Below are 56,916 nucleotides of genomic sequence, written 5' to 3' on the forward strand. Positions count from 1 at the left end.
AATGACACGTTCGCTTAATCTAGCAGCTGATTAGTTGCTTTTAACTGAAAATACTTAATAATTAACGTAACGCCGCGCATAAGCATAAAGCAACTCATAGCCAGCCATAATGCATTATTTTGCCACTCTATAAACACCCAAAACACCCCAAAAAAGCCAACAGCAGCTGAAAGAATCATACTATTACGCATATTTTTTGCCCGTGTAAGCCCTACAAATACGCCATCAAACAAAAAGCAGCTCATTGCTAACATAGGCAATGCTATTACCCACGGTAAGTAATTTGTCGCAGCTTCTATCACCTCGGGTACATTGGTTAAAAGCTTAATTATAGCGCTGCCAAACACTGCAAAAAATACGCTGTATAGCACGCCAAAAAGCATCCCCCAAAACACACTTATTTTTACCCACAATCTAATGTTATTAACGCTTTGCTGGCCTTTAGCTTGACCAACTTTGGCTTCGCTTGCATAGGCTATCCCATCAAGAGCAAAGCTTACTAACATTAAAAAGTTAAGTAACACAGCATTCGCTGCAAGCGTTGTTTCGCCTATGCGAGCGCCATAAAAGGTCATAAAGCTAAAGCACAATTGCAAAATTAATGAGCGGATAAATATATCTCTATTTAAACTAAGTAGCTCTGTCATTTTGCTAATACTGAGCCAGTTTGGCACGCTTAGCGCCACGCCTTGCTTTTTAGCAAGCTTAATCACTAGTAGCAACGCAAAAGCCAACGCGCTGTAATCTGCAATTAACGACGCCCACGCTGCTCCCGCTACTGCCCAGTCTAAATACACCACAAAGTATATATCGAGCACTATGTTGGTAATATTGGTCACTAGCAGCAAGTAAAATGGCCCACGCCCATAATGTACGCCAAGCATCCACCCAAGCAGCACTAAATTACACAGTGCGGCAGGGGCACTAAATATACGAATACTAAAATACTGATATGCTTGCGCTAAAACCTCGCTATTTGCGCCTGACAAAAAAGCAATTGCTTGTTTTATTAAAGGCGATAAAGCAATAAGCGCTAACGCTACACACACGGCAAGCAGTAAGCTGCGTTTTAAAAGCGCTGCCAACTGTGTTAAGTTATTTTGCCCGTATGCTTGGGCTACCAACCCAGTGGTGCTCATACGTAAAAAACCGGCGAGCCAAAATAAAATAGAAATAACAGCTGAGCCAAGTGCGATGCCCGCTAAATAATGTGCGCTACCTAAGTGGCCAATAACAGCGGTATCAACAATTCCTAACAGTGGGACAGTAATATTTGATAATATCATTGGACCCGCTAGCAACAGCAAGCTTTTATGGTGTGCCTTATTATGTTTAAGAAATTGTTTCATTTAGTTTTAATTACTCTTATTGGTTTTTCAGTACGTGCTCATGCGGCAGTTATTTTACAGTATCACCATGTAAGCGAAACCCTTCCAGCTGTAACCAGTGTAAGCGCAAATACCTTTACTAAGCATTTAAGTTACTTAAAAGAGCATAACTTTAATGTTATTGCGCTAAATGAGCTAATAAGTGCTTTACAACAAGATAAAACCTTACCTGAGAAAACAGTCGCTATCACCTTTGATGATGGCTATAACAACAACTACGAACAAGCAGCGCCTATTTTAGAAAAATTTGGTTACCCCTATACTATTTTTGTAAACCCTACGCTTATTGATGAAGGTAAAGGCTACGTAATGGGGTGGGAAAAGTTGAAAGAGCTCGCTGGCAAAGGTGCGTTAATTGCCAATCATACTACTCAGCATGACTACCTGCATATTAAGCTAAAAAATGAGAGCGATACACAGTGGCAAGCACGTATAAAACAAGATATTTTGCATTCTCAGCAACGTATTAAAGAAGAAATAGGCCATGACTATAAATACCTAGCTTACCCGTATGGTGAGTTTAATAACAAACTGCAAACGCTTGTAAAAGAGCTTGGCTTTATTGGTATAGGCCAACACTCAGGCGCGGTTAATAAAGATTCTAACTTTACCCGCTTACCGCGTTTTCCAGCCTCTGGCTTTTACAGTAAATTAGATACGTTAATTACAAAATTAAACTCTCGGGCGTTTAGTATTAAAAACCTAGATTACCAAGACAGTGTAACTTCACAAAACCCGCCAACGCTCAGCATTGAGTTTGAAATGGGTGATTTTCATAAAAGTCAGTTTGCATGTTATGTATCAAGTGTAGGGCAGGCTAAGTTAACCTGGATAAACGACACAACTGTAAAAATTGACTCCCCAAAGGCGCTAAATGAAGGTCGTTCACGCTTTAATTGTACCGCCCCTTCAATTAAGCACCCTGGTAGTTACTATTGGTTTTCGCAGCCGTGGGTGATCCAGTAGCAATTACACCTTTATAGCCTGATGCAATAAGCGCTGGGTTACTTTATCAAGCGCAACAATTTCATGAGCGGCGCCTAAATCAACCGCCGCTTTGGGCATTCCCCACACCACAGAAGAAAACTCATCCTGTGCAATGGTGTAACCGCCAGCTTGTTTAATGCTAAGCAAGCCCTTTGCGCCATCGCTCCCCATACCGGTTAGTAGCGCTGCCACAATGTTTTTTGCGCCGCACTCAAGTAACGAGTTAAATAATACATCTACCGCCGGTTTATGGCGGTTAACCGGCTCAGAATCTTCAAGCTCGCAATATAAACTTGCCCCTCTTTTTTTTATGCTTAAGTGCAGACCACCTGGGGCTATATAAGCCCACCCTGCAGTGAGCTTATCTCCGTGCTGCGCTTCTTTTACGTTAATTGCACAGGTGCGGTCCATACGCTGCGCAAACGAGGTACTAAATACCGGAGGAATATGCTGGGTAATCACAATCGCAGGGCAATTGGTCGGCATTTTTATAAGCACTTCTTTTATTGCTTCTGTGCCCCCTGTTGAAGCCCCTATCGCTATTACCTTGTTTAATAAAAATTGCGCATTGGTAGGTAAAGGTTCATTTTCGGTGCTTACCTTTTTAAAACTTCTTACCCTTGCACCTGCCGCCACGCGCACTTTTTGCTGTACAACATATGCATACTGACTCATTTGCTGCTTAACATTCACGGTCGGCTTGGCAATAAAATCCACCGCACCTAGCTCAAGCGCTTCTAAGGTGATAGGCGAACCTTGCTGGGTTAATGTAGAAATCATCACAACGGGCATAGGTCTTAAGCGCATTAGGTTTCTTAAAAAGCTAATGCCGTCCATTTTTGGCATTTCTACATCGAGGGTAAGCACATCTGGATTGAGCAATTTAATCATTTCTCGTGCTTGATAAGGGTCTTCAGCACAGCCAACAACCTCGATATCGCTAGCCTGAGATAATATTTCGCTCAGCAAACGCCTTATCAGTGGTGAATCATCAATTATCAGAACTTTAACCATTACGGCTCCTAAAACAGCTCTATGTTAGTCTCGGTGGCTTTATCTTGTTGCTTAAGGTTTTGCAGGTAGCGCACTTCGCGTTTTTCAATTGTGTTGTTGTGCAAATTCTTCAGTTTTTTTACGTGGACTTTGCCCGTATGCGGATGAAAAAAAATTTTTCGAGGCCACGGCCCCCCCATATCTTGTGCAACAAGATTGAGCGACTCTTCCTGAATATAGGCATTGGCAAAGCTAATATTACCTATCCCTATGTCGGTCATTGCACTAATTATTTTGCCGCCACCAAAGAGTTTTATTTTTAAATTTTTTCGCGCTGCACCACCTTTGAGTACTTCGTTGATCAGGTATTCCATTGCCCAATTTCCGTAGCGGCAGCTCAAACTATGGGCACTGTTTAATTCTAGGCCTTTTTTTACCGGCAACATAAAGTGGTTTACACCGCCTATACCGGCTTTTTCATCATAAACACACGCGGCGATGCACGACCCAAGTACCGTAGAAATAAGCTCATCATTTTTTGAGACATAAAATTCGCCGGGTAATATTTTTGCCACCACGCTTGTGCGTCCTGCATCCCAGTAACGTTTTATATGTTCAAACCCTGGCAGCACCGGCCTAAACTGTGCGTGCATTGTGTTGCTTTTGATACATGGTTTTCCCTAAATTTTTAAACTCAGAATGCTCTTTTCCCATACTCTCTGAGTGCCCTAAAAACAAATACCCATCACGATTAAGTGCATTTGCATAACGTTCAAACAAGGTGTCTTTTGTTTCTTTATCAAAATAAATAACCACGTTACGACATAAAATTAAGTCAAACTGCCCTTTCATAGGCCATTCTTGTAAAAGGTTAAGGCGTTTAAAAAAAATATGCTTATTTAGCTGTGGTTTCACCTTATATGTTTGCCCATCTTTGCTTTTTAAAAACCACTTTTTAAGTACATTGTTCTCTAATCCATTTACATTAGCCGCGGTATAAATACCCGCTTGTGCTTTGGCTAATACATTAGAATCTAAATCGGTTGCTAAAATTTTTACATCCCAAGAACTTGGGAATAAATCGGCAAGGGTTATTGCTAAGCTGTATGGCTCTTCACCGGTAGAGCAACCCGCTGACCATACGCGTACTCGTTTTGTGACTTTGTTACTGCTAAGTAACTGCGGCACTATGGTGTTTTTTAAAAACTCAAAGTGGTGGGGCTCTCTAAAAAAAGACGTTAAGTTAGTGGTAATAGCATTAATAAATGCGTCAAACTCAGCCTCTTTATTATTGTGTAAGTATTCTAAGTATTGTGAAAAGTTTTTAAGTTTATGCTCCCTTACCCTTCTTGCTAAACGGGAATACACCATTTCGCGCTTATGATCGCCAAGCACAATTCCGCATGCGTTATAAACTAAAGTGGCAATGTCTTTAAAATCTTTATCGGTACATAAAAATTCTTTCATTGTCATACCATCCCTTGTAAAGCAGGCTTGCTAGGGTATTAAATAGCAAGCCAGTAATGACTAAAACTCTTCCCATTCATCTGCTGAGTCTATAAAGTTTTCGCCTTTGGGTTGGGGATTTTTTAAATAGCCACTAGGTTGGCGCGCAGGGGGCGCTGAGCGTTCAAAGTGCGTATTTGGCAATGTATTCATGCCTTGCTGACCAAATGAGAAAAAGTGCAATAGCTGGCGCATCTCGTTTGCTTGCTCAGCCATTGACTCGCCCGCAGCAGAGGCTTCTTCTACAAGTGCCGCATTTTGCTGGGTCATCTCATCCATTTGGGCAACCGCTTTATTGACTTGCTCAATGCCTGCGCTTTGCTCTTCAGAGGCCTCGGTAATATCTGCAATCATTTGAGTAACACGTTGCACACTTGAAACTATTTCTCTGAGCGTTTCACCCGACTCATTTACAAGCACAGAGCCATCGGTAACTTTTGCCACACTGTCTCTAATAAGCTCTTTAATTTCTTTAGCAGCACCGGCTGAGCGCTGAGCTAGGTTGCGCACCTCACCAGCAACAACGGCAAAGCCACGGCCCTGCTCTCCTGCTCTGGCTGCTTCAACGGCGGCGTTGAGTGCCAATAAATTAGTTTGAAAAGCAATTTCATCAATAACACCAATAATGTCTGCAATTTTTTTACTCGACTCGTTAATGGCCGACATACTCGTTACTGCTCTATTTACAACTTCGCCACCCTGAATTGCTTTGTCGCAGGTTTCTTCGGCTAAATCGTTAGCAACTTTTGCATTATCCGCATTTTGCCTTACGGTACTGGTCATTTCTTCCATGCTAGAAGCTGTTTCTTCAAGTGATGAAGCTTGCTCTTCGGTACGTTGACTTAAATCAGCATTACCTTGCGAAATTTCCTCTGCACCACTGGCAACAAGTGTGGCTGATGAGTTTATGCGATTTATAACATCGGTTAGCTTATCTGCAGTGGTATTAGCATCTTGCTTAAGCTTATCAAACGAGCCTTGATACTCTTTTTCTATGCGCTTTGATAGGTCGCCATTGGCCATTGCATCAAGCATTTGCGCGGTATCACTAACGGCATCATCAACAATTTCAACTAAGCTATTTAAGCCTTGTGCTAAACGTAAGAAAAAGCCTTCTTTTCCTTTTTCATCTACTCGGGTTTCTAAATCGCCATTGCCCGCATCGCTAACTAATTGGGCAATTTCTTTTTCTATTGCTACTTCAGCCGTTCTATCTTCCCACTCAACAACAGTTCCTATACGTTCTTGTTCTGGTGTAAAAATAGGGTTTGCAACTAAACCAAAAGTGCGCCCACCTACTTTTATTTCGGCTCGGTAAGTTGTTGTAAGCTTAGCTAATAAGTTTTGTTGATGAGCCGGGTTTTTGTGGAATATATCAATGTTTTGCTGCATTAAGTTGGTGCTATCAAAGTTTGGCAGCTCCCTTTTCAAATCATCTTCAGCAAGACTCATCATCGATTTAACCGCGTTGTTCATGTATACAATTACATTTGAAGCATCGGCTATCATGGTGTTTGTTGCTACGGTATCAAGCGCTTGTTTTACTCGTAAGTTTTCTTGTGCTTCTGCACGTTCTTGCTCTGCTTTTGCTACGCTATCAGTGATATCTTCCCACTCAACAATGGTGCCTAAATGCTTACCTTCATGGTTTATCCACGGTGTAGCAATTAAGCTAAAAATAAGCCCTGCTAAACGTAACTCTGTTTTATAAGGCTGTTTTAAGTTTTTTAATAGTTCGCGTTGATGGGCTGGGTGCTTATGAAAATCGTCTACACATGTGCCAATTAAATTATCGACAGAAAAACTAGGTAGCACACTTTGCAAGGCCGTTTCACGTGCTTTGAGCATTAACTTAACCTGCTCATTCACAAATATAATATTGAGGTCTTTATCGGCAATCATTACATTGGCTTGGCAAACGGTTAACGCACTTGCTAAGTCCGCAGCCTTTTTAGACTCGCGCTCGAGCTGCTTTTGCGCGGTGATATCACTGGCGTATTTTATCACTTTATAAGGCTTACCGTTTAAATCAAATATCGGGTTGTAAGAGGCTTGAATCCATATTTCTTGCCCTTGTTTACCTATTCGCATGTACTCGCCGGAGTCGTACTCTCCTCGTCCTAACTTGTCCCAAAACTGTTTGTATTCGTTTGTTTTAGCGTATTCTGGGTTCACAAATAATTTATGATGCTGGCCTTTTATTTCGCTAAGTTGATAGCCTAAACCATTTAAAAAATTGTCATTGGCAGTAATAATTGTGCCATCAAGATTAAACTCAATCACCGCCTGAGATTTACTAATTGCCTCAAGTTGGCCTTGTGCTTCAGCGGCCTGCTTTTTTTGTTCGGTAATGTCGGTAGCAAATTTAATTACTTTTAGCACTTGCCCTTGGCTATCAATAATGGGGTTGTAGGTAGCTTGGATCCATACCTCTCGCCCTCCATTAGCAAGGCGTTTAAACTCATTAGAAATAAACTCTCCACCGCGCAAGCGTTGCCAAAAATTTTTATACTCGCTGCTTTGTGCTTCATCTGGTTCAACAAACATAGAGTGGTGCTGCCCTTGCACTTCCTCTAAACGGTATCCCATTGCATTTAAAAAGTTTGAATTAGCCGTAATTATTCTGCCGCTGGGTTCAAACTCAATAACCGCTAATGATTTATTTAATGCATTAACAATTAAGTCATTGCTTGATTCTGACTGCTTCGGATTACTAAACCATCCCATGCCCATCACCACCTTTATGTTTGTTTTTGTTGCTACATAGCGCTGTGGCTATATATCCATTGTTCTTTGTAAATCAACTAACGAGACCATTTTTTCGCCCACGTTTACCAACCCTGCGACATATTCACAATTACTCGAATCAGACAGGCTAGGGACGGGCTTGGCGTTTTGCTCTGCAATGCTGTAAACATCTGACACCGCATCTACTGCGATACCCATTATTTTTGAATCGTTTTCAAAAATAACTTTTACAACAATAACAACCGTTAATGGCCCATATTCAGTGCTTGGCAAGCCAAAACGTAAGCGCAAATCTATTATTGGCACTATGGTGCCGCGAAGGTTTATTACTCCTTTAACAAAATCCGGCGCGTTGGGCAGTACGGTAATTTCTTCCCAACTTCTGATCTCTTGCACGGTTAATATATCTACGCCGTATTCTTCGCCTGCCATAATAAAAGTTAAAAACTGCTTAACGCCTTGCTGTTGACCTAAATCAATTTTGTTATTTAGCTCGCTTTGTTCACTAATCATGAAGCCTCCAGAGGTGTTTTAGAATCTATGATTAGCTCTTGGCTACCTGGTTTTTTAAGCCCTGATAATTTTATTAAGCCGCTAATATCAACAATTAACGATACACGCCCGTCGCCTAAAATAGTTGCTCCAGACACCCCGTCTACCTTTTGATAGTTCGCCTCTAAACTTTTTATTACTACCTGCTGCTGCGAAAGTAAGTCATCAACCAGCAAACCCACTTTTTGGTTGTCGGTTTCAACAACCACCAGCAAAGTTTTGTCTAATGACTCTATGGCGTTTTGATGATTAAAAATTTGATATAGGCGTAAAATAGGGATGTATTCGTCACGCAGCCTTAGTACATCTAAATCTTTACCCACTCGGCTTACTTTAGTGATATCAATCTGTAGTGATTCAACAATAGAAATAAGTGGAATAATATAAGTATGCTGGGCAACTTTAACTAATTGACCATCTAAAATGGCAAGCGTAAGGGGCAGCCTAATTGTAAAGGTAGAGCCAACGCCAGGCGCTGATGAAACCTCAACTGAACCATTTAAAGATTGAATATTGCGCTTAACAACATCCATTCCTACACCACGCCCAGACAAGTCGCTAACCGCATCGGCGGTAGAAAAGCCAGGCATAAAAATAAGCTCGTTAATTTCATCATCTGTTAAATTACAATCAGCGGTGATCAGCTCATTCGTAATGGCTTTTTCTTTAATTTTTTGCGTATTTAAGCCTTGTCCATCGTCCATTATTTCTATCACAATATTGCCGCCTTGATGGAAGGCATTTAAGGTCACCGTGCCCACAGGATCTTTACCAGCGGCAACCCGCTGTTCAATTGTTTCAAGGCCATGGTCGAGGGAATTTCTGACTAGGTGAACCATAGGGTCAGATATTTTTTCCATTACCGTTTTATCTAGCTCGGTTTGCTCGCCTAATAATTTCAACTCCACCTGTTTATTTAGTTTTTGCGCTATATCGCGTACTAAACGCGGAAACCGGCTAAATACAAAGTTAATCGGTAACATACGAATACGCATCACATTTTCTTGCAGATCTCGAGTATTATGCGCCAGTTGTGCCAGGCCTTCTTGTAATGACGTAATGGTTGATTCGCTAATTTCTTGCTCGCTCAACTGATTTAACATGGCTTGTGTTATCACCAGCTCACCGACCATATTTATTAACGAGTCTACTTTGTCTATTCCTACTCTTATTGAGGTAGACTCTGGTGCTGATGTTGGCTTTTTATCGGCTGTGGGTTTGCTTTTAGGTTTATCGGGTGCTTTTTTAGCATTGCTAATAGGCGGTGTTTGGGCTGTGCTATCGCTGCTCTTTTCATCAGCGTTTGCGGTATGAGAAGTGTCTTCATCAAATAACCCGCCACAGAGCTCTATTTTTATATCAGCATCATCTTCTACCCATTCAAACACCTCTTTAATGGCTGCTTTTTTTTCGCTGGTATTTAAAAAAAAGCGCCAGTGTAAGTAGCACTCGTCACTGCTTAAATCTTTGATATCTGGGATATCGTCTAAAAATGCCTGTGTTTCAAGCTCGCCGAGTTCAGCTAATTCGCTGATCATAAATAAAGGCTCGTTACCTGTTTTAAAAAGGTGATGATGCGGCTTGAAATCGATTTGAAAGGTATTTACCTCAGCAGCAGCTGTTACTTCGTTTGCCTCGCTTGGGGCTGAATCGGCTTGCATTTCGAGTACAATTTCAAATTGTTTTTTTAAAGTCGTAGCTTGTGATAAATCAGGCTCTTGCTCTGCTTGCAGCTCACCGAGTAAACCTCGCAAACAATCAACAGCTTTAAGTAATAAATTAACGTGCTCGGTGGTTAGCTCGCGCTCGCCTTGGCGTATTTGATCGAGTAGGGTTTCTAGCACATGGGTAAACTCAGCAACTGAGTTAAAGCCAAAGGTGCCACTGCCCCCTTTAATTGAGTGCGCAGCTCTAAAAATAGTATTTATTGTTTCTAAGTCTTCTTCGCCGGGCTCTAAATTTAATAGCTCGGCCTCCATTGTATCTAGGCCTTCAAAACTTTCTTCAAAGAACACTTCAAAAAATTGACTTAAATCTATACTCACGCCGCACTCCTCAGTTAACGAATGACTTTTTTAAGTACCGCTAGTAACTGATCCGGGTTGAAAGGTTTTACAATCCAGCCTGTTGCGCCAGCTGCTTTACCTTCTACTTTTTTATCTAATCCTGACTCTGTGGTTAGCATAAGTAGCGGCGTAAACTTGTAATCAGGAAGGCCTCTGAGCTCTCTGATAAGCGTAATGCCATCCATAATGGGCATATTTACATCTGAAATTACCGCATCAAAACTTTGCTGCTTAGCAATCGCGAGGGCTTCGCTGCCATCTTTTGCTTCGGTAACATCAAAACCTGCGGTTTTAAGCGTAAAGCTCACCATTTGACGCATTGACGCAGAATCATCAACCGCTAAAATTTTCTTCATATAAACCTCTAACCTTTACTTTCAAGTGTTAAATATTGACTTAAGCCAAGTTGATTAATGGCGTTTTGAAGTGCATCACTGCTGCCTACCCATACAATTTTATGGTGTATGGTAAGTAGGTGTTTTTGTAAGGCACACAAAAGTTGAATTGACGCGGTATCGGCTGAAACAACCTCACTGACATCTAAACAAATATCGTTATTGCTATTGAGTTCTTGTAATAAATCTTGGTGAAGAGTCTCTACTTGCATAATCGCAAGTTCGCTTGGAAGTTTTAGCATTTTTTCAGGACTTTCCCTGTCAATTCAATTCATAACAAAAGCTTAGCCTTAGTTATTAAAATTGCCATAAAAGGCTCAAAAAAATTAATAAAACTTTTAAAAGTGGCGCTAAAAAGCAAAAAAGGAGCCTAAGCTCCTTTTAAAATGCGTGAAAAGTTTAAAACTAGTTTTTATAGTAATCTGCTATTTGTTTAAATTCGCTAATGAGTTGAGCGGTATTAATAAGGGGCACATTTCCTTGTTGGAACTCAGGCTTAAATATGGCTCTTACAGCTCCATTTGCATCAACTAAAGCCACCGAAGCACTATGATCGACCGCGTAGTCTGATTCTTTTGAGTCACTAATAGCATAAATTAGGCCAAGCTCTCTAACCACTGGGAATAGGTTTTTGTGCTCACCCGAAACAGCTAAAAAGTCAGGGTTAAAATAATCAATGTACGCTTTGCGCTTTACAGGCGTATCGCGTTGAGGGTCTACCGACATAAACCAAATTTGCAATGGGTATTCGTTATGTAACTTTTTATACACGCTGTTTAGTTTAGCAAGCGTTAAGGGGCAAATATCTGGACAACTAGTATAGCCTAAAAACACTAAGTTCCACTGCCCCAAAAATTGCGCTTTGGTAACTAACTTACTGTTTTGGTCGTTAAGTGTAAAATCAGAAAGAGGCTTTGCTTGCTCATATACTAAGGCTTGCACATCGGGTGCACTATTTTGCTCTGAGCAAGCGACAAGTAAAAACGAAAAAATTACAACTAAGCTAATCCGTAACTGCTTCATAAAAGGAGCCATTTATCTATAAATAAGATCACGAAGAGTACCATTAAATGCACAATTGAAAAGCGAAATAAGTCCATTGCGGTATCATTATTTGGGGCTAATTTAAGCTTAACCGCTTTATACAAAAAGAGTGCATTGAGCACACATGCGCCTACTAAATAAATACCGCCCGACATACCAATTAAATAAGGTAATACGCATACAAGCGCCAGTAATATGGTGTAAGCCACAACGCAGGTTTTACAAAAGTCGATACCGTGAGTCACTGGCAACATAGGAATTTTAGCGCGTTCGTAATCGCTTTTGCGTGCTATTGCCAGCGCCCAAAAATGCGGTGGGGTCCATGTAAATATAATCATTACAAGTAACCATGGCGCGGCTGCCATTTGATTGGTTTCAGAAACCCAACCCAATAAGGGCGGCATTGCCCCAGCTAAGCCACCAATTACAATGTTTTGCGGTGTAGCACGCTTTAAAAAAGAGGTATAAATAAAAGCATACCCAACTAATGCAAACAACGTAAGCACGGCTGTTAGGGTGTTTGCCCAAAGCATTAGCATTATAAAACCAGCAACCCCTATCACACCTGCAAAGCTTAACGCATGGGTTTTACTAAGCCGGCCTTTGGCTACAGGGCGGTGGCGTGTACGCGCCATTTTTGTATCTATTTCACTATCAACAACATGGTTTATTACCGCCGCAGCGCCAGAGAGCAAGCCAATACCTAGTAAACTAATAAATTGTACTACAATGCCTCGCCCTACATCAGGCGCCAGTGCCAAGCCAACCCAAGCAGTAAGTACCAACATAGCCACTACTTTAAACTTGCTAATAGCTAAGTAATCTTGCAATAAATTATAAGCACGTTGAATAAAAGGGTGTGCGCTAATAACCTGTAGTTCTTTTTTGTCGAGTGTGAGTGCCATAATTATTCCCCTTTATGTGCGTGCTTTTAGGTAGTAACACAACCTAACCATAGTCAATAACAAAATAGCTGCCATTAAATTGTGCGCCAGTGCCACTCCAAGCGGAAAATGCCAATGCACCACCGCAAGTCCCAAACTAATTTGGCAAAGTAGTGCAACGAGCACGCTGACAGTACAGTGTTTTATTTTTGCAGATTGCGCTTGCCTATATATACGCCACATAATTAGCGCCAACACAATACATGTAACTAGCGCCCAAATTCTGTGTAGTAGATGAATAGACATACGTGCCTGCTGCGATAACACTCCGTACTCATAATTACTGTGTTCAAGCGGCAGCTGAAACACACTACTGAGTGAAAATGGCTGCGCATAACTACACAGCGGTAAACCATTACAGTGTGGCGCCGCATAATTTGCTGCAAGCCACCCACCTAAAGCAATTTGAATAACCAACACAGTCAATGCAACTAAGCTCAATGAAAAGTGGCGTTTAGCGCTACTATCTCCGCCCTCTATAGGCTTACTGGTTAAACGCAGATATAAAAGAGTGATTAGCGATAAAATACTAAATCCCCCCAACAAATGGCCCATTACAATGAGCGGTTGCAAGTTCATAGTAACGGTCCACATACCCAGCGCAGCCTGAAACATAACTAACAATAATAAGGCTAGCGGTAATTTAACCGGCGTGTTTGAGTAATGGCGCTTTACAAAAGCCAATACAAATAGCGCTAAAATAAGCAACCCCAGCGCGCCTGCAAAGTAACGGTGGATCATTTCTTTCCACGCTTTGGCGGTTTCAAACATCATATCGGGATAACTTTGGGTAGCCAGTGCGATATCGGCTTCATGCTTTGGTACAGTTAAAAAGCCATAGCAACCGGGCCAATCGGGGCAACCAAGACCTGCGTCACTTAAACGTGTATAAGCACCTAGCCCTACCACCAACAGCGCAAGTAACCCCGTTGCAAGTACCCAGTTTTTATAATTTTTATACATAGGAATCTCCCATTAACAATGCGCTATTAATTAGCTTGAACGAGAATAGTTAAGTAGTTTTTTTAAATCTTTTAATAAACCTTTTTGTACTAAACGGTTTTCTTGAGGCTGCTCTTTAAACGGATATTCAAGCACCACTAAACCCATATGATCGATTAAATATAAGCTAGCGGGCTGCAAATTTTGTTGCGCGTTAAAGGTTTTCCAAGGAATGTTTTTAACTTTTGGCGCCCCCATTACAGCCATATCAACCTTGCCTTGGTTTTTTCCTAGGGCGATATATAAGTTATCAAGCGCATTGAGCTGCTCATTACACGAAGCATTACATTTATTGGAGTAATTAAGCGCAATTGTCCATTGCTTAGGGTTATGTTGCTGCCAGTTTTCAAGCTTTACTTCGTGCTGTAAAAACTCGCCATTATTGGTAATAGCGCTAGGCAACCAGTCTAGTTTTAGCGCACCGTATGCGAGTACTAGCGGTACAGCGCAACATACAACAAACAAAACTAAAGGATTATTTTTCATTGTTAGTCCTCTTTTTACTGGCAAAAATGGCCACCACTACACAGGCTAAGGCTATTAAAAACCATTGCACTGCATACGCTTGGTGCTTTTGCGGACTCATCACCACCGCTTTGTAATGCGGTATAGCTAGCGCATCTCCAGCACCTTGACGATAAGCCATAAAATTAAATAACGATTGATTACTCTGCTCACTTAGCTTTTGTAAATCTATTGATTGAATTCGTTTTTGAAGGTCTTGTTTTGTCGAATTGGTTTGTAAGTTAAAGCTCGTTAGATTTTGCTCTTTTATCTGCGCTTTAAACGTAATATTACGTTTAGGAAGTTGGATGTTCGGTAATTCGCTGCGTGAAATAGGCGCTTTTACCCACCCTAAATTAACGAGTAAAGCATCACTTGCTTGGCTTGGCTTAAATAAAACCAATAAATCGTAACCGACTTGCCCTTGGTAAACTTGGTTATCTAAAAGCCAGTATTGCTGATTTATTATTTTTCCGACAAGCTCAACCACTACACCTGTTTTATTCCACTTTGTAGGCATGGCCTGTAATTGCCCCCAGCTCATTACACCTTGGGTTTGCATTTTAGCTATAGCTGTTAGCTGTTGCTGCTTTTGCTCAGCCCTTGCTAATTGCCAATACCCTAAACGTACACATACCAGCACCACAGCTACCACAACGCAAAGTGCGATAAATGAGCTAAGCTTTTGTTTACGCCTTAAAATTAACTGCATAAAGGGTCAACCCAGTGATTATTAAAATTATTATTGTGCTGCTGTTACTATTTATACTTTTCAACTTGTTTAGAGCGCTATTTATTATGGTGACCGACAAATCTGGCGGTCGGCCTATGTCGCATTTTTTAGGCCGTCGTGTGCTGTTTTCTGTGGTAGTTTTGGTGATGGTGATAGCCGCTGTAAAACTTGGTTTTATAAAGGCTAATCACTCACCATTAACCGTTACAACACATATACAAAAACAAATAAACACAGCCACACCACATCAACAAAATGCCAGTACCAAGCCGCTGCTTGAAACGCAAAATGTTTATCTTTCGTAAAATGGCCTTTTAAAATACGCACAAATACAACAAACAAAATAATGGCGCCAAGGGTCACATGCATGCCATGAAAACCTGTCAGTAAAAAAAATGTATTGCCGTAAATGCCTGCATCTAGTGTTAGATTTAGCTCGTTATAGGCATAAATATATTCTTCTACCTGCAATGCTAAAAAGCACACGCCCAATAAAATGGTTGCTCCCAACATCACTTTTAGCGGTTTACGTTTATTGTTTTCAATAGCTACGTGAGCAAAGTGCAAAGTAACCGAAGACGCTAATAAAATAAGCGTATTAATAAGGGGTAAGCCCTGCCATCCCATAGCTTGCGTGGTTTCACCTGCTGGCGTGGTTAGTAACGGCCATACTGCCTCAAAGGTAGGCCAAAGCACTTCGTTGGTCATCGCATTATTCCCAGCCCCACCTAGCCAAGGCACCGACAGTATGCGGGCGTAAAATAATGCGCCAAAAAAGGCCATAAAAAACATAATTTCAGAGAATATAAACCAGCTCATTCCTTGTCGAAATGAGCGGTCCATTTGCGCTGAATACAAGCCCTGATCAGACTCGCTAATTACATTTTTAAACCAACTAAAAATCATATATAGCAGCACTGCAATGCCTGCATATAGCAGGTACACACCGCTGCCCCCTTCACTTTCTAAATTCATAACTGTTAACGCCGCACCCACTGCAATAAAAAATAACGCCACCGCGCCCACTATGGGCCAAGGGCTTTGCTCGGGTACGTAGTAGTTTTCATAATCTTGATTCATGTTACTTGCTCCTAGTTTTTCACTAGACATGCAGGCTAGTTATTACTTGCTACCAGCTGCTCACTAATATCAAATACGGTGTACGATAAAGTTAGCTCTTCTACGTCGCTCGGCAGAGCAGTATCTACATAAAACAGCAGTTTAAACTCAAGTTCTTCACCCGCTTTTAGCGGTTGTTGATCAAAACAAAAGCACGCTATTTTATGTAAGTACTTAGCCGCCTTTCCAGGCGACACAGAAGGCACCGCTTGCATTACTTTATCGATATCACTGGTGTTTTTTGCGCTAAACATTACCTCACGCATAGCACCCGGTTTCACATCAACACTGTATTCTTTTGACTTAACAATAAACGGCGCACCACTTTGCGCATGGGTTGTAAAGCTCACACCTATCTCTCGGTTTTCAGTGATTTGTGTACTTTGCTTAGCTTGCTCAAGCGACGGCTTGCCATTAAGCCCGGTTATGTCGCAAAACACGTCATATAAGGGCACTAAGGCAAATGCAAAAGCAAACATACCTATACAAATAAGAATTAGGCGCTTTAATAGCGGTGCATGTGTCATTATTTAATTTCCGGCGGTGTAGAAAAAGTATGATACGGCGCAGGAGAGTCTACTTCCCACTCTAAACCTTCAGCACCATCCCATACTTTTGCAGGCACTTTATCGCCCCCTCGGGCACACTTAATTACCACAGCCACAAAGAGTAACTGCGATAAACCAAAGGCAAACCCACCTATGCTTATAATCGCGTTAAAGTCAGCAAACTGCAGAGCGTAATCGGGAATGCGGCGAGGCATACCTGCCAGCCCAACAAAATGCATAGGGAAAAACAGCACATTAACGCTTACCAGCGATAACCAAAAATGCCACTTAGCCAAGGCAATGTTGTACATATTGCCCGTCCATTTAGGCAACCAATAATAAGCGCCTGCCATAATAGAAAATATTGCCCCCGTAACTAACACGTAATGAAAGTGCGCCACCACAAAGTAAGTATCGTGATATTGAAAATCAGCTGGTGTTATAGCCAACATCAACCCCGAAAAGCCCCCCAAGGTAAATAGCACAATAAATGCAATACTAAATAACATGGGTACTTCAAAACTTATAGAACCTCGCCACATAGTGGCCACCCAGTTAAAAACTTTTACTCCTGTTGGCACCGATATCAGCATGGTCGCGTACATAAAAAATAGCTCGCCAGCAACGGGCATACCGGTAGTAAACATATGATGCGCCCACACTATAAAGCTCAGTAATGCGATAGAAGAAGTGGCGTATACCATGGAGGCATAACCAAATAGTTTTTTACGGGAGAACGTAGGCACTATGGTCGAAATAATACCAAAGGCGGGTAAAATCATGATGTACACTTCGGGGTGGCCAAAAAACCAAAATATGTGCTGAAACATTACCGGATCGCCGCCGCCTGCTGCATCAAAAAAGCTGGTTCCAAAGTATTTATCGGTCAATACCATAGTGACCGCTCCGGCCAATACAGGCATAACAGCAATTAATAAAAATGCGGTTATTAGCCATGTCCAAACAAATAATGGTAGCTTCATCCATGTCATGCCTGGGGCACGTAAATTAACGATGGTCACAATAACGTTTATTGCGCCCATAATTGAGCTAATCCCCATAATGTGCACTGCAAACACAAACATTGCGGTGTTGTCGTTACTGTACGTTGTTGAAAGCGGCGCATAGAACGTCCAGCCAAATGCGGGGCCGCCTCCAGGCATTAATAACGAGGCCAATAAAATTAAAAAAGCGAAAGGTAAAATCCAAAAGCTCCAGTTGTTCATTCTGGGCAGTGCCATATCTGGCGCGCCAATCATGAGCGGTACCATCCAGTTAGCAAGCCCCGTAAAGGCCGGCATTACAGCACCAAACACCATAATTAAACCGTGTACTGTGGTCATCTGGTTAAAAAAGTGTGGGTCTACCAATTGTAATCCTGGCTGAAATAACTCAGCCCGAATAACCATGGCCATTGCACCGCCAATTAAAAACATAGTCAGCGAAAAAATTAAGTACATGCTGCCAATATCTTTATGGTTTGTTGTGTATAACCAACGTTTAAAACCTTTGGCTGGGTGATGACCGTGATGAGCGTCATTGGCGTTAGGTTGTTCTACTATGCTACTCATTAGTTCGCCTCCGCATCAAGTGCTGCCTGAATTTCACTAGGTTGGATGACATCACCCGTATCATTACCCCACGCATTACGCTTGTAGGTAATTACTGCCGCAAGCTGCTTTATTGATAACTGTTTAGCAAATGCCTGCATTGCAGTCCCTGGACGACCATGGATCACAACATCTATATGATCTTTTATATCACCTAAAACAATTGGATTGCCTTTTAACGCAGGAAACACGCCCGGTAATCCCATTCCTGTTGGTTGATGACACGCAGCGCAACTTGCCATATACACTTGCTCGCCTAAAGTCATTAACTCTTCTTTAGGCAACGTTTGATCAAGCAAAGCAGCATCGGCTAATGCCGCTTTTTGCTTAGCTTGCTTAGCATCTGCAAGCCATGCGTTAAAGTCCTCTTGCGACTTAGCTTCAACCACCACGGGCATAAAACCATGATCTTTACCGCACAGCTCTGCACACTGTCCTCGGTAAATACCTTCTTCGTTAATGTTGGTCCACGTTTCGTTGATAAACCCCGGATTGGCATCTTTTTTAACGGCAAAATCAGGGACCCACCAAGAGTGGATAACGTCATCTGAGGTCATTAAAAAACGCACCTTTTGATTAATTGGCAGCACTAAAGGTTTATCAACCTCAAGTAAGTAATTAGGGTTTTTATTAACAAGGTTGGCTATTTCGTCTTGAGGGGTAGATAAAATAGAGTAAAACTCTACGTCTTCGCCCATATATTCATAATGCCACTTCCACTGTGACCCTGTAATTTTAATGGTTAAGTCGGCCTTACTGGCATCCTCCATTGCTATGAGGGTTTTAGTGGCAGGGATTGCCATGGCAATTAAAATAACAAACGGAATGGCAGTCCAAAGAATTTCTACTTTGGTACTTTCATGAAATTGGGCAGGGACTGCCCCTTTAGATTTACGGTGATGAATCAGTGCCCAAAACATTATTGCGAACACTATCACCCCAATCACACAACATATTAAAAATATGGTCATGTGTAGCTGATATACATTATTACTTATATCGGTTACGCCCTTGCGCATATTGTATTGGCTATTAGCCAGCACTTGCTGCGGGAACATAATCAACACAAGCCACAAGGTAGAGGTCAGTTTACCCATGTGACGGCTCCTTTGATGCTATTGCGAATGCAAAGCGAAGAGGCATACGGCTTAAACGCCAATTCGTTATTTTTATTTTTTAACCAATCTTATTTTTAATTGGTATCGCTAGGACAACAAAAGGTTTGTGTATATTGTGTGTTCTCATAACTAAAAAGCTGTGAGTTATTGTTAGTCCAGCACATTAATGATTAGCTAAAAAACGTACAACAAGCAAGTTTTAGTATAAAAAACAATCAAGTGATATTTTAAAATTGATTAAATTACGAAGTATTAAATTGTTATTTAACAGCCAAGATACGAGCAAAATTAAGGGATGTAACACGCTTAGGAAGATAGAAGTATGAGTGAAAAAAAGTTTACAGGCTAAATAATTTTAGGCCGCTTTGAGGTAGTGGAAGGTCTTTTTTAAAACAAAAATGCACACTTAACAGTGCGCATTTATAAAAAGTGACTTAAAAATAGTTAAAATTACATCCAGTCAGCATTTCTTATTACGCCAACAGCTAAACCTTCAATATTAAAAGATTCGTTTTCAAGGTCTACTTCTATAGGGGTAAACTCTTCGTTTTCGGCGTGTAATAATACTTTTCGGCCTGCTTTTTCTAAGCGTTTTACAGTTACATCTTCATCTACTCGTGCAACCACAACTTGGCCGTTTTCTGCTGTTTGAGTACGGTGTACGGCAAGTAAGTCGCCATCCATAATACCTATATCTTTCATACTCATACCGTTTACACGCAGTAAAAAGTCTGCGGCGGGTTTAAACATAAGTGGGTCTATTTTACAGTGACTCTCAACATGTTCTTGCGCCAAAATAGGCGAACCTGCTGCAACTCGGCCTATTAATGGCAGACCTAGTTGCTCTGGCTCTTCTTCTTCAACTAATTGAATACCGCGGCTTGCGCCTGGCTTCATTTTAATAACGCCTTTTTTGGCAAGCGCTTTTAAGTGCTCTTCTGCGGCATTGGCACTTTTAAAACCTAATGTTTGTGCAATTTCGGCACGTGTAGGAGGCATACCAGTGTCTTTAATAAAAACTTTTATTAGTTCGAGTATTTGAGCTTGGCGTTTCGTTAATGGTCGCATACAACTGGTTTTCCATACAGTACATTTAACTGTGAGTATATACAGTTAAATAAAAATCGCAAATTTAAATTGCGCTTTAATTAGCTAAACCAAATACACATGTGTACATTTTAGGTAATTATTAAAATTGCATATATAAAATGCTATAAACAAGGTTTTAATTCAAAGGAGTAGTTATGAGTATTTGGTATCAACCCATCACATTAGCGCTTTGCAAACAGTTAGATGAAGGTATAAACGGCCAAGGTACTTTAATGAAAACCATGGGGATAGAAATAACCGAGATAGGGGAAGATTACCTAGTTGCGACTATGCCCGCAATACCTGAGCATCATAACCCAATGGGAATGGTACACGGCGGCGCTAATGTAGTACTTGCCGAAACAGTTGCTAGTTATGCTGCTAATTTTGTTGTTGATTTTACAAAGTTTTACTGTGTAGGGCAGGAAATTAGTGCAAGCCATTTAAAAGCGTCACGCAATGGGACGTTAACAGCAACGGCTCGTGCATTTCATATTGGTAAACGCAGTTCTGTATGGGAGATAAAAATAACCAATAGCCGCAACGAGCTTTGCTGCGTATCAAAAATGACCGCAGCAGTGGTTGAGCGAAAGTAATAGCTTACTTTTCAATAGGGTAAATTGTTATTTCCATACCCGCGCCAATTGCAGATATACGCAATAACGTGTCTGCATGCAGCGCCTGATTAAAACATTTTGGTGACGTACCAGACTCAAAACCAATATCAAAGGTTCTGCGAGAGCAGCTTAGCCATTGCTTAAGCGCGTTACGAGAACACGACTCAATAAGCTCGCACAAGTGGTTAATAGCTTTATCTGGCGTGGTTATGTCACCTGAGGCTTCAATACGCGCAAGTTGACGATATTCGTCTTTGTCATAATGTAAAACCATCGCGTTTTTCTTTAAGTCTGCCACTAGGGCGCTAATATCTTGTTTAGACTCAAGCTCTAGATCTACATTTAAAAATTGAATTTCCGACATTGTCTGCTTTTTACCCTCTTATAGTTTCATCGCAAACTTTAACGCAGTTTTACTTTTATACCAAATCAACTAAGCGGTAAACATGGCTTTATTAATAGAAAATGCCTGTTTAAACGCCATTGGCACCTAATTTGCCTTATAAAACGGGTTAGGCTAGTTACGCTTAATTTTACCGTTTATGTATGAAAGTTATACACACACTGTGTAATTAAACGCTCAGGAGAGAAATTATGGTAGATCATGGCCCGCAAATTAAAAACGACGATCAGTACGATGCGCTTCGCGATGAAGGCATGAGCAAACAAAAAGCCGCACGTATTGCTAATAGTAATACTCATAAAACAGCTGTAAAAGGCGGTAAAGCCTCAAATTATGAGCAACGTACAAAAAAACAGTTATACGATAAAGCAAAAGAGGTAGGCATTAGTGGCCGCTCTAAAATGAGCAAACAAGAGCTAATAAACGCCCTGCGAGAGAATTAAACGCAGCCTCACTGATTTTTATCGCTCCTTTTTATTATTTTTATAAAGTTAGAGTAAGCTTATGAATAACTGCGACAAAATGCCGCAGTAAAAGCATGGACTGCTGTAATACACTAACGCTAAAAATAATAAGAAGCACAAAATGAGAAAACAACTATTTAAGCGCGCTCGAAAACTACATAAGTGGCTAGGCTTTTTACTTGCCTTACAAATTTTAGCTTGGCTTTTAGGTGGCTTAGTAATGAGCGCGATACCACTTGAATACGTGCATGGTAAGCACCTTGCCAAGCGCACACTTACAAACCCATTTACACAAGCAGACTACCTTACATCACTCGATAATATTACGTCACAAGTGGCTAACCCCACTCAAATAATATTTGAGCACTTTTTAACTACTCCGCTTATTACTGTTATTAACAGCACCGAGCAGCAAAGCTTTAGTGGTTTAACGGGCCGCCCCTTTCAGCCGCCCACTAAAATACAAATCACCGCTAATGCGCAAGCTCATTTACTCATCGACGCTAAGCCAATTAGCACAACGCTTTTAAAACAAGGCCCTCGAGAAGTGGGATACAAAACAAATGTGTGGCAAGTACAATTTAACGACACCTTTAATACTACGCTATATTTAAATGCAATTAACGGCAAAGTTATTACCGTTCGCAGCACATTATGGCGCATTTTCGACTTTTTTTGGATGCTGCACATAATGGATTACGACGAGCGAGAAAATTTTAACAACCCGTTACTTATCAGCTTTGCAGCCACCAGCGTGCTATTTTGTTTGTGCGGTATCATTTTATTAATACAAAACGTTAGGCTAAAAAAGCTTACACGTGTTGGTCAATCAAAATAGGGTTGCCGTCTGGGTCGGTAATAATAAAACTTTTATCACCCACAGGCTCAACGCTTATATTAGCGCTTTGAAAATATTCACTGAGCGTATCAACATCTTTAAAGTTTGTAACTGTTTGTGCATGCTGATCCCAACCAGGGTTGAAGGTCAGCATGTTTTTATCAAACATACCCGAGAACAAGCCAATCAAATGCTCACCGTTTTGCATTACTAGCCAGTTTTGCTCTACCTCGCCTGCTAACTCACTAAAACCCAGCTTTTCATAAAACGCTTTAGAGGCCCTAATATCTTTAACCGTTAAACTTATTGAAAAAGCACCTAGCATGGTCATCTCCTCGCTATTTTTTATATCATTATAGAGTGTACTAAGCATTGCGGATTAAAATTTGCTCAGGGTTTATCTTTTAGCAGCAAAACTTTAGACTAGCGCCTCCTGTAGTTCACGTATGTGATGGATATGCTTAAATTTATTTTGGCCTTTGTGGCTTGTTGTATTTGTTTTTCGGCATCAAGTGAAGAATTTACCCGCTTTTCAACGGCTAAAAGGCACTTAATTAAAACCCTGCCCGATAACGCTAAAAGCCTTTACTGCGGCTGCGACATTAAAAAACAGGGTAAAAAGCTAATCCCCGATCCTAGCAACTGTGGCTACATTCCGCGTAATACATTAACTTCCTCTGGCAAAGTTAATGTACGTGCATTGCGTATAGAGTGGGAGCATATAGTGCCCGCGTGGGAGTTTGGCCATCAGCTACAATGCTGGCAAAACGGTGGGCGTAAAAACTGCCGTAAGGTCAGTGCCAAATTTAGAAAAATGGAAGCCGACATAAACAATTTAGCTCCCGCTATTGGCGAAATTAACGCAGACCGCTCTAATTATCGCTTTGGTATGCTTAGCGAAAACGCCACACAATATGGCCGCTGCGAAGTAAAAGTTAACTTTAAACAACGCGTAGTAGAGCCACCATTTTATGCCCGTAAACGCATTGCCGACACCTACGCTTATATGCAAAAAACATACGGTTTAAAAATATCAGACAAACAACAAAAGCTATTTGATGCGTGGCAAAGGCAAGCGTTTGCGAATAAAAGTAGTACAAGCAAGCTCTAAAAAAGCCAGGTTTGTACACTCATTTACATAAATCAGGGCCAAATACGTTGAATAAATAAGCGGGTGTTGTAGTATTTTAAACAACTTATTTACAAAAAGTAGTTTTGTATGTTTAAAAATAATAAAGCATCACTCGCTATTGCTGTTGCACTTTCAGGCCTAACACTTGCAGGCTGTGGCGGTGGTAGCAGCATGAATGAAACGCCAGACCCAGTCATTACACCTCCTACAAGCACAGCCCCAACATGGACGGCAGGTGTATTTGAGCCATCGGATGAGTTAAAAAACTTTTGCGAAACACCCCGCACTGGCAACGACCCGTTTAATAATAACGAGCCTTACCCAGACCAAGCAGGCTCAGCACTTTACGAAAAGCTTTGGCTTCGCTCGTGGAGTGACGAAACCTACCTTTGGTATGATGAAATTGCCGATAACGACCCTGAGTCATTCAATACAGTAGCGGAGTACTTTGCGCAGCTAAAAACCGAAGAACTAACCGACTCAGGTGCTAAAAAAGATAACTTTCATTTTTCTGAGCCTTCTGAGGACTTCTTTCAAGAAGCACAATCGGGTGTTACCTCAGGTTATGGCATAAATTGGGCATTTATAGGCGACTCAGCCGATAGAATTTTGCGTGTTGCTTACCTGGAGGATGACTCACCAGCAAGCCAAATTGGCTTTCAACGAGGTGATACCGTACTTGAAGTTGATGGCGTAAGTATAAACACCAATACTCAAGCAGGTATAGATACCCTAAACGAAGGTTTATTTAGCCCAACTAATGGTGACTCGCACACTATCGTTGTGCGCAGTAACGATGGCGCTGAAAAAACCTTTAACGTCACCGCTGGTAACATAGAGCAAACGCCGGTACAAAACGTAAAAACCATTACCACAGCAAATGGTACTAGCGTAGGGTACATGCAGTTTAATAGCCATATAGGCATTGCCCAAGAAGGCTTAATAGCTGCGGTTAATAAATTTAAAACCGATAATGTAGAAGAGCTTGTTATCGACTTTAGATACAATGGAGGCGGTTTATTAGCGCTTTCTTCGCAGCTGGCTTACATGGTGGCGGGCAGTGCCAACATTCAAAACCGGATTTATTACCAAACCCAGCAAAACGATAAACAACCGGTAGAATCGCCTTTTCCGTTTATAGATGAAGAAATTGATTACTCAACTTTTTTTAGCACTGGTGAAAGCCTCCCTGATTTAAACCTATCTAAAGTGTATGTGCTTAGTACATCGGGTACTTGTTCGGCATCAGAAGCTTTTATTAACGGTTTAAAAGGTATAGACGCAGAAGTTGTACTCATTGGCGACACAACCTGCGGTAAACCATACGGTTTTACCCCTACGCATAACTGCGGCACCACTTATTACACCATTCAATTTAGCGGTATTAACAGTAAAGGGTTTGGTGAATATGCAGCAGGCTTTACGCCTACCGCTTCACCGCAGTTTGATGCTGATGTAAAAGGTTGTGTAGTTAGTGATGACTTTGACAGCCCATTAGGCGACCCAAGCGAAGGGATACTCTCTACTGCGCTTTATCATATAGATAATAACGGCACATGCCCTGTTAGCACCGCTTCTGCGAGCATTAAAACGCAAGCACAAAGCGCTGCTGGCGATAGCAAGCAACTATTACCTTTAAACGCACCTAATGACTTTAACCGTGGCAATATGGACTTAACCTGGCCTACGTTAAATAAGGACAAGTAATGACAAAGCTCGTGGCAATATTAACCTTATTGTTTATTGGAGGCTGTAACAGTATGAGTAATGCCACTGCTAAGCCTGCGCTACTTACCGAGGTAAACCCAGGCGTTATAGCCACACTGCAGCAAGCGATTATAAAAGCGAAGGGCGGCACACTAGTTACACTTGCCGACACCGTTTTTACTAAACGCAGCGAGCTGTTACTAAGCCATGGTACAAATAAAGATCCAAATGGCATGCCCATAATGGGCGCGCATAATATAAAGTCTGAAAAATTTGTTTTACAAATAATCGGCGAGCAGTGCGTGCTTTATTATCCTAAAAAAGATATGGCTATTGAACTTAAAAACGTAAGTTGTAAAGCGCAATAAAATACTATTAAAAAGACACACAGCATTAATGCTGTGTGTCTTTATCATTTTTCACTTGGTTTATAAGTCTTGATGCGGGCCAAACACTTCGTAATAAATATGCTCGTTTTTAACGCCTAGCGCCAGTAACTGGCTTTTCACAAACGCCATAAACCCAGCCGGGCCACATAAGTAAAAATTGCCATTTGTAAGAGGTAACTGTGCTTTTATGGCTGTTAAGTCCATTAATCCTGTAAAATCAGCCCCTTCAGTACTTTGATTAAACCACGTCATAGTTTGCAAACAGTTATAACCCGTACTTAATTCATTTAAATACTGTGAAAACGAGTGTTGCTGAGTATTTTCGCACGCATGTAAATACATAATGTCTTGATTAGAGTTATCACTTAATAGCGTTTCGAGCATCGCAAGCATGGGCGTTTGTCCAACACCTGCTGAAATAAGTACCGTAGGTTGAGTACTATTTCGTAAAAAGAAATCTCCTGCAGGCGGGTATAGCTCAACTATGTCACCTTGAGCTAATGAGTGTAAATAATTAGACACCATGCCAGGCTTTGGTTGTAGCTCTTTTTTAACGCTAATACGGTAGTTTGTACCGTTACTTTTTTGCGAAATAGAATACTGGCGAATTTCTTCATATTCAACGCCCTCTGGTTTAACTTTTATGCCTAAATATTGACCAGGTTTATGAGTAATAACCGCTTTGCCATCTACAGGTGTGAGTGTAAAGCTTGTTACTAGCTCAGATTCAATCTGCTTATTGGTTATTTCAAATTGACGAGTACCCGCCCAACCACCCAGAGTGTTTTTACTATGCTCATACAATGCTGCCTCTTCGGTAATACAAATATCGGCAAGCAAAGCGTAAGCTTCACGCCAAGCGTATTCTACATCCGGCGTAAACTGCTCTGGTATTAACTCTTTTAAGGTGCCAATTAAATGAGCACCAACAATGGGATAGTGCTCTGGTAAAATATTTAAACTGGTGTGCTTATGATTAATGCGCGCTAATGCCTCTTTTAACACCGCTAAGTTATCAATATTTTGGGCATATGCCGCTAAGGCGTTAAACAAAGCAAATTGCTGACGCCCAGAGCTTTGATTCGCCATATTAAAAATATTTTTAAGCTCTGGGTTATGGCTAAACAAACGCTTATAAAAATGATCGGTAACAACCGTGCCGGCTTGCGCTAATAACGGAACGGTGCTTTTAACAATCTCAATGGTTTTATCAGATAACATAATGTATTCCTATAGGTAAACTAACCACAACGCCCATCAACACGACGCCGTGTTAAGATAGGTGTGCAGTAAATTAAAAATAATAAAAAAGCCACTAACCACAGCAAAGCACTTATCTGCCAAGCAAAGTGTGACCCAATGATTAAGGGAAGTATTGAGCGAGTAATAGCTGCCACCAGCACAAGAGCAAAAGCAACAGATATATACTTAGGGGTGCTAAGCGTACGCCCTGTATGACCAAGCGATACACGGGTCATCATGGCTAAAATCATCATCCCTATTGTGCCAATAGTGATAAAGTGGAGCGCATCTTTGAAGGGTATTACGTTTGTGTAAAAGCTAAATGCAATCATCATTAAGCCAACACCTAACGCAAAATAAGAAAAATGCAAAGACCATAATAAAGGGACTTTTAGCACTTTTGCATTCCACCAAAGCTTTGCTCGAATTAAGTGAAGCGCAGCAACTATTGCAACAATTAATGCAGGACTAATTGAGCTTAAAAATAACTTGCTGATAAAAAACAAAGTAATTGCCAGTATTGATAAATACAGCAGTGCTTTATCAATTTTAGGAGTGCGTACTTGCTCGCTAAGCAATAAACCTTTAGCAGTAAAAAAGGGGAGTACCCTTGCTGCAACAATACCAACCAGTAAGCTAATCACGAGTACCGCGGTGTCAACCACAGCCAAAGCAAGCTTCATGTTGTTATTTAAAACAAGTAGTAAATAAAGTGTATTGAGGGCGCACAACACACCTAAAATAGCTAAAAACTGATAGTTATTTTTACTGCGTGCTTTTAATAGCATATTAGCCAGCGCAGTAATTGCACCTATCCACCATGCTAGCTGCAACACAATAACAGCCAATAAATTAATATTGCCAACATCGGGCAGCACAATAAAAAAAGCTAAACGAGCACTTACCCATATTAAAGTAAGTAGCATAAGTGCTTTGCCACTTATACTCGGTATGCCCGTCCATGTTTGCGCTGCCGTAAGTAAAAAGCCCACGACAACAACCCCCGTAAAGCCAAACAGCATTTCGTGTGCGTGCCAAAGTGTAGCTGGTATTGTTAAATGCCAATTAGCATGGCCTGTTAAAATAAGTAACCAATAACCTATTGATAAAAATGCCAGCAAACCGCCTGCTAAAAAGTAAGGTCTAAATGCAAGCATCCATAACGGCCATTTAGTTACTTGATAAATAGCTATGCGCGCCGGCACTGGCTCTGTTAAGTTTAGTGGGCGCATTAGCGTACTTCCTGCCCTAAACCATGCTGAGCAACACAACGCAGTACATAACTAACTTTCAAAATAGCTGCCACTACAATAGTGCCAATATGCGCTGATATTTGTACCTGCATCGAAAAGTACTCTGCATAGGGGTAGCTAATTAAAATGCTCACAACCATACAAACAGCGCTCAACCCTAGTACGGCATTAGCAGTAAATAAAAGCGATTCAAAAAATGAGCCCAACTCAACATTGTTGTTTACATTTTTTAGCGTAAGTGTATTCATAACCACCTCAGTAACCATTAACGTTACTTAGCTATTACACATACTGTGCCAACAAAATAAAACTTTATTATTCAGCAAGTTAAATATAACCACTTTACAAAATGAGTCTTTATGACCTATTCTATTTTAAATCATAAAAACACATATGGGTCATTTTGACATGAACCAACAATTCAACCTCACCCAAGTAGCTTTAGAGCTTGCCCAAAGCACCCTGCACGAGCACAGCTTTGATCAATTACTGGCAACGGTTGAGCGTGTAATACCTAGTGATGCCAGTGCATTACTTGTCGTGCAGGGCGAGAAACTTAAACCCTTAGCCATTAAAGGTCTGATGCCCGACAGCCTTGGTAGGCGCTTTAAAATAGCAGAGCACCCACGATTAGCGGCCATTTGTAGTGCAAGCCACGCATTACAGTTTGCACACGACTGCCCCCTGCCCGACCCATACGACGGCCTACTACTGGCTAGAACAGGCGATATTCCCGTACATGCCTGTTTAGGCTTACCCCTTTATGATAAAAGCACTTTACTAGGCGTACTTACGTTCGATAGTCTTAACGCACATGCGTTTAACAGTATCAACGCAGATACACTAAACACCTTGCAAACCCTGTGCAGTGCACATTTTAAAACAGCCCTAGAGCTTGCCCATTACAAACACCATGCGCAGCACTCAAGTGCACTTGTGCAAGCACTAACGCAAGATGCACTTACTCGAGATGGCGGTGAAATAATTGGCCAAAGCCCACTTATGCAAACGCTTAAAAATGAAATAAAACTTGTTGCAGCCTCTAACTTTAGTGTATTGGTTTTAGGAGAGACGGGCGTAGGAAAAGAGCTAGTAGCGCGTAATATTCACTTAAATTCTGCACGTAAAGAGCAGCCACTCATTCATTTAAATTGTGCATCGCTTCCCGAAAACCTTGCAGAGAGTGAGTTTTTTGGCCATGCCAAAGGCTCTTTTACTGGCGCACAAAATGCTCGCCAAGGTAAGTTTCAGCTAGCTGACGGCGGCACGTTATTTTTAGACGAAATTGGCGAGCTACCATTGGCTATGCAAAGCAAATTATTGCGTGTGTTGCAAAGCGGTGAAATACAAACAGTAGGAGAAGACACGCCAAAGTATGTGGATGTAAGGGTAATAGCAGCTACTAATCGTGATTTAAAACATGAGGTAGCGCAAGGTCGATTCAGAGCCGACTTATACCACCGGCTAAGTGTTTACCCTATTACCGTGCCGCCACTTAATAAACGTGAGCACGACATAACCCTACTTGCTGGTTATTTTATTGAGCAAACAGCCCGTAAATTAGGTATTAAACAATTAAAGCTAAGCACTGAAGCGCAAGCATTGCTCAACCAATACAATTGGCCTGGTAATGTACGCGAGCTTGAACATGTTATTAGCCGCAGCGCATTAAAGGCTAAGCAAAGCCAATGGCAAAACCCTATAGTTACGATTACAAGCGAGCACTGCGATTTAACCCCACAGCTAAATAATACAGTGCAAGTTAACACGCAAAACACCATTCACACTAGCTATAACCAGCCATTAAAGCAGGCCGTTGAATCTTTACAATTTACAGTTATAACAGAGCAACTAAAACAGCATAATTATAACTGGGCAGCAACTGCGCGAGTGCTGGAACTCGATAGAGCAAACCTTGTACGCCTTGCTAAGCGTTTAGGTATTGAGGTTAAAAAAACTATTTAAGGGTTTGAGGCTTATTAAAGTGCGCTTTTAATAAGCCTGCAAATGCTTGTACTTTCGCGGTGCGATGCACTAAATGGTGTGTTACAAGCCAAACATCGGTGGGCCAACTCAGTTCACTATGTAAAATAGGCACTAAATCATTATATTGGGCTGCTACCCCATGTTGTAAACCGCCTATACCTAAGCCTTTAATTATGGCCCGTGTTGCTTCGGAGGTTTCTGAAACTCGTAACTTTATTTGCTGCGCCGGAATATGTTTATCGGCCCACTCAAAATAAGGAACGCGTGCATTAAAGCCCGCTACACCCGATACAAAGTTATGATGCTGTAAGTCACTCAATGTTTTAGGCATACCATACTTATTAATGTAGCGTTTATTGGCGTACAAGCTCGATGTAAGTTTAGCTAAATGCTGAGCTATATAATCCCCTTCATCTGGCCTTGGCCCTGCGCGCACTGCAATATGTGCTTGCCCATGATCTAGCCTTAACCGCTTTTGTTCTAAAATAACTTCTAGCTGTACTTGAGGGTGTAAAGCCTGAAACTTTTCGCAAACATCGCCCAGTACATCCATAAACCCACTTACTGTGGTAAGTAATAAGCTTCCGCGTAACGTACTGTCGGCAGCGGCAATATCGTTATGTAATTGCTCAAGTGATGAATCTATAGTTTGTGCTGCAGTAAATAATTTAGCGCCTATTTCAGTTACTTTATAACCCCGGGCATGGCGATGAAATAAACGTGTATCTAAGTTTTTTTCAAGGCTATTAATACGTCGAAGTACTGTGCTGTGGTGCACATTTAAAACCTCAGCGGCAGCCGTTAGCGTACCAAGCTTTGCAACTTCAAACGCTACTTTTACATCTTGCCAATCATCAAACTTTATTGCCATGCTACCCGCCTTCTATTAATGTGCATATACGCACATAAGTGTTGCGTTTATTCGTGTTTTCTACAAGCAAAAATTTGCTACATTAGTTACGTCATCAAAAACTTTAAAAGGCCAGTATCATGTCAGCACCTAAAATTATTGCGCTCGCGGGTAGCTTGCGTACACAAAGCTTTAATCAAAAACTAATTAACGAAGCAGCGCGCTTTGCTATGCAAACCGGTGCCGAAGTAGAAATAATTACACTCGCCGAGTTAAATTTGCCGTTATTTAGCGAGGATATTGAAGCGCAAGGCACACCAGCCGACGCCCAGCTTTTAAAAGATAAGTTACGCGCTGCTGATGGTATCTTACTGGCAAGCCCTGAGTACAACGGCTCAATTACTGCGGCGCTTAAAAATGCAATTGATTGGGCATCACGTACTGAGCAAGGTGCTGTGCCTGCATTTCGCAATAAAGTAGTGGCGTTATTTGCTACATCACCTGGTGGGCTTGGTGGCCTGCGCGGCTTAAACCATGTACGCGATATTTTAAGTGGTATTGGCTCGTTAGTACTTGCCGATCAGCTCGCTATCCCATCAGCATTCACAGTATTTGACGAAGATGGAAAAATTAGTGACCCAGCCACTGCAGAAAAAGTTAGCGTATTAACGCAGCAGCTCGTTTCTGTTGCTAGTAAATTAAGCTAATTTTTACGACTTTATCGCTGCTAATTTAGCAGCGATAAAATCGGTGTGCGCTACATATAAAAGTCCAGCCACTTTACGTATTACATACTCTTCTTGGGGATCTATCTCTCCATCGGCATACGCCAATCGCCATAATAGCTCAATTATTTCAATGCGCTGTGCCGCACTGCAGTGATCGTTAATCTGCTTAGAAAATTGAAAGTAATCAATAGCCCCATCTAAACTGCTTGCAGCATTGGTCGTGAGCTCTTCAACTTCTGAATCTGTCAAATTAAAGTATTTTTTTAAGGTTACAGTCAGGGTGTGTTGTTCATTATGGTCAAGCTTTGTATCAGCACGCATTACTTCAATAAGCAGCGCAGCAACCGCTGTTTTTAAATCATGCTGCTCTATGCTTGGCTGTTGCTCGTCAAAAGCGGCAAACAGTTGTTTTATTTGTTTGAACATCACATATTCTCTTTTTGGGTGTTAGACTTAACTTAAATACATCGTGCTTAATATTTTATTAATGGGTATTAAGTTCGCAAATTAAAGGATACATTTTTATGAAAGGCTTATACACACCGCATTTAGTTGTTGGCGCTGCATTGCTAGCCTTTTCTGGTATAGGGACCGCCTTTGCAGAAGTGGGCGAAAAAGAAAAATCATACGACTTTGACAATAAAGTGCATTATTACCAAACAAAAATTGGCGAAGACAACTATAAAATAGAAATACAATCAGACGATTACAAACACTTTGCTAATCAAAGTATGTTTTTACTGCGCCACGCAGACAGGCTATGCCGCGGCAGAACCTTTATGTTAAAAGTGCTTGAAGGCGTGCAAGAGTACGAACGCTTTCCTACTAAACCACGCGCTTATCAACCACCATTAAACGTTTTACTACAATGTGACGCACCCGAAAAAAAAGAAAAATAGTTTATTTTTCGTAGCCCCAAGGCGCAGCGGGTGGAGTAATTGGTTTAGTTAAATCAAAATCCACCTTAAACTCACGCCCTTGGCGAATTAGCCTATAAGTAAATACCTCAGGGTAAATATACATTTGCCATGTATTACCTGCCGACTGTGCAATACCTTGCTCTACAAATAATTCTTTAGAGTATTGATCTGCCGGAAAAGACTGCATTTGTGCAAAACCCGCATCAAGGGTGTGACCGCCATACATAGTTGAGGTATCGTCGCTACCATCTTTATGGCGATGATCGTGCTTTAAGCTCAAACCGCTGCCCGTTTTAGTAATGATCCATGTACGTGATGCATCATCTCCTACATGAAATGGGACTTGCAGCTCGCTATCGGTACATTTACGTACATGCATGATTAGTTTTTTATTATCAAATGAGCTTGGACCTTTTGCGTTATCTATACTTACTTTACCCTCAAACGCTTTGCCACAATGCGCGGCAATATTATTAAAAAACGCATCATGCGTTGGTATAGATACCAAAGGCGCAGGGCGTGCGATAGCCGCTGATGAGGCAAGTAATAACGTTGCTGCCGTTAATAATTTCATAAAGTACTCTTATAATAGTTTTTTAATACCATAGCGGTTTAAGCTAAAAATGGGAAATAGCTGCGACAAGTGGCTTTTCTGATCTATTTTTCATTAATGTTAAAAGTGAATGATGGAAGTCTTGAAAAATCACCTCACCCCATATTCGCGAGTAAACACCAAAATTTGTATTATCTTGCACGGTCGTTTTTAAAGTTAAAATGGTATTGCCGCTTTTATCTTCACTTAACTCATACCCACCGTAAAGAGGTGAAAAGTATTCGCCGCCTAGCTTTACGTGTTTATCGAGTGCATTATCGGGAATAGCATCAGGGTCTATCTCAAATCTATAAAGCATCTGTTTATTTGGCTGCCAATCCGTAATCACTTCTTTAAATGTAACTCCTTTTTGCCATTTACTCGTCCTAACTGCCCCAACACCCGTAGCATTCATATTTGCCTCTAAGGGTTTAGGTACACCTATCAACTGGGTAAGCGAAAATGGCAATTCTTGTGGCGCTATCGTGCATACATTAGCAAGCTGCTGCCATACACGATTTATAGGCGCTTCAATAATTATAGAATTAGTGACTTCGTACGTTTTTGATAAGTGTAAATAATTTACCTCAATAGGTGAGAGCAACACAGGAAGCAAAGCTATTGAAAGTAAAGAACGGTTAGCGTTTTTTGTTTTACGGTTTTTAATAAAGCCTGCCAGTAAACCGCCAATACTTGCAAAGAGCATAAAAGCAGGCAAAGCCATTGCCACACAAATACTGCCTTCCAGCAGTGTAATAACGCTTACAAGTAAAAAAACAAAAATTGGCTGCCAAGCAATTGTCACCATTTGCCTTTTAGTTAATGTTTTTGAGCTTTTAAATTCAAAATGAATACGAATATAGCCAATTGCAACGGGCACTAAAAACATAAAGGAAATAGACACAAGGCTACTTAAATTGTATGTATCAAGTAGATCTACAAACAGCCGCATAAATATGCCGTAAAGCGTACCGAGTAAAATACCTATTGATTTAGGAGATTGAATTTGCATTGTATTTCTTGTTATTTGAGTAACCATTGAACCTAGCAGATACGCTATTTCAGTTCAATTAAAATACACATGCCACTACTTAGACTAAAGGATAACAGCCCTACTTTTATAATGCTTCATCTAATTAGAACAAGCAGAAAAAACATAAGCACTTGATTTAAAATAAAATAAAGTTAAGTTCATTTTCTTGCTGAGAAATTCAACTCGCAGGTTTAGCGTTAAATAACGCCATACACGACCTTTTGCCTATACATTCCTGAGTAAAAGCTGATCTACCCTGCTCCTTCACTATTCATTTGCTTTAACAAAAGCCGTATTAATAAATAAGCAACGAGTAACAGGAGGGACTATGTCAGTAACCCCAAAGGGTAACGAGCCAGAAAAAACAAGCGCACCGCACGTAGATGATGCCAACAGCTATCAAAATAAGCATAAACCAAGTTCAGAGTTTAATACCCGCGACGAATACCTAGAACACGAGCTGCAAATTATGCAGCCTAAACGCTGGCGGCCTAATTTACCATTTAGAGACTACCGTTTTGAATTTGAAGACACAATTCCAGCCATGGCGGGCACCATTGGTAAAGTCGTTATGGTAGGTGCTATTGCCGCTACTTTTGCAGCGCCACTGGGTTTAAGCGATGCGTTTGTGTTAGAAAACGTACGCTATGAATTACTCATTGTTTCTATTTTTATTATTTTGTTTTCGGGCTTTATTTTACCCACGGCTAACTTAGCCGGTACTCATGGCCCACTTATTCCTCTTATTCCTATTGTGGTTGCTGCTGGCGGCCACCCTATGGCGTTTGGCTTACTTATTGGTGCCTTTGGCTTTATTTTAGCGATAACCAAAGGAGGGAGTTTGCTGGCACGCTTAACCAGTAAAGGTGTGTGCGGGGGCTTACTCATATACTTAGGCTTTATTGGGACTATTTCGCAAGTTAAAAAGCTGTTTTCATGGGCTGAGGCCATTGATATGGCGCACATTGCATTTATTGTTATTTTGGCCACCATTTTATTGTATGCGTTACTGGAGCATTTTAAAAAGCGCTGGCTTGCTGTGCCGCTTAGCTGCCTTATTGGCGGTGTGGTTGCATTTGCACTCGGTGCCCCATTTGAATTTAATACTGCACCGGGCTTACCAAATATGAACCCAGCTTATTGGTGGGGCGAAAACACGGGTTGGATGCTGGGCCTACCAACGCTTGAAAGCTTTGTGGTTGTGCTGCCGTTTGCGGTATTAGCTGTCGCTATGTGGTCACCGGATTTTTTAGGGCATCAAGTTTTTCAAAAAATTAGTTACCCACAACGTACTGAAAAAGTACAAATGAACATAGACGACACCATGCTAAGCGCATCAGTTAGACAAACCTTTGGCTCACTTGCTGGTGGTGCTAACTTTACCTCATCATGGGGGACTTACATTGTACCTGCTGCTATTGCTAAACGTCCTATTCCAGCGGGCGCCATTTTAACAGCCGTATTTTGTATTATTGCGGGTTTATGGGGTTACCCAATGGATTTAGCCATTTGGCAACCCGTGCTTTGCGTTGCGCTTATTGTAGGTGTGTTTATTCCGCTGCTTGAGGCGGGTATGGAAATGACACGCGAAGGTAAAACAACGCAATCGGCCGCAATTGTCGTATTTGCGTCAAGCTTGGTTAACCCTGCTTTTGGTTGGTCACTAACTATGCTGCTTGATAACTTAGGCTTAATTGGTTGTAAAGAGCGCAGTGCTAATTTAACTAAAATGAGCCGCTGGGTTATTCCGCTAATTATGTTTGTTATTTTAACTACCGTTATGGCTATTGTTGGTATGCTGCCAGGTATACCTGCGCTAATGGCTGATTTTAGACATTAATATTAGGATATAAAAAAGCGCGGCTGATATACTCAGCCGCGCTTTGTTTTCATATGTAATTAATTGCTTTTCGTTACTGCCAAGGGCGCTCAGCAGCAAGTTGTTTTTCAAACGCATCAATTTGTGGATTTAGCGTTTCGGTCACACCAATAAAATCTAAGCCACTTAATAAACGCTCTTTTACGTCTTTACGAATATCAAAACTAATTGGCGCAAACTTATCGCTTGTTAGTGTTTGGTTTTCAAGATCGATTTGAATGTTTATATCGTCGTGTTGCTCACTAAGTACAAACAATTGCTCAAGCGTATCAGCCGGTAGCGCAATGGCTAGCATTTGGTTGTTGCCACAGTTATTAAAGAAAATATCAGCAAAGCTTTCTGCTAAAATTACTTCAAAACCATATTGCTTAAGTGCCCAAGGTGCATGCTCACGTGATGAGCCACAACCAAAGTTGTCGCGGGTTAATAATATTTGCGCGCCTTGGTAGCATGGGCGGTTTAAAATAAAATCAGGATTTGGTTCGCCGTTTTCTAGGTAACGCCAATCGTAAAACAGTGCTGCATCAAAGCCATCACGGCTAGTAGATGTTAAAAACTGCTTAGGAATGATTTGGTCAGTATCTACATTGTTTTTATCAAGTGGGGCCATTAAGCCACTAAAAAATACGCTCATTAGGCTTCTCCTCTTATATCAACAAAGTGACCATGTATAGCAGCAGCGGCTGCCATTGCAGGGCTCACTAAGTGCGTACGCCCGCCACGGCCTTGGCGGCCTTCAAAGTTACGGTTAGACGTAGATGCACAGCGTTTGCCCGCTTCTAAGCGGTCGTCGTTCATCGCTAAACACATAGAGCAACCCGGCTCGCGCCACTCAAAACCTGCCGCTTTAAAAATATCGGCTAAGCCTTCGTCTTCTGCTTGCTTTTTAACAAGGCCAGAACCCGGTACGATTAGCGCTTCTATGCCAGCCACTACCTGTTTGCCTTCAACAATTTTTGCCGCGGCACGTAAATCTTCAATACGGCTATTAGTACACGAACCAATAAAGACTGTATCAACTTTAGCGCTTGATAATTTATCGCCGGCTTTTAAGTCCATGTATTTAAGAGCACTGCGTATAGCGTCGGCTTTAATTAAATCAGGTTCTTGATCAGGGTCGGGTATGCATTCATCAACGCCAATGACTTGCTCAGGGCTTGTGCCCCAGGTAATTTGCGGCTGAATGTCGTCGGCTTCAAGCTCAACACTTAAGTCAAACTCAGCGCCTTCATCTGATTTTAACGTTTCCCAGTATTCAACTGCGGCGTCAAAATCAGCGCCTTTAGGTGCAAATGGGCGACCTTTTAAGTAATCATACGTAATTTGATCTGGCGCTATTAAACCTGCTTTTGCACCCATTTCAATACTCATGTTACATAGCGTCATACGGGCTTCCATTGAAAGTGCTTCAATGCCTTCACCACAAAATTCGGCAACATAACCTGTGCCGCCAGCTGTACCTAACTTACCAATAACCGCCATAATTAAATCTTTAGAGGTTACCGTTGGGCGAAGCACGCCGTTAATTTGAATTTTTAACGACTTTGCCTTTTTTTGCTGTAGCGTTTGCGTTGCTAATACGTGCTCCACCTCAGACGTACCAATACCATGCGCTAATGCGCCAAACGCGCCATGCGTAGAGGTATGGCTATCGCCACATACAATGGTAGTGCCAGGCAAGGTAATACCTTGTTCAGGCCCCATTACATGCACAATACCTTGGTTAATTGAGTTTAAATCGTAAAGTACAATGCTAAACTCTTTACAGTTTGCATCTAGCGCCATTAACTGGTTTTTAGAGACTTCACTTGCGGCATCAAGTGATCGGCTTTTAGTCGATACGTTATGATCCATCGTTGCAAAGGTTTTTTCTGGGCAACGTACTTTACGGTTTTTTTCACGTAAGCCTGCAAAGGCCTGCGGTGATGTAACCTCATGCACTAAATGGCGGTCAATATAAAGTAAATCAGTTTGCTCGTTTATGCTGGCAACCGTATGTGCTTGCCAAATTTTGTCGTATAACGTTTGGGCCACTTGCTAATTCCCTACTCTGTTAAGTCGCAGCATAACGGTGCTGCGCCTTTAATAATTAAATACGTGAAACGATGGCGGCTGCCACATCACTTGTGCTGTATCCACCTTGTGGGTAGATATCTGGCGTACCAACACCTGCTTCAACGGCTTCGGCTACGGCTTTTTCAATGGTGCGTGCTGCTTCGTCTTGCCCTAATGAGTAACGTAGCATAAGTGCGGCACTTAAAATTTGTGCAATCGGGTTTGCAACGCCTTTACCAGCAATATCAGGAGCGGAGCCACCAGCAGGTTCATACAAACCAAAGCCCGATTGATTTAAGCTGGCCGAAGGTAATAAGCCCATAGAGCCTGTGATCATGGCGCACTCATCTGACAAAATATCACCAAATAAGTTATCGCAAAGTAGTACGTCAAACTGGCTAGGCTGTTTAACTAACTGCATTGCGGCGTTATCTACGTAAATGTAATCTAGGCTGACTTCTGGGTAGTCTTTGCTCACTTCAGTAACAACTTCGCGCCATAATACGCTTGATGCAAGTACGTTTGCTTTATCTACCGAGGTAACATGGTTACTACGTAATTTTGCCGCTTCAAAGGCAAAGCGGGCAATGCGTTCAATTTCTTTACGCGAGTATGTTTGTGTATCGAATGCAGCCTCTTCAGCACCCTCTCCACTTCGGCCTTTTTCACCAAAGTAAATGCCGCCTGTAAGCTCGCGCACACATAAAATATCAAAACCTTTTTCGCTAATATCTGCACGCAATGGCGATGCTGCGCTAAGTGCGGGTAAAAGTTGCGCTGGGCGTAAGTTACAAAACAAACCAAAATGTTTACGAAGCGGTAAAAGCGATGCACGCTCAGGTTGCTCGTTTGGTGGTAGGTTTTCCCACTTAGGGCCACCTACTGAGCCAAATAAAATGGCATCGGCGTTTTCACACGCGCTTAGCGTTTTTGGTGGTAATGCTTCACCAAATTCGTCAATGGCTGCGCCACCAATAGCATGATGCTGACGGTTCAGGGTAAAACCAAACTTATTGCTTACAGCATCAAGCACTTGCTCTGCTGCTGCCATTACTTCTGGGCCAATACCGTCGCCAGCTAATACGGCAACGCTGTAGTTTGTTTTACTCATCCTGCTTTCCTTTGTTGTTTTAAATCAGACACTTTTTGTGCACGATAAATTAAGTTGTAAACACGGATCATGGCGCGTACCGACGCCTCTACCACATCCGCAGCAATACCCGCACCGTGATAAGGGCGGCCATCGTATTTAGCAATAATGTTTACTTGACCAAGCGAGCTTGCGCCTTGGCCAGTGGCTTCTAAGTTGTATTCAATCATTTCAACGCTCATACCGGTTAAGCGCTCAATTGCCGCAAACGAGGCTTCAACAGGGCCATTACCTGTGGCAGCTTCTTGTTTTGCTTCGCCATCAATTAACATCCCAATGGTAGAGCTGGCTACCGACTGTGAGTTAGACGCTGAGTTTACAAACTCTAATTGGTATTTTTCGTCTTTGTCATTAATTTGGTTAAAGTAAATCATGGCTTCAAGGTCGTAATCGTATACGGTGCCTTTTTGATCAGCTAACGCTAAAAAGCTCTCGTATAAGCTGTCCATGTCGTAATCAGCTTTTTGATAACCTAACTCTTCTAAGCGGTGCTCAATAACATGACGGCCCGAACGCGAGGTCATATTTAATTGGTTATTTGGCACACCGACGCTTTCTGGCGACATAATCTCATAAGTATTTTGCGCTTTTAATACGCCATCTTGGTGAATGCCCGAGCTATGTGCAAAGGCGTTTTCGCCCACAATGGCTTTATTTGGCTGTACCGGCATATTACAAATTTTAGCCACTTGGCGAGATGCGCGATAAATTTCTTCGCTTTTAATATCGGTGTGTACTTTTAAGTGGTCTTTGCGCATTTTCATGATCATTGCCACTTCTTCAAGCGAGCAGTTACCCGCACGCTCACCAATACCATTTATTGTACATTCAATTTGGCGAGCACCCGCTTGTACAGCGGCTACCGAGTTAGCCACAGCTAAACCTAAATCGTTATGACAATGTACGCTTAAGCGTGCTTTATCAATATTTGGCACGTTATTCATTAAATGACGGATCATTGCGGCGTATTCGTCTGGTGTTACAAAGCCAACGGTATCGGGTAAATTAATAGTTGAAGCACCGGCGTTAATAGCCTGCTCAACAATTTTACATAAATCCCAATGCGGCGTACGCCCAGCATCTTCGCACGAAAACTCAACATCATCAGTATAGTTACGCGCTAATTTAATTGATTTAACCGCCATTGCAGTTGCGTCATCTAGGCTCATGCGTAATTTATGTTCAAGGTGCAAAGGGCTTGTGGCAATAAAAGTATGAATTCGGCTTTGCTGTGCTGTGCGAAGCGCCTCACCACAGGCTTCAATGTCTTTGGCAACAGAGCGTGCTAAACCACAAATAATCGGGCCTTTTACTTCGGTTGCAATACGTTGCACCGAGCGAAAATCAGCGGGGCTCGAAACTGGAAAACCCACTTCCATCACATCCACATTCAAGCGGCTAATTGTATGCGCTAATTGAATCTTATCATCTTCAGTAAGGCTTGCTTTAAGTGCCTGCTCGCCATCACGTAAGGTGGTATCAAAAATCCATACTTTATCTTTGTCTTGCATAACTGCCCCTCATTCCTCTGTTACCCAAATTTCAATTTATCCCAGCCGCGAGATAATAAAAAACCCCGCAATTGCGGGGTTTTTAGTGTTTAACTCGATGCAAACACACTAATCCCCGCTCACTGACCATAGCAGTAAGAGGTTAAGTTTTAGTGTAATTAAACGAATATTTTGCATCTTGTTTCTTGTGTGTGTGTTCAGTGAGGCCTATTTTTAACATTACAAAGCAGTTGGTGCAAGCATAAAAATTCCAAACAAAGGAATAAAAACCCCACATTAAAGAAATTTATATACCTAAAAATAGCATATTCAGGTTTTATAAATCACACAGCTACACTTTTTAGCTTAAATTAATGTATTGAGTAAAGTTGCGTGCTTAGATTAACTTATTGCTAATTTTTTAAGCTAAACCTGATTATTGGTTTCTCTAATGTAATGCCCTGCGCCGCGGGTAATATAACGCAGCTGCCAAATAACACGCTCAATTAATTCATCTCGTTGCTGGCCTTCAATGTCCAGTGCTTCTGCACCGGCATTAAATACCAGCGTAACCATGGCTTCGGCCTGAATATAAGCGTGGATTGAATCGCACTTGGTTTCGCTTTCTAAATAATGTGCAAGTTCTAAAATAAAATGTTTTACTTCGCGTGCAACGGCGGCTCTAAAGGCTTTTGAGGTGCCAGAACGTTCTCGCAGAAGTAATCTAAATTGGTTGCTTGAGTTATCAATAAACTCCATAAAGGTAACAACCGAGGTATTTATTACGCTACCACCACTGGCTATTCGTCTGCGAGCTTGGCGCATAAGCTGGCGAAGCGTTAAACCGGCTTCGTCGACCATGGTTAAACCTAGCTCGTTCATATCTTTAAAGTGGCGATAAAAAGAGGTGGGGGCAATACCTGCTTCGCGGGCAACTTCGCGTAAGCTTAAATTAGAAAAACTATGATCAGCACTTAGCTGATTAAATGCCGCCTCAATTAAGGCTTGTCGTGTTTTTTGTTTCTGTTGTGCTCTAACACCCGACATCCACAGCTCCCTGAGTAATTTTATATGAAGTTTTAATGATAATTAGCCTAATTGTCTAGTCTAATACTTGACGCCAAGAGATTGAAACACTATTTTAGCTTACAGTTGTACGCTGAGAGTAAAAACGATGAATAAACCACCGATTATTTGGACAAACGTCCTATTTTTTAGCCTAACCTTTCTGGCGGCTGCCACACTTGTACCTTGGTACGGCATTAGTTACGGATTTACCAGCGCGCATTGGATTGCATTTGTAGGCTGTATGTTTTACGCAGGCCTATCTATCACTGCCGGATATCACAGATTATGGGCGCATAAAGCCTATAACGTTCACCCTGCAATAGAATTTATTTTTGCTCTTGGTGGCGCATTTGCTTTGCAAAACAGTGCGCTACACTGGAGTAGCGATCACCGTATACACCACGGCCAAGTAGACGACCCAGTAAAAGACCCTTACGCCGCTACTAATGGCTTTTGGTACAGCCATATTGGCTGGATGCTACGTGACTACCAAGGTGATAGTTACGGCGATTACAGTAACTGCCGTGATTTACAACGCAATAAAATAGTTATGTGGCAACACAAGCACTACCTAAAGTTAGTTATTGCGATGAATGTTGGCCTGCCGTTAGTGCTTGGTTTATTAATAGGTGATGTGTGGGGCATGCTACTACTGGCAGGTTTGTTACGCTTAGTATTGAGCCAGCACTTTACCTTTTTCATTAATTCATTGGCTCATATTTGGGGTTCACGCCCATATACTGAAAAAAATACCGCGCGCGATAACGGCTTTTTAGCGTTATTTACTTATGGCGAAGGTTACCATAACTTTCATCATATTTTTGCAAGCGATTACCGTAACGGTATTAAATGGTTTCATTACGACCCAACAAAATGGATGATTCGCTCTTTAGCTGCACTAGGTTTAGCCAGTAAATTAAAGCGTACCCCAGTTGAGCGCATAGAAAAAGCCAAAGCCGAAACGCTAATGAGCAAAACGCAAACACGCCTTTCAAAATTGCCTTTAGCGCAAGATAAGCTTACATTATTACAACAAGAGTACGATTTACTGCTGAAAAAACTGCAAAATTACTGTTCACTACAAAAACAAGTGTTAGAAGCTAAAAAAAATAACATGGCAAAGCAGTGTGAACAATCAGCATTAATGACACAATACCATGAGCTGGAAGCCGCCTGGGAAAATCAAAAACAGGCATGGCTAGCACTTAATGCGAGGTTATTAAAAGCCTCTTTTAATTAATTTAGGAGTGGCTGTGGCCAAACAACCAGAACAAAAAAAAGCACCTGTAGTTTACCAATATGACGCAATAATTATTGGTACGGGCCCTGGCGGTGAAGGCACCGCCATGAACCTATCTAAAAACGATAAAAAAGTAGCGGTAATTGAGCGCCAACAAGCTGTTGGTGGTGGCTGTGTACATTGGGGAACAATTCCTTCAAAAGCATTACGCCATTCTGTTAGCCGCTATATTGAATACAAAGCAAACCCCCTTTTTAATGTTGGTGAGCGCCCTAGCCGCTTAACGTTTCCAGATATTTTAAGCCATGCAAGTTCTGTTATTTCTAAACAGTCAAACTTACGTAGCAGCTTTTACGACCGTAACCGCATTCATATGTACCAAGGTGATGCGAGCTTTGTAGATAAACACACGGTTGAAATTAAGCGCCTTGATGGCTCAGCAGAGCGTATAACAGCAAAAACGATTGTGATTGCTACCGGCTCACGCCCATATCGCCCACCTGAGGTCGACTTTAGCCATTCACGTATTTACGACAGCGACACCATTTTAGGCCTAGAGCACGACCCACAACGTGTTCTTATATACGGTGCGGGTGTTATTGGCTGTGAATACGCTTCAATATTTAAAGGCTTAGGCGCTAAGGTAGATTTAGTAAATACCCGCGACCGCTTATTGGCCTTTATGGATGCAGAAATCTCTGACGCGCTTAGCTACCACTTTTGGAACAGCGGTATTGTTATTCGCCATAACGAAGAGTTTGACCGTGTAGAAACACGGGACGATTGTGTTGTTATGCATTTAAAATCGGGCAAGCGTGTAAAAGCCGACTGTATTTTATTTGCTAACGGCCGTACAGGTAATACCGATACACTAAATCTTGAAGCGATTGGCTTAAAAGCCGATGGCCGAGGCCAGCTTAAAGTAAACGAAATGTACCAAACTGAGGTAGATAACGTTTACGCAGTAGGTGATGTAATTGGCTACCCTAGCCTTGCCAGTGCTGCGTTTGATCAGGGCCGTATAGCTGCCGATGCGATTGCCTGCGGTAATTGCGAAGACAAGCTAATTATAGATATACCGGCCGGTATTTATACCATTCCTGAAATGAGCTCAGTAGGTAAAACAGAGCAACAGCTAACCGCTGCAAAGGTACCGTATGAAGTGGGCCGTGCACAGTTTAAGCACTTAGCTCGTGCGCAAATTGCGGGCACAGAAGTGGGTAGTTTAAAAATACTGTTCCACAGTGAAACCAAAGAAGTACTTGGCGTGCATTGCTTTGGCGAACGTGCCTCGGAAATTGTTCACATTGGCCAAGCCATTATGGAACAAAAAGGCGCTGGCAATACGGTTGATTACTTCGTAAATACCACATTTAACTACCCAACTATGGCAGAAGCCTACCGAGTTGCGGCGTTAAATGGATTAAATAGGTTATTTACTTAATCCGATTACTACACAGCAAAAAGCCCGCTAATTAGCGGGCTTTTTAGTAGCTATTAATACCACCGCTGTTATTTGTGGTATTGCGCGCTTAGCTCATGTACTGCGTTAATAAATACACCGGCGTTTTCTGGGTCTACATCTGGTGTAATACCGTGGCCTAGGTTAAACACGTGGCCATTACCTGTGCCAAAATCTTCTAAAATAGTGCCTACTTCTTGGCGGATACGATCAGGCGTACCGTGAAGCATTGACGGGTCCATATTACCTTGCAGTGCAACTTTATCGCCTACACGACGCTTAGCGTCGCCAATATTGATTGTCCAATCTAGGCCTACTGCATCACAGCCCGTTGCTGCAATTGCTTCAATCCACTGGCCACCATTTTTGGTAAATAGCGTTACCGGCACTTTACGACCGTCGTATTCGCGAATTAAACCATCAACAATTTTATGCATGTATTGCAGTGAGAACTCGTTGTAATCGCGCGGGCTTAAAACGCCGCCCCATGAGTCAAATACCATTAGTGATTGAGCACCGGCTTTTACTTGCGCGTTTAAATAATCAATAACCGAATCAGCGAGTTTATCTAGTAGTAAATGTAGTGTTTGCGGATCTGCAAACGCCATTTTTTTAATTTTACCAAATACTTTACTGCTGCCACCTTCAACCATGTATGTTGCAAGTGTCCATGGTGAACCAGAAAAACCAATTAATGGAACTTCGCCCTTTAGCTCACGACGGATTGTACTTACTGCATTCATTACATAGCCAAGCTCGTCAGTTGGGTCTAGCTTTGGAATTTTTTTAACATCAGCAAGTGACGAGATAGGGTTTTCGAACTTAGGGCCTTCACCGGTTTCAAAGTACAAACCTAAACCCATTGCATCGGGAATCGTTAAAATGTCACTAAATAAAATAGCGGCATCTAATGGGTAGCGACGAAGGGGTTGTAGTGTTACTTCACACGCTAGCTCAGCATTACGGCACAGGCTCATAAAATCGCCCGCTTGTGCACGTGTAGCACGGTACTCTGGTAAGTAGCGTCCTGCTTGGCGCATCATCCATACCGGTGTTACATCAACGGGTTGTTTTGCAAGTGCACGTAAATAACGGTCGTTTTTTAATTCACTCATAGCGTAATAATCCTGAGAATTATAGAAATTGTTCAAGATTGTACCACCATATTCATTGCCTCTCTATCGATAAGCACGCAAAAGCTAAGTTACGACTAGCTAAACGCTTTTTGTTGCTTTTTTAGCCTTGTGCGACTACAAAACAAGCAAAAAGAACTAACAATAAAAACTTTTTGTTAATATGTTTGCAACATAACAAAAACCTTGTTATTGTTTGTCCCGCGTTAACAAGAACAATAATAAAAATCTTAAACAACAATAATAAAAATATTTATAATAAAAATAACAAAAATCTTCTACAACAATAAGAAAGCTTGTATTAACAAGCCAAAACAAGAAATTAAGCCACCTTAACCGGTGGTTTTTTCTTGTCTGCCATAAAATAATAATTTACCTACAATAAATACACGCATATACCGGCTCATACCTTTTACTTGTTGATATACACTTAAATAAAATATATCTTGATGTATAAGAAAATTTAAATTTAACCATAAAAGTGACCCAGCTTAGGAGAACAGTAATGCTGACGCGCGTAGAAAAAGCTCAACAAAAATGGGGTGGTAGCCATACTGTCATTGATAAGTGGTTAAACGAGCGCCAAGAGTTAATTGTGCTTTATTGTAAAATGGCTGGTTTTTCGCCATACGATAACAAAGATCATGCCTTACCAGAGCCTGAGCAAATTCAAGCATTTTGCCAAATTTTAATGGATTACTTATCCGCAGGTCATTTTGAAGTGTACGATGACATTGCTAAAGCCTGTGAAAAAAAGGGCCTAGAAAGCCAACAGCTAGCGAATACAATATACCCGCGTATTTCAAGCACAACAGATATAGCTTTAGATTTTAACGATAAATACGCAGAAGTAGATAAAGAAGATTTACTTAAAGAGTTTGATAACGATTTGTCGGTACTTGGCGAAACGTTAGAAGTGCGCTTTGAGCTAGAAGATGAGCTAATAGATAATTTATTTTCTAACCACACAGATTAATACCAACCCGCATAATTAAGTATTAATGCGGATTGGTATAAGAAACAAAGCTACAAAAAAGGGACCCTTATGGTCCCTTTTTGCGTTATAAGCTACTGCTTATTGCGCTGGCGCTTCATCATCTTGTATTTCAAGTAGTTCTACTTCAAAAACAAGTGTTGAGTTAGCTGGAATTTTACCTAGGTCACGATCGCCATAAGCAAGTTCAGAAGGAATAGTGAACTTGTACTTAGACCCTACAGACATAAGCTGTAAACCTTCTGTCCAACCCGCAATTACACGGTTAAGTGGGAACGTAGTTGGCTCGTTACGCGCATAAGAGCTATCAAACTCAGTACCGTCTAATAGAGTACCTTTGTAATGTACTTTAACTACGTCTGTTGCTGCTGGCTTTGCGCCTTCGCCTTCGCTAAGCACTTCGTACTGTAAGCCAGACTCAGTAACTGTTACGCCTTCTTTTTTAGCATTTTCTTCTAGGTATTTTTTACCTGCTTCTTTGCTTTTTTCAGACTCAACTTTTGCTTTAGCTTCTTGCTTAGCGCGTACAGATGTATCTAGCTCAGTAAGTACTTCACGAATTTTTTCTTCGTCAATTTTTGCATTACCAGCAAGCGCATCTTCAAAACCACGAATTAATAGTGCTTGGTCTAGTTCAATACCAATCTCTGATTTATCAGCTAGGTCTTTATTTAAAAAGTTACCTACTGATGCACCAATACCGTATGCTTGTTGCTGCTCTACAGTGTCTAATTTAACTTCAGCCTTTTCTTGTTTTGCTTCTTGATTACAAGCTGTAAGCGCTAAAACCGACGCTGCAATCAATGACAATCTAATCGTCTTTTTCATTTTAAATCTCCGACACACTTTGCAGTTGTCATTTATTGTATTATTACTAGTTAAAGATTAACGGCCTACATGATAGGCTGCTTGTTTAATAACTAACTAAATTAAAACCTAACCTATTATAGTGATTAGACAAACACCCTAGGCCTTCAACGTGACCTAGTCTAACCTCTCAGTCACTAAGAGTTAAGAGGAAATACCTGTAATATGTCGATATTTCGTACTTTTTTAATCGCTTTTAGCTGTTTTTTAGCCATAGCTTGTAGCGATCAAAAACAGCAAGCTGCACAACGCTTTGAACACGCAGCACAGGGTGCGTTTTCCTCGGCAGTATCTAACGATGGTAAGTACAGCCTAGTCTCCTCCATTCACCATGGGGTCGCCCTGTGGGATAATCAACAGCAGGTGCTAAAATATCAATGGTTTCAACAGCAATCACAAGACAGCCTAGTGTATGCTGTGGCTATTGCCTTTGATAATAGCGTGGCCGTTACCGCAGAAAAAACCACCTTTGCCGTGTGGGATATTAACAGCGGCGAAAACCGCGGCTACTATAAAATTCAACAAGCCACTATTCGCGATATTGCGATAAGTAACCAAGGCCGCAGTGTTTTATACGGTAGAAGCGACGGCGTAGTGGTATTTTTAAACCTAGAAACCGGACGCCGCATTGAATTTTTAGGCCACCAAGACAAAGTAAACACCGTTGATTTATCACCTAACGGGCGCTATGCCCTAAGCGGCTCGAACGATTACGTTGCTTATTTTTGGGATACACGCACAGGGCAAGTAATTCATCGCTTTAATCACCCTACGCGTGTTACCCAAGTAACCTTAGACCCACAAGGTCGCTACGCATTTACCGCAGATAGTATGAAGCAAGCACATGTATGGAAGCTGACTACAGGTGATCTTGTGAGTAAACTGGCGTATATTGCGCGTCAGAAAATTTTTACTGCGGTACGTTTTAACGAACAAGGTACACTGCTTGCAACGGGTTCGCCCAATAAACGCGTTGATTTATGGCAACTACCCAGCGGAGAGAAAATTCAAACTTGGCAAGTCACACCACGTACAGGCAGTAAGCCTAAATCGGCTGTGGTGCTAGATGTAACGTTTATAAATAACGGCAAGTCGTTATTAACCGAGAGCTCGAGCGGAATTGCAGAGCACTTTACAATACGAGAAGCAAATGAACACAATTGAACATCGTTTAATGGAGCTTGAGGCAAAAGTTGCTTTTCAAGACGAAACAATAGAAATATTAAATGACGAGCTAAAAGCACACCAACAGCAGCTTGCTAAAATGAAGCGCCAAACGGAGTTACTAGCAGAAAAACTTAAAGAGGCGCAGCAACCGTCGCTAATGTCACAAATGCAAGAGCCACCTCCGCCACATTACTAAACTCGCGACGAAATAAAATAAAACCGGGTTAGTCGCCCGGTTTAAATACACCAATAACTTGTTCAAATTGGCGAGTAGATGCCTGAACTGCGTTATCGGGCTGCGCCATTTTGTGGCCGCACTCTACGCACTCTACTTTTTCAACATCATGTTCTCTGTATAGCATCATGGTATCCATGGCTTTACATTCGGGGCACGATGCACCAGCAATAAATCGCTTCTTTTGTCTCACAACATTTTTCCTGTGGTTTGAACTGTACATATTTTATCGTATAACTTCCTAGGTTGATACGCTTGATAAGAGCAATACGTTCTATGGTATGATAGCGCCAACTTAACAAGGGCATAGCAAAGTAACGTATTCATGATCCAAATCTCAGAAATAGAACTACTTCGTGGCGGAAAAGCCTTATTAAAAAATGCCTCGGCTACTTTATTTCCACAACACAAAGTAGGTCTTGTAGGCGCTAATGGCTGTGGTAAATCTACGTTATTTAGTTTATTAAAGTCTGAGCTACAGTTGGATGCCGGTGATTGCAGCATTCCTAAAGATTGGTCTATTGCCTCTGTAAAACAAGAAACTCCCGCTCTTGAAATAAGCGCCATTGATTACGTACTGCAAGGCCACCCTGAGTACTACGCACTGCGTATTGCACTGCGTGAAGCTGAGCAAACCAACGATGGTGACACGCAGGCCAAAGTACATATCCAGCTTGAAAATATTAAAGGCTACAGCATAGAGTCAAAAGCTGGCGAGTTGCTGCACGGCTTAGGCTTTGCTAATCACCAAATAGAAAACCCAGTAAGCGCCTTTTCGGGTGGTTGGCGTATGCGCTTAAACCTAGCTCAAGCACTTATTCGCGATGCCGATTTACTGCTACTCGATGAACCAACAAACCACCTCGATTTAGACGCAGTGTATTGGCTTGAGCGTTTTTTACGCGCCTATACAGGTACACTAGTGCTTATATCGCATGACCGTGAGTTTTTAGACGCGGTGGTTGATCAAATTTGGCATGTAGATAAACAGCTTATTAATGTGTACAAAGGTAACTACTCACAGTTTGAGCGCCAAAAAGCAGAGCGCTTGTTGCAACAACAAGCAATGTTTGAAAAACAACAAGAGCAAATTGCCCACCTTGAGCAGTTTATAACTCGCTTTAAAGCCAAAGCCAGTAAAGCTAAGCAAGCACAAAGCCGTGTTAAAGCACTCGAACGTATGGAAAAACTAGCACCAGCGCATGCCGACTCACCGTTTGACTTTGAATTTGCCGAGCCAACAGCACTGCCTAATCCACTAATGACCCTAGATAAAGCAAAAGCAGGTTATGGCGATGTCACTATTTTAAATAATATCGCGCTAAACTTAGTCCCTGGCAGCCGCATTGCGTTACTCGGTCGTAATGGCGCGGGTAAATCAACACTTATAAAGCTTTTAGCCGGCGAGCTTGAGCCACAAGCGGGTAAAGTGGTGCAGCACCATGGTTTAAACATTGGTTACTTTGCACAGCATCAATTAGAGTCGCTAGACTTAAAAGCCAGTGCAGTGACTCATATTCAGCGCTTAAACCCACAAGCAAGCGAGCAATCACTCCGTGACTTTTTAGGCGGCTTTGCATTTATTGGCGATAAAGCACTTGAACCCGTGGCACCGTTTTCGGGCGGTGAAAAAGCCCGCTTAGTGCTAGCTATGCTGGTATATCAAAAGCCTAACTTACTACTACTTGATGAGCCTACTAACCACCTTGATTTAGAAATGCGCCACGCGCTAGTGATGGCACTGCAAGGCTTTGAAGGCGCCATGGTTACCGTATCGCACGACCGCCATATGCTTAAAAACACCGCTGATGAATTTTATTTAGTCGATGATGGCAAAGTGACTCAGTTTGGTTACGACTTAGACGCGTATTACCAATGGCTACTTAATGCAAATAAAGAAGCCGCTAAAAGCGAGCAGTCAGACCAGCCTAAAGCGAATTCTGGCATTAACCGTAAAGAGCAAAAACGTTTAGAGGCCGAGTTTAGAAAAACTATTCAACCGCTTAAAAAGCAAATTGAAAAGCTTGAAAAACAGCTCGAAAAATACTCCGCAGAGCTTAGTGAGGTAGAGGTCGCGCTTGGCGATAACGAACTCTACAACGATGATAACAAAGCGCAATTAAAAGAGTTAATTGCCAAGCAAGCCACGCTTACCCCTAAAGTAAACGACATTGAAGAAGAGCTACTTATGGCGCTTGAAGAAATGGAAGAAAAAGAACAGGCCTTTGCTGATGAACTTGCTCAATAGCGATGACTTTTGGCAATTTGCGTGCACCTTGTACGCAAAGCCTGGGCAACAACACACCTTGCTGGCACTGCAAAACCAGCAAGGTAAAAATGTTAATGTGTGTCTATTTTTACTGTATTTAGACTCACTTAAACTTAGCATTAAATCCGAGCAGCTCAGTGTTTTAATAGACTCAGTAAATGAGTTAGATACGCAGGCACTTAAGCCTCTGCGTGCTACACGCAAGTATTTAAAAGCCAACCAGCATACTATTAACGACTATGCAAAAATACGTGAAGAGCTACTAAGCGCAGAGCTAAAGCTTGAAAAGCAACAACAGCAAATACTGATCGAAACAGCGAATAAATTTACCTTTTTAGAAGCTGTAAAGCCAAATAATATTCAGCAGTATGTGAAAGCCACTTAGGCAGGCCGTTTTTATACCCTCTTCTAATGCTCATTCTATTTTCTTTGTGCAAAAAACCTTTAAGTAATTTATTCACAAAGAGGGTTAGAGGCGCTGCGCTTTTAGAGAAAAATAACAGCCAAGTTATTATCACTAGAAATATAAGTCTAGGCGCTGTTGGCTCGTAGATATCTTTTCTCATTTACTTCTCATGCTTTTCTCTTTGTGCAAAAGAACTTTAAGTCAATTGATTATTCAAAGCCTATAGACGCTGCAGTAGGCACTGAATAGCCCCTAAAACATGATCTACATCAACTTTACTTGGTTACTTTTTCCACGCAGGGAAATAGTTTGATCTCGATCACGTTACGCCTTGCAAACTCGCTCTATGATTAACCCATCAACTGAACGAGGAGATTGATCATGAACGTATTCTTTAGAGACTTTTTTAGCGACCCAGTTTTATTTATGTCTTTTGGGATTTTAGGCGTCGTGATTTCTCTTTGCCTATTTTACGCTTTTTACTTTATTAAAAAGATTAGCGAGGCTGAAGTTCCCGAGCATCATTAAGCACGACGCACAAAGCGCCTACTCAGGTTACTGATTAGGTGCTTTTTATTTTATAAAGCGAAAAATTTGGTACACTAACGTTTCGTTTTTTTCATAGTGCGTAGTACAAACATGAGCAATAAGTTTAAACCAGCATGGTGGATGACCAATCGTCACGTTCAAACCATTATGCCGCGTTTTTTCCGTCCATTTCACAATACGTCCTACGAACTTGAGCAACTTGATACACCCGACGGCGATTTTATTGAACTTGCATGGTCGCTGCCTCATAACGAAAACGCCCCTCTTGCTGTGGTTTTACATGGCCTTGAAGGCAACATAAATAGCTTTTATGCCAAAGGCATGATGAAAGCCTTAAAAAAGCAAGGTTATGCCGTAGTACTTATGCACTTTAGAAATTGCTCAAGTGAAGTTAACCGCTTACCGCGTGCTTATCATAGTGGCGATACCGCCGACTTAGCTTTTTTTATAAATCACTTAAGGGAGCTATTTCCAAGCCGCCCTATTATGGCTGTTGGTTTTTCATTAGGGGGTAATGTACTGGCTAAATACCTTGGCGAAGAGCGCGAAAATTGCCCGTTAAGTGCCGCCGCTGTGGTCTCGGCACCTTATGACTTATCATCATCAAGCGATGTTATTCGCAAAAGCTTAGGCAAAATTTACCAAAAGTATTTGCTCGATAGAATGAAAAAGTCAATGCAGCGTAAATTGCCACAAATTAAGCAACAAATACCTATTACCTCTGAGCAGTTAATGAAAATTGACGATTTGCTAGAGTTTGATAATCAACTAACCGCACCACTGCATGGCTTTGAAAACGCATACGATTACTATCGCAAAGCCAGCGCAATGCCTTACTTAAAGCATATTGCAATTCCTACGTTAATCATTCATGCCAAAGATGACCCAATGTTGTCGATTAAAGCTGTGCCAAGTAGGCAAGATGTGAGTGAGCATGTTACCCTGAGCGTCTCTGAAAAAGGCGGCCACGTAGGGTTTATTAGCGGTAATAATCCGTTTAGGCCAGTATTTTGGCTTGAACAAGCCGTTCCTCATTATTTTGGCCAGCACGTCCCCACTAAAGCGAGCAGTAAGCAGTTATGATTATCCCTTTTGAACAACTTGATAAAGACACCCTCTATAACCTAATTGAAAGTTACGTGCTTCGTGAAGGCACCGATTACGGTGAACAAGAAGTGAGTATTCAAAGTAAAGTAGCGCAGGTTAATCAGCAGCTTAAAAACGGTGAAGCCATGGTGTTTTTTTCTGAGCTACATGAATCAGTCACTATTATTTCAAAAAATGAATTTAAAGCTCTACAAAGCGAGGAGCACGAAGCACAGTCGTTTGATTAGCGCCTAACACTTGTAACTTTTGAGCTGAACGTACACAATGGCTTTTTACCCAAAGAGCCAAAACATGATAAAACTCAGCACTCTAGTGGTAGCCATATCACTAGCTTTAACACCACAAGCCTTTGCAGAGCAAGTAAAAAGCCCGTCAGACAAAGCAGTAAAACTAGCAAAAGACACTATTTTAATCGACACCCATATTGATGTACCTTATCGTATCCACGAAAAATGGGTTGATGTAACTAAAGCTACCGATGGCGGCGACTTTGACTACCCTCGCGCAGTAAAGGGCGGTTTAAACGCGCCATTTATGTCTATTTATATTCCTGCTCACTTAGAATTTGAAGGCAAAGGTAAAAGTTATCAGCTAGCCAATCAAATGATTGATAGCATGGAAGCCATTGCACAGCGCGCCCCAGAAAAATTTGCCATTGCCAGCTCAACTGCAGATATAGAAGCGCAGTTTGAGCAAGGTAAACTGTCAATTGCGATGGGTATGGAAAATGGCTCGCCAATTGAAGGAAAAATGGAAAACCTACAGCACTTTTTTGACCGCGGTGTACGCTATATCACGCTTGCGCACTCACAAAGTAACCATATTTCTGACTCGTCATACGATATTCGCCGTAAATGGAAAGGCTTAAGCCCATTTGGTAAAAAGCTGATAACTGAAATGAACAACGTCGGTATGCTCATTGACGTATCGCATATATCAGATGATGCGTTTTATCAGGTAATGGAGCTATCTAAAACACCGGTTATTGCCTCACACTCTTCATTGCGCAAATACACGCCGGGCTTTGAGCGTAATATGAATGATGACATGTTACTAGCGCTTAAAAAGAATGGCGGGGTTATTCAAATTAACTTTGGCTCAAGCTTTGTAACCTCTCAAGCAGGTACATGGTACAAAGATCTCAAAAGTACTAAAGAGGCCGTTAAAAAAGAAGGCACTAAGCCAAGTAAAGACTTTGACGCAGCGTACCGTGCTAAAAACCCATTCCCGTTCGCAAGCCTTGAGCAAGTCCTTGATCACATTGACCATGTAGTTGAATTAATTGGTATTGATTACGTAGGTATTGGGTCTGACTACGACGGTGTAGGGGATTCATTACCGATAGGCCTAAAAGATGTAGCGAGCTACCCTAACCTAGTGCAAGGGTTAATGGACAGAGGCTATAGCGATGCCGACATTAAAAAGATTTTAAGCGAAAATACGCTAAGAGTGTGGAAGCAAGCTGAAGCGTATGCGAAAAAGCACTAGCGTGTAAGCTGTCAGCTGTCAGTTGTCAGTTGTCAGTTGTCAGTTGTCAGTTGTCAGTTGTCAGTTGTCAGTTGTCAGTTGTCAGTTGTCAAAAAATTTAATTAATAGCACGGCTTAAAGTCGTGCTTTTTTATGTGTTAAGTATAATTTAACACCAAGCTACTGATAGCTGATAGCTGAAAACTAAACACTTTTCTTCAGGCATTAAAAAAGGCCACCGAAGTGACCTCTTTTTAGTATTAATTAACTTAAAAGTTAATTATTACTCTACGATAGTTACCACAAAGCACCTACGCCTAAGGTAAGAGCGCCACCTTCACATGACGTAAATTCCAGGTATTAAAAAAGGCCACCGAAGTGACCTCTTTTTAGTATTAATTAGCTAGGCTAATTATTACTCTACGATAGTTGCTACAAAGCACCTACGCCTAAGGTAAGAGCGCCACCTTCACATGACGTAAATTCCAGGCATTAAAAAAGGCCACCGAAGTGACCTCTTTTTAGTATTAATTAACTTAAAAGTTAATTATTACTCTACGATAGTTGCTACAAAGCACCTACGCCTAAGGTAAGAGCGCCACCTTCACATGACGTAAATTCCAGGCATTAAAAAAGGCCACCGAAGTGACCTCTTTTTAGTATTAATTAGCTAGGCTAATTATTACTCTACGATAGTTGCTACAACACCAGCACCTACAGTACGGCCACCTTCACGGATAGCGAAACGAAGACCTTCATCCATCGCGATTGGCGCGATTAGAGTTACTGTCATCTTAACGTTATCACCAGGCATTACCATTTCTACGCCTTCTGGTAACTGTACGTCACCAGTTACGTCAGTTGTACGGAAGTAGAACTGTGGACGGTAACCTTTGAAGAATGGAGTATGACGACCACCTTCATCTTTAGAAAGTACGTATACTTCTGAAGTGAATGTAGTGTGTGGCTTGATTGAACCAGGCTTAGCTAGTACTTGACCACGTTCAACGTCTTCACGCTTAGTACCACGTAATAGTGCACCAATGTTCTCACCAGCACGACCTTCGTCAAGAAGCTTACGGAACATTTCAACACCAGTACAAGTAGACTTAGTAGTCTCTTTGATACCAACGATTTCAACTTCGTCGTTCACGTTGATGATACCAGCTTCAACACGGCCAGTTACAACAGTACCACGACCTTGGATTGAGAAAACGTCTTCGATAGGCATGATGAATGGCTTATCGATGTCACGCTCTGGCTCTGGAATGTAAGAATCTAGTGCTTCTGCAAGCTCAACGATCTTGTCTTCCCACTGCTTTTCGCCTTCAAGTGCTTTAAGAGCAGAACCTTGAATTAGTGGTAAGTCATCACCTGGGAAGTCGTACTCAGAAAGAAGTTCACGAACTTCCATTTCTACTAGCTCAAGTAGCTCTTCGTCGTCAACCATGTCACATTTGTTCATGAATACAACGATGTAAGGTACGCCAACCTGACGAGAAAGTAGGATGTGCTCACGTGTTTGTGGCATAGGGCCGTCAGTCGCAGCTACTACTAAGATAGCGCCGTCCATTTGAGCAGCACCAGTGATCATGTTTTTAACATAATCGGCGTGTCCAGGACAATCTACGTGTGCGTAGTGACGAGTTGGTGTATCGTACTCAACGTGAGAAGTTGAGATTGTGATACCACGCTCGCGCTCTTCTGGAGCGTTATCGATTGATGCGAAATCTTTAGCAACACCGCCGTATACTTTTGCAAGTACGTTAGTGATTGCTGCAGTTAGTGTAGTTTTACCGTGGTCAACGTGGCCGATTGTACCAACGTTTACGTGCGGTTTTACGCGTTCAAACTTTTCTTTTGCCATGACGGAACCTA

General features: G+C 41.6%; 60 protein-coding genes (1 of these 60 only partly in view). 23 read left to right on the plus strand and 37 right to left on the minus strand.

Translation table 11 applies throughout. The features are described from left to right. Nucleotides 1–5, plus strand: partial view of a hypothetical protein gene (locus tag QUE46_RS15660; RefSeq protein WP_029774191.1) — the 3' end only. Its footprint begins 265 nt before the window's first position; only the last 5 of its 270 coding nucleotides appear in the window; its start codon lies beyond the left edge, outside the window; it ends in the stop codon at nt 3–5. A 9-nt stretch (nt 6–14) separates the two neighbouring features. Here the strand turns inward: QUE46_RS15660 and QUE46_RS15665 are convergent, their stop codons facing one another. Then, nucleotides 15–1,286, minus strand: a complete 1,272-nt coding sequence (locus tag QUE46_RS15665; protein WP_286245536.1) for an MATE family efflux transporter — start codon at nt 1,284–1,286, stop codon at nt 15–17. A 42-nt stretch (nt 1,287–1,328) separates the two neighbouring features. Here QUE46_RS15665 and QUE46_RS15670 point away from each other — a divergent pair, with 42 nt between their 5' ends. Next, the gene (locus QUE46_RS15670) at nt 1,329–2,354 is read left to right on the plus strand and encodes a polysaccharide deacetylase family protein (protein WP_286245537.1); all 1,026 of its coding nucleotides are present in this window, start codon (nt 1,329–1,331) and stop codon (nt 2,352–2,354) included. Between the two features lie 3 nt (nt 2,355–2,357). Here the strand turns inward: QUE46_RS15670 and QUE46_RS15675 are convergent, their stop codons facing one another. The 13 genes from QUE46_RS15675 to QUE46_RS15735 all read right to left on the minus strand — a co-directional run bounded on the left by QUE46_RS15675 (nt 2,358) and on the right by QUE46_RS15735 (nt 14,841). Continuing rightward, on the minus strand, nt 2,358–3,389 hold the full coding sequence (locus tag QUE46_RS15675; protein WP_286245538.1) for a chemotaxis response regulator protein-glutamate methylesterase: 1,032 nt from the start codon (nt 3,387–3,389) through the stop codon (nt 2,358–2,360). A gap of 8 nt (nt 3,390–3,397) precedes the next feature. Beyond that, nucleotides 3,398–4,021 carry a chemoreceptor glutamine deamidase CheD gene (gene cheD, locus QUE46_RS15680; RefSeq protein WP_029774194.1) on the minus strand — a complete coding sequence of 208 codons (624 nt, stop codon included), beginning with the start codon at nt 4,019–4,021 and terminating at the stop codon, nt 3,398–3,400. Then, nucleotides 4,005–4,835 (minus strand): protein-glutamate O-methyltransferase CheR, encoded by an 831-nt coding sequence (locus QUE46_RS15685; protein ID WP_286245539.1) that lies wholly within the window; start codon nt 4,833–4,835, stop codon nt 4,005–4,007. The genes cheD and QUE46_RS15685 overlap by 17 nt, the downstream gene beginning before the upstream one ends. 60 nt (nt 4,836–4,895) lie before the next feature. Continuing rightward, nucleotides 4,896–7,601, minus strand: coding sequence for a methyl-accepting chemotaxis protein (locus tag QUE46_RS15690; protein WP_286245540.1), 2,706 nt, complete (start codon nt 7,599–7,601; stop codon nt 4,896–4,898). Nucleotides 7,602–7,649: 48 nt separating this feature from the next. Then, nucleotides 7,650–8,135: a chemotaxis protein CheW gene (locus QUE46_RS15695; RefSeq protein WP_286245541.1), complete on the minus strand. Its 486-nt coding sequence runs from the start codon at nt 8,133–8,135 to the stop codon at nt 7,650–7,652. After that, nucleotides 8,132–10,219, minus strand: a complete 2,088-nt coding sequence (locus tag QUE46_RS15700; protein ID WP_286245542.1) for a chemotaxis protein CheA — start codon at nt 10,217–10,219, stop codon at nt 8,132–8,134. Before QUE46_RS15700 ends, QUE46_RS15695 begins: the two co-directional genes overlap by 4 nt. 14 nt (nt 10,220–10,233) lie before the next feature. Continuing rightward, nucleotides 10,234–10,596, minus strand: coding sequence for a response regulator (locus tag QUE46_RS15705; protein WP_029773320.1), 363 nt, complete (start codon nt 10,594–10,596; stop codon nt 10,234–10,236). 8 nt (nt 10,597–10,604) lie between these two features. Beyond that, a complete protein-coding gene (locus QUE46_RS15710; protein WP_004588224.1) occupies nt 10,605–10,877 on the minus strand; it encodes an STAS domain-containing protein in 273 nt (90 codons plus the stop codon). A gap of 163 nt (nt 10,878–11,040) precedes the next feature. Continuing rightward, entirely contained in the window at nt 11,041–11,658 is a 618-nt protein-coding gene (locus tag QUE46_RS15715) for an SCO family protein (RefSeq protein WP_286245543.1), read from the minus strand. Continuing rightward, on the minus strand, nt 11,655–12,584 hold the full coding sequence (gene cyoE / locus QUE46_RS15720) for a heme o synthase (RefSeq protein ID WP_286245544.1): 930 nt from the start codon (nt 12,582–12,584) through the stop codon (nt 11,655–11,657). The genes QUE46_RS15715 and cyoE overlap by 4 nt, the downstream gene beginning before the upstream one ends. A 12-nt stretch (nt 12,585–12,596) precedes the next feature. Then, on the minus strand, nt 12,597–13,586 hold the full coding sequence (locus QUE46_RS15725; RefSeq protein WP_286245545.1) for a heme A synthase: 990 nt from the start codon (nt 13,584–13,586) through the stop codon (nt 12,597–12,599). Between the two features lie 30 nt (nt 13,587–13,616). Further along, nucleotides 13,617–14,111: a hypothetical protein gene (locus QUE46_RS15730; protein ID WP_004588220.1), complete on the minus strand. Its 495-nt coding sequence runs from the start codon at nt 14,109–14,111 to the stop codon at nt 13,617–13,619. Continuing rightward, complete coding sequence (locus QUE46_RS15735) at nt 14,101–14,841, minus strand: SURF1 family protein (protein ID WP_286245546.1); 741 nt, start codon at nt 14,839–14,841, stop codon at nt 14,101–14,103. Before QUE46_RS15735 ends, QUE46_RS15730 begins: the two co-directional genes overlap by 11 nt. A 14-nt stretch (nt 14,842–14,855) precedes the next feature. Between QUE46_RS15735 and QUE46_RS20270 the strand changes: the two genes are divergently transcribed. Continuing rightward, the gene (locus tag QUE46_RS20270; protein ID WP_308447155.1) at nt 14,856–15,167 is read left to right on the plus strand and encodes a DUF2909 domain-containing protein; all 312 of its coding nucleotides are present in this window, start codon (nt 14,856–14,858) and stop codon (nt 15,165–15,167) included. On the opposite strand, the gene QUE46_RS15745 is transcribed toward QUE46_RS20270, so the two are convergent. From QUE46_RS15745 to lexA, 5 genes are all read right to left on the minus strand, one after another. Next, nucleotides 15,067–15,942, minus strand: a complete 876-nt coding sequence (locus QUE46_RS15745; RefSeq protein WP_286245547.1) for a cytochrome c oxidase subunit 3 — start codon at nt 15,940–15,942, stop codon at nt 15,067–15,069. The two genes, QUE46_RS20270 and QUE46_RS15745, sit on opposite strands and share 101 nt — an antisense overlap. A gap of 35 nt (nt 15,943–15,977) precedes the next feature. Beyond that, nucleotides 15,978–16,508 carry a cytochrome c oxidase assembly protein gene (locus tag QUE46_RS15750; RefSeq protein WP_055015465.1) on the minus strand — a complete coding sequence of 177 codons (531 nt, stop codon included), beginning with the start codon at nt 16,506–16,508 and terminating at the stop codon, nt 15,978–15,980. Next, on the minus strand, nt 16,508–18,100 hold the full coding sequence (gene ctaD / locus QUE46_RS15755) for a cytochrome c oxidase subunit I (protein WP_004588215.1): 1,593 nt from the start codon (nt 18,098–18,100) through the stop codon (nt 16,508–16,510). The genes QUE46_RS15750 and ctaD overlap by 1 nt, the downstream gene beginning before the upstream one ends. Then, nucleotides 18,100–19,236: a cytochrome c oxidase subunit II gene (gene coxB / locus QUE46_RS15760; RefSeq protein WP_286245548.1), complete on the minus strand. Its 1,137-nt coding sequence runs from the start codon at nt 19,234–19,236 to the stop codon at nt 18,100–18,102. The genes ctaD and coxB overlap by 1 nt, the downstream gene beginning before the upstream one ends. A gap of 471 nt (nt 19,237–19,707) precedes the next feature. Then, nucleotides 19,708–20,325 (minus strand): transcriptional repressor LexA, encoded by a 618-nt coding sequence (gene lexA / locus QUE46_RS15765; protein ID WP_004588213.1) that lies wholly within the window; start codon nt 20,323–20,325, stop codon nt 19,708–19,710. Nucleotides 20,326–20,501: 176 nt separating this feature from the next. Between lexA and QUE46_RS15770 the strand changes: the two genes are divergently transcribed. Continuing rightward, the gene (locus QUE46_RS15770; protein WP_286245549.1) at nt 20,502–20,942 is read left to right on the plus strand and encodes a PaaI family thioesterase; all 441 of its coding nucleotides are present in this window, start codon (nt 20,502–20,504) and stop codon (nt 20,940–20,942) included. 4 nt (nt 20,943–20,946) lie between these two features. Here QUE46_RS15770 and QUE46_RS15775 read toward each other — a convergent pair whose 3' ends face one another. Next, nucleotides 20,947–21,327 carry a hypothetical protein gene (locus QUE46_RS15775; RefSeq protein ID WP_004589368.1) on the minus strand — a complete coding sequence of 127 codons (381 nt, stop codon included), beginning with the start codon at nt 21,325–21,327 and terminating at the stop codon, nt 20,947–20,949. 230 nt (nt 21,328–21,557) lie between these two features. Between QUE46_RS15775 and QUE46_RS15780 the strand changes: the two genes are divergently transcribed. Both QUE46_RS15780 and QUE46_RS15785 read left to right on the plus strand, forming a co-directional pair. Further along, the gene (locus tag QUE46_RS15780; RefSeq protein WP_286245550.1) at nt 21,558–21,809 is read left to right on the plus strand and encodes a Rho termination factor N-terminal domain-containing protein; all 252 of its coding nucleotides are present in this window, start codon (nt 21,558–21,560) and stop codon (nt 21,807–21,809) included. A 142-nt stretch (nt 21,810–21,951) separates the two neighbouring features. Further along, on the plus strand, nt 21,952–22,668 hold the full coding sequence (locus tag QUE46_RS15785) for a hypothetical protein (protein WP_286245551.1): 717 nt from the start codon (nt 21,952–21,954) through the stop codon (nt 22,666–22,668). On the opposite strand, the gene QUE46_RS15790 is transcribed toward QUE46_RS15785, so the two are convergent. Beyond that, nucleotides 22,643–22,993, minus strand: coding sequence for a VOC family protein (locus QUE46_RS15790; protein ID WP_286245552.1), 351 nt, complete (start codon nt 22,991–22,993; stop codon nt 22,643–22,645). The two genes, QUE46_RS15785 and QUE46_RS15790, sit on opposite strands and share 26 nt — an antisense overlap. Nucleotides 22,994–23,119: 126 nt before the next feature. Between QUE46_RS15790 and QUE46_RS15795 the strand changes: the two genes are divergently transcribed. The 3 genes from QUE46_RS15795 (at nt 23,120) to QUE46_RS15805 (ending at nt 25,875) form a co-directional block, all read left to right on the plus strand. Then, the gene (locus tag QUE46_RS15795; RefSeq protein WP_286247800.1) at nt 23,120–23,779 is read left to right on the plus strand and encodes an endonuclease; all 660 of its coding nucleotides are present in this window, start codon (nt 23,120–23,122) and stop codon (nt 23,777–23,779) included. Nucleotides 23,780–23,887: 108 nt separating this feature from the next. Then, nucleotides 23,888–25,507 (plus strand): S41 family peptidase, encoded by a 1,620-nt coding sequence (locus QUE46_RS15800; protein ID WP_286245553.1) that lies wholly within the window; start codon nt 23,888–23,890, stop codon nt 25,505–25,507. Next, nucleotides 25,507–25,875 (plus strand): hypothetical protein, encoded by a 369-nt coding sequence (locus QUE46_RS15805; protein WP_055015477.1) that lies wholly within the window; start codon nt 25,507–25,509, stop codon nt 25,873–25,875. Before QUE46_RS15800 ends, QUE46_RS15805 begins: the two co-directional genes overlap by 1 nt. A gap of 60 nt (nt 25,876–25,935) precedes the next feature. Here QUE46_RS15805 and hmpA read toward each other — a convergent pair whose 3' ends face one another. The 3 genes from hmpA to QUE46_RS15820 are packed head-to-tail and all read right to left on the minus strand — an operon-like array spanning nt 25,936 to nt 28,639. After that, nucleotides 25,936–27,117: an NO-inducible flavohemoprotein gene (gene hmpA / locus QUE46_RS15810; RefSeq protein ID WP_055015478.1), complete on the minus strand. Its 1,182-nt coding sequence runs from the start codon at nt 27,115–27,117 to the stop codon at nt 25,936–25,938. 20 nt (nt 27,118–27,137) lie between these two features. Continuing rightward, nucleotides 27,138–28,370 carry an NnrS family protein gene (locus QUE46_RS15815; protein WP_286245554.1) on the minus strand — a complete coding sequence of 411 codons (1,233 nt, stop codon included), beginning with the start codon at nt 28,368–28,370 and terminating at the stop codon, nt 27,138–27,140. After that, nucleotides 28,370–28,639 (minus strand): hypothetical protein, encoded by a 270-nt coding sequence (locus QUE46_RS15820; protein ID WP_055015480.1) that lies wholly within the window; start codon nt 28,637–28,639, stop codon nt 28,370–28,372. Before QUE46_RS15820 ends, QUE46_RS15815 begins: the two co-directional genes overlap by 1 nt. Nucleotides 28,640–28,799: 160 nt before the next feature. Between QUE46_RS15820 and norR the strand changes: the two genes are divergently transcribed. Continuing rightward, a complete protein-coding gene (gene norR / locus QUE46_RS15825) occupies nt 28,800–30,356 on the plus strand; it encodes a nitric oxide reductase transcriptional regulator NorR (RefSeq protein ID WP_286245555.1) in 1,557 nt (518 codons plus the stop codon). Here the strand turns inward: norR and QUE46_RS15830 are convergent. Continuing rightward, on the minus strand, nt 30,349–31,248 hold the full coding sequence (locus QUE46_RS15830) for a LysR family transcriptional regulator (protein ID WP_286245556.1): 900 nt from the start codon (nt 31,246–31,248) through the stop codon (nt 30,349–30,351). The genes norR and QUE46_RS15830 overlap by 8 nt on opposite strands. Nucleotides 31,249–31,367: 119 nt before the next feature. On the opposite strand from QUE46_RS15830, the gene QUE46_RS15835 reads away from it, so the two are divergent. Next, nucleotides 31,368–31,934 carry an NADPH-dependent FMN reductase gene (locus tag QUE46_RS15835; protein WP_286245557.1) on the plus strand — a complete coding sequence of 189 codons (567 nt, stop codon included), beginning with the start codon at nt 31,368–31,370 and terminating at the stop codon, nt 31,932–31,934. Between the two features lie 3 nt (nt 31,935–31,937). On the opposite strand, the gene QUE46_RS15840 is transcribed toward QUE46_RS15835, so the two are convergent. Next, entirely contained in the window at nt 31,938–32,381 is a 444-nt protein-coding gene (locus QUE46_RS15840; RefSeq protein ID WP_286245558.1) for a TerB family tellurite resistance protein, read from the minus strand. Nucleotides 32,382–32,479: 98 nt separating this feature from the next. Here QUE46_RS15840 and QUE46_RS15845 point away from each other — a divergent pair, with 98 nt between their 5' ends. Then, nucleotides 32,480–32,854, plus strand: a complete 375-nt coding sequence (locus QUE46_RS15845) for a hypothetical protein (RefSeq protein ID WP_286245559.1) — start codon at nt 32,480–32,482, stop codon at nt 32,852–32,854. Nucleotide 32,855: 1 nt separating this feature from the next. Here the strand turns inward: QUE46_RS15845 and QUE46_RS15850 are convergent, their stop codons facing one another. Both QUE46_RS15850 and QUE46_RS15855 read right to left on the minus strand, forming a co-directional pair. Further along, a complete protein-coding gene (locus tag QUE46_RS15850) occupies nt 32,856–33,449 on the minus strand; it encodes a hypothetical protein (protein ID WP_286245560.1) in 594 nt (197 codons plus the stop codon). 43 nt (nt 33,450–33,492) lie between these two features. Continuing rightward, nucleotides 33,493–34,479: a hypothetical protein gene (locus QUE46_RS15855; protein ID WP_286245561.1), complete on the minus strand. Its 987-nt coding sequence runs from the start codon at nt 34,477–34,479 to the stop codon at nt 33,493–33,495. A 349-nt stretch (nt 34,480–34,828) separates the two neighbouring features. On the opposite strand from QUE46_RS15855, the gene QUE46_RS15860 reads away from it, so the two are divergent. Beyond that, on the plus strand, nt 34,829–36,340 hold the full coding sequence (locus QUE46_RS15860; RefSeq protein ID WP_286245562.1) for a DUF3360 family protein: 1,512 nt from the start codon (nt 34,829–34,831) through the stop codon (nt 36,338–36,340). 73 nt (nt 36,341–36,413) lie between these two features. Here QUE46_RS15860 and leuD read toward each other — a convergent pair whose 3' ends face one another. The 5 genes from leuD to fabR form a co-directional block, all read right to left on the minus strand. Then, entirely contained in the window at nt 36,414–37,013 is a 600-nt protein-coding gene (gene leuD / locus QUE46_RS15865; protein ID WP_004589386.1) for a 3-isopropylmalate dehydratase small subunit, read from the minus strand. Further along, entirely contained in the window at nt 37,013–38,413 is a 1,401-nt protein-coding gene (gene leuC, locus QUE46_RS15870) for a 3-isopropylmalate dehydratase large subunit (RefSeq protein ID WP_286245563.1), read from the minus strand. The genes leuD and leuC overlap by 1 nt, the downstream gene beginning before the upstream one ends. Before the next feature lie 55 nt (nt 38,414–38,468). Beyond that, nucleotides 38,469–39,545, minus strand: a complete 1,077-nt coding sequence (gene leuB, locus QUE46_RS15875; RefSeq protein ID WP_004589388.1) for a 3-isopropylmalate dehydrogenase — start codon at nt 39,543–39,545, stop codon at nt 38,469–38,471. Then, nucleotides 39,542–41,095, minus strand: coding sequence for a 2-isopropylmalate synthase (gene leuA / locus QUE46_RS15880; RefSeq protein WP_058547974.1), 1,554 nt, complete (start codon nt 41,093–41,095; stop codon nt 39,542–39,544). The genes leuB and leuA overlap by 4 nt, the downstream gene beginning before the upstream one ends. Before the next feature lie 405 nt (nt 41,096–41,500). Continuing rightward, entirely contained in the window at nt 41,501–42,121 is a 621-nt protein-coding gene (gene fabR / locus QUE46_RS15885) for an HTH-type transcriptional repressor FabR (protein WP_055015493.1), read from the minus strand. 127 nt (nt 42,122–42,248) lie between these two features. On the opposite strand from fabR, the gene QUE46_RS15890 reads away from it, so the two are divergent. Further along, complete coding sequence (locus tag QUE46_RS15890; protein ID WP_286245564.1) at nt 42,249–43,382, plus strand: fatty acid desaturase; 1,134 nt, start codon at nt 42,249–42,251, stop codon at nt 43,380–43,382. Between the two features lie 13 nt (nt 43,383–43,395). Then, nucleotides 43,396–44,826 (plus strand): Si-specific NAD(P)(+) transhydrogenase, encoded by a 1,431-nt coding sequence (sthA, locus tag QUE46_RS15895; protein ID WP_055015495.1) that lies wholly within the window; start codon nt 43,396–43,398, stop codon nt 44,824–44,826. Between the two features lie 68 nt (nt 44,827–44,894). Here the strand turns inward: sthA and hemE are convergent, their stop codons facing one another. Next, nucleotides 44,895–45,959, minus strand: coding sequence for a uroporphyrinogen decarboxylase (gene hemE / locus QUE46_RS15900; RefSeq protein ID WP_286245565.1), 1,065 nt, complete (start codon nt 45,957–45,959; stop codon nt 44,895–44,897). Between the two features lie 523 nt (nt 45,960–46,482). Here hemE and rsd point away from each other — a divergent pair. Beyond that, nucleotides 46,483–46,953 (plus strand): sigma D regulator, encoded by a 471-nt coding sequence (gene rsd / locus QUE46_RS15905; protein ID WP_286245567.1) that lies wholly within the window; start codon nt 46,483–46,485, stop codon nt 46,951–46,953. Nucleotides 46,954–47,052: 99 nt separating this feature from the next. Here the strand turns inward: rsd and fkpA are convergent, their stop codons facing one another. Beyond that, complete coding sequence (gene fkpA / locus QUE46_RS15910; protein ID WP_286245568.1) at nt 47,053–47,799, minus strand: FKBP-type peptidyl-prolyl cis-trans isomerase; 747 nt, start codon at nt 47,797–47,799, stop codon at nt 47,053–47,055. A 204-nt stretch (nt 47,800–48,003) separates the two neighbouring features. Between fkpA and QUE46_RS15915 the strand changes: the two genes are divergently transcribed. Together QUE46_RS15915 and QUE46_RS15920 are read left to right on the plus strand one after the other, a co-directional pair. Next, nucleotides 48,004–49,002 carry a WD40 repeat domain-containing protein gene (locus QUE46_RS15915; RefSeq protein ID WP_286245569.1) on the plus strand — a complete coding sequence of 333 codons (999 nt, stop codon included), beginning with the start codon at nt 48,004–48,006 and terminating at the stop codon, nt 49,000–49,002. Next, entirely contained in the window at nt 48,989–49,201 is a 213-nt protein-coding gene (locus tag QUE46_RS15920; RefSeq protein ID WP_055015500.1) for a SlyX family protein, read from the plus strand. Before QUE46_RS15915 ends, QUE46_RS15920 begins: the two co-directional genes overlap by 14 nt. 28 nt (nt 49,202–49,229) lie before the next feature. Here the strand turns inward: QUE46_RS15920 and QUE46_RS15925 are convergent, their stop codons facing one another. Continuing rightward, complete coding sequence (locus QUE46_RS15925; protein ID WP_004589620.1) at nt 49,230–49,433, minus strand: YheV family putative zinc ribbon protein; 204 nt, start codon at nt 49,431–49,433, stop codon at nt 49,230–49,232. 132 nt (nt 49,434–49,565) lie between these two features. Here QUE46_RS15925 and QUE46_RS15930 point away from each other — a divergent pair, with 132 nt between their 5' ends. From QUE46_RS15930 to QUE46_RS15950, 5 genes are all read left to right on the plus strand, one after another. Continuing rightward, nucleotides 49,566–51,488, plus strand: coding sequence for an ATP-binding cassette domain-containing protein (locus QUE46_RS15930; RefSeq protein ID WP_286245571.1), 1,923 nt, complete (start codon nt 49,566–49,568; stop codon nt 51,486–51,488). Next, nucleotides 51,472–51,894, plus strand: a complete 423-nt coding sequence (locus tag QUE46_RS15935) for a TIGR02444 family protein (protein ID WP_286245572.1) — start codon at nt 51,472–51,474, stop codon at nt 51,892–51,894. Before QUE46_RS15930 ends, QUE46_RS15935 begins: the two co-directional genes overlap by 17 nt. Nucleotides 51,895–52,554: 660 nt before the next feature. Beyond that, on the plus strand, nt 52,555–53,547 hold the full coding sequence (locus QUE46_RS15940) for a hydrolase (protein ID WP_286245573.1): 993 nt from the start codon (nt 52,555–52,557) through the stop codon (nt 53,545–53,547). Continuing rightward, on the plus strand, nt 53,544–53,798 hold the full coding sequence (locus tag QUE46_RS15945; RefSeq protein ID WP_286245574.1) for a YheU family protein: 255 nt from the start codon (nt 53,544–53,546) through the stop codon (nt 53,796–53,798). The genes QUE46_RS15940 and QUE46_RS15945 overlap by 4 nt, the downstream gene beginning before the upstream one ends. Before the next feature lie 64 nt (nt 53,799–53,862). Continuing rightward, a complete protein-coding gene (locus QUE46_RS15950; RefSeq protein ID WP_286245575.1) occupies nt 53,863–55,059 on the plus strand; it encodes a dipeptidase in 1,197 nt (398 codons plus the stop codon). 661 nt (nt 55,060–55,720) lie between these two features. Here QUE46_RS15950 and tuf read toward each other — a convergent pair. After that, the gene (tuf, locus tag QUE46_RS15955; protein WP_029773026.1) at nt 55,721–56,905 is read right to left on the minus strand and encodes an elongation factor Tu; all 1,185 of its coding nucleotides are present in this window, start codon (nt 56,903–56,905) and stop codon (nt 55,721–55,723) included. Nucleotides 56,906–56,916 lie beyond the last annotated feature (11 nt).

The organism is Pseudoalteromonas sp. MM1, from assembly GCF_030296835.1.
GTDB lineage: Bacteria > Pseudomonadota > Gammaproteobacteria > Enterobacterales > Alteromonadaceae > Pseudoalteromonas.

Excerpts from the sequence above, each read along its gene's own strand:
- ctaD (WP_004588215.1), bottom strand. The coding sequence starts at position 18,100 with ATGAGTAGCATAGTAGAACAACCTAACGCCAATGACGCTCATCACGGT.
- QUE46_RS15850 (WP_286245560.1), bottom strand. The coding sequence starts at position 33,449 with ATGAAATTATTAACGGCAGCAACGTTATTACTTGCCTCATCAGCGGCT.
- QUE46_RS15950 (WP_286245575.1), top strand. The coding sequence starts at position 53,863 with ATGATAAAACTCAGCACTCTAGTGGTAGCCATATCACTAGCTTTAACA.
- QUE46_RS15790 (WP_286245552.1), bottom strand. The coding sequence starts at position 22,993 with ATGCTAGGTGCTTTTTCAATAAGTTTAACGGTTAAAGATATTAGGGCC.
- QUE46_RS15795 (WP_286247800.1), top strand. The coding sequence starts at position 23,120 with ATGGATATGCTTAAATTTATTTTGGCCTTTGTGGCTTGTTGTATTTGT.
- tuf (WP_029773026.1), bottom strand. The coding sequence starts at position 56,905 with ATGGCAAAAGAAAAGTTTGAACGCGTAAAACCGCACGTAAACGTTGGT.
- QUE46_RS15915 (WP_286245569.1), top strand. The coding sequence starts at position 48,004 with ATGTCGATATTTCGTACTTTTTTAATCGCTTTTAGCTGTTTTTTAGCC.
- QUE46_RS15730 (WP_004588220.1), bottom strand. The coding sequence starts at position 14,111 with ATGAAAAATAATCCTTTAGTTTTGTTTGTTGTATGTTGCGCTGTACCG.
- lexA (WP_004588213.1), bottom strand. The coding sequence starts at position 20,325 with ATGCGACCATTAACGAAACGCCAAGCTCAAATACTCGAACTAATAAAA.
- QUE46_RS15775 (WP_004589368.1), bottom strand. The coding sequence starts at position 21,327 with ATGTCGGAAATTCAATTTTTAAATGTAGATCTAGAGCTTGAGTCTAAA.
- QUE46_RS15805 (WP_055015477.1), top strand. The coding sequence starts at position 25,507 with ATGACAAAGCTCGTGGCAATATTAACCTTATTGTTTATTGGAGGCTGT.
- QUE46_RS15695 (WP_286245541.1), bottom strand. The coding sequence starts at position 8,135 with ATGATTAGTGAACAAAGCGAGCTAAATAACAAAATTGATTTAGGTCAA.
- fkpA (WP_286245568.1), bottom strand. The coding sequence starts at position 47,799 with ATGAAAAAGACGATTAGATTGTCATTGATTGCAGCGTCGGTTTTAGCG.
- QUE46_RS15665 (WP_286245536.1), bottom strand. The coding sequence starts at position 1,286 with ATGATATTATCAAATATTACTGTCCCACTGTTAGGAATTGTTGATACC.
- QUE46_RS15815 (WP_286245554.1), bottom strand. The coding sequence starts at position 28,370 with ATGCGCCCACTAAACTTAACAGAGCCAGTGCCGGCGCGCATAGCTATT.
- QUE46_RS15780 (WP_286245550.1), top strand. The coding sequence starts at position 21,558 with ATGGTAGATCATGGCCCGCAAATTAAAAACGACGATCAGTACGATGCG.
- leuA (WP_058547974.1), bottom strand. The coding sequence starts at position 41,095 with ATGCAAGACAAAGATAAAGTATGGATTTTTGATACCACCTTACGTGAT.
- QUE46_RS15675 (WP_286245538.1), bottom strand. The coding sequence starts at position 3,389 with ATGGTTAAAGTTCTGATAATTGATGATTCACCACTGATAAGGCGTTTG.
- QUE46_RS15800 (WP_286245553.1), top strand. The coding sequence starts at position 23,888 with ATGTTTAAAAATAATAAAGCATCACTCGCTATTGCTGTTGCACTTTCA.
- QUE46_RS15890 (WP_286245564.1), top strand. The coding sequence starts at position 42,249 with ATGAATAAACCACCGATTATTTGGACAAACGTCCTATTTTTTAGCCTA.
- QUE46_RS15860 (WP_286245562.1), top strand. The coding sequence starts at position 34,829 with ATGTCAGTAACCCCAAAGGGTAACGAGCCAGAAAAAACAAGCGCACCG.
- fabR (WP_055015493.1), bottom strand. The coding sequence starts at position 42,121 with ATGTCGGGTGTTAGAGCACAACAGAAACAAAAAACACGACAAGCCTTA.
- QUE46_RS15830 (WP_286245556.1), bottom strand. The coding sequence starts at position 31,248 with ATGGCAATAAAGTTTGATGATTGGCAAGATGTAAAAGTAGCGTTTGAA.
- QUE46_RS15770 (WP_286245549.1), top strand. The coding sequence starts at position 20,502 with ATGAGTATTTGGTATCAACCCATCACATTAGCGCTTTGCAAACAGTTA.
- QUE46_RS15855 (WP_286245561.1), bottom strand. The coding sequence starts at position 34,479 with ATGCAAATTCAATCTCCTAAATCAATAGGTATTTTACTCGGTACGCTT.
- QUE46_RS15710 (WP_004588224.1), bottom strand. The coding sequence starts at position 10,877 with ATGCTAAAACTTCCAAGCGAACTTGCGATTATGCAAGTAGAGACTCTT.
- QUE46_RS15785 (WP_286245551.1), top strand. The coding sequence starts at position 21,952 with ATGAGAAAACAACTATTTAAGCGCGCTCGAAAACTACATAAGTGGCTA.
- QUE46_RS15820 (WP_055015480.1), bottom strand. The coding sequence starts at position 28,639 with ATGAATACACTTACGCTAAAAAATGTAAACAACAATGTTGAGTTGGGC.
- leuB (WP_004589388.1), bottom strand. The coding sequence starts at position 39,545 with ATGAGTAAAACAAACTACAGCGTTGCCGTATTAGCTGGCGACGGTATT.
- QUE46_RS15750 (WP_055015465.1), bottom strand. The coding sequence starts at position 16,508 with ATGACACATGCACCGCTATTAAAGCGCCTAATTCTTATTTGTATAGGT.
- cheD (WP_029774194.1), bottom strand. The coding sequence starts at position 4,021 with ATGCACGCACAGTTTAGGCCGGTGCTGCCAGGGTTTGAACATATAAAA.
- QUE46_RS15835 (WP_286245557.1), top strand. The coding sequence starts at position 31,368 with ATGTCAGCACCTAAAATTATTGCGCTCGCGGGTAGCTTGCGTACACAA.
- hmpA (WP_055015478.1), bottom strand. The coding sequence starts at position 27,117 with ATGTTATCTGATAAAACCATTGAGATTGTTAAAAGCACCGTTCCGTTA.
- rsd (WP_286245567.1), top strand. The coding sequence starts at position 46,483 with ATGCTGACGCGCGTAGAAAAAGCTCAACAAAAATGGGGTGGTAGCCAT.
- QUE46_RS15945 (WP_286245574.1), top strand. The coding sequence starts at position 53,544 with ATGATTATCCCTTTTGAACAACTTGATAAAGACACCCTCTATAACCTA.
- QUE46_RS15920 (WP_055015500.1), top strand. The coding sequence starts at position 48,989 with ATGAACACAATTGAACATCGTTTAATGGAGCTTGAGGCAAAAGTTGCT.
- QUE46_RS15685 (WP_286245539.1), bottom strand. The coding sequence starts at position 4,835 with ATGAAAGAATTTTTATGTACCGATAAAGATTTTAAAGACATTGCCACT.
- QUE46_RS15845 (WP_286245559.1), top strand. The coding sequence starts at position 32,480 with ATGAAAGGCTTATACACACCGCATTTAGTTGTTGGCGCTGCATTGCTA.
- norR (WP_286245555.1), top strand. The coding sequence starts at position 28,800 with ATGAACCAACAATTCAACCTCACCCAAGTAGCTTTAGAGCTTGCCCAA.
- QUE46_RS15745 (WP_286245547.1), bottom strand. The coding sequence starts at position 15,942 with ATGAATCAAGATTATGAAAACTACTACGTACCCGAGCAAAGCCCTTGG.
- QUE46_RS15690 (WP_286245540.1), bottom strand. The coding sequence starts at position 7,601 with ATGGGATGGTTTAGTAATCCGAAGCAGTCAGAATCAAGCAATGACTTA.
- coxB (WP_286245548.1), bottom strand. The coding sequence starts at position 19,236 with ATGGGTAAACTGACCTCTACCTTGTGGCTTGTGTTGATTATGTTCCCG.
- QUE46_RS15940 (WP_286245573.1), top strand. The coding sequence starts at position 52,555 with ATGAGCAATAAGTTTAAACCAGCATGGTGGATGACCAATCGTCACGTT.
- QUE46_RS15935 (WP_286245572.1), top strand. The coding sequence starts at position 51,472 with ATGAACTTGCTCAATAGCGATGACTTTTGGCAATTTGCGTGCACCTTG.
- QUE46_RS15930 (WP_286245571.1), top strand. The coding sequence starts at position 49,566 with ATGATCCAAATCTCAGAAATAGAACTACTTCGTGGCGGAAAAGCCTTA.
- QUE46_RS15735 (WP_286245546.1), bottom strand. The coding sequence starts at position 14,841 with ATGCAGTTAATTTTAAGGCGTAAACAAAAGCTTAGCTCATTTATCGCA.
- leuD (WP_004589386.1), bottom strand. The coding sequence starts at position 37,013 with ATGAGCGTATTTTTTAGTGGCTTAATGGCCCCACTTGATAAAAACAAT.
- cyoE (WP_286245544.1), bottom strand. The coding sequence starts at position 12,584 with ATGGCACTCACACTCGACAAAAAAGAACTACAGGTTATTAGCGCACAC.
- QUE46_RS15725 (WP_286245545.1), bottom strand. The coding sequence starts at position 13,586 with ATGTATAAAAATTATAAAAACTGGGTACTTGCAACGGGGTTACTTGCG.
- QUE46_RS15705 (WP_029773320.1), bottom strand. The coding sequence starts at position 10,596 with ATGAAGAAAATTTTAGCGGTTGATGATTCTGCGTCAATGCGTCAAATG.
- hemE (WP_286245565.1), bottom strand. The coding sequence starts at position 45,959 with ATGAGTGAATTAAAAAACGACCGTTATTTACGTGCACTTGCAAAACAA.
- QUE46_RS15840 (WP_286245558.1), bottom strand. The coding sequence starts at position 32,381 with ATGTTCAAACAAATAAAACAACTGTTTGCCGCTTTTGACGAGCAACAG.
- QUE46_RS15670 (WP_286245537.1), top strand. The coding sequence starts at position 1,329 with ATGTTTAAGAAATTGTTTCATTTAGTTTTAATTACTCTTATTGGTTTT.
- QUE46_RS15715 (WP_286245543.1), bottom strand. The coding sequence starts at position 11,658 with ATGAAGCAGTTACGGATTAGCTTAGTTGTAATTTTTTCGTTTTTACTT.